The 57,671-nt window shown below is 38.9% G+C and carries 53 protein-coding genes (2 of these 53 running past the window's edge); 40 read left to right on the top strand and 13 right to left on the bottom strand.

From position 1 onward, the window contains the following. Positions 1 to 521: the 3' portion of a response regulator gene (locus tag HZA77_14360; GenBank protein MBI5376613.1), read on the top strand. The gene continues 82 nt to the left of window position 1, outside the view; 521 of the gene's 603 nt are visible here — the last part of the coding sequence; its start codon lies off the left edge, out of view; its stop codon occupies positions 519 to 521. 17 nt (positions 522 to 538) lie between these two features. Then, positions 539 to 898, top strand: a complete 360-nt coding sequence (locus HZA77_14365) for a response regulator (GenBank protein ID MBI5376614.1) — start codon at positions 539 to 541, stop codon at positions 896 to 898. Between the two features lie 28 nt (positions 899 to 926). Here the strand turns inward: HZA77_14365 and HZA77_14370 are convergent, their stop codons facing one another. From HZA77_14370 to HZA77_14385, 4 genes are read right to left on the bottom strand one after another with little or no spacing between them, the layout of a single operon-like run. After that, complete coding sequence (locus tag HZA77_14370) at positions 927 to 1,130, bottom strand: hypothetical protein (GenBank protein MBI5376615.1); 204 nt, start codon at positions 1,128 to 1,130, stop codon at positions 927 to 929. Next, positions 1,108 to 2,178 (bottom strand): radical SAM protein, encoded by a 1,071-nt coding sequence (locus HZA77_14375; GenBank protein ID MBI5376616.1) that lies wholly within the window; start codon positions 2,176 to 2,178, stop codon positions 1,108 to 1,110. Before HZA77_14375 ends, HZA77_14370 begins: the two co-directional genes overlap by 23 nt. 7 nt (positions 2,179 to 2,185) lie before the next feature. Continuing rightward, a complete protein-coding gene (locus HZA77_14380) occupies positions 2,186 to 2,476 on the bottom strand; it encodes a PqqD family protein (GenBank protein MBI5376617.1) in 291 nt (96 codons plus the stop codon). Positions 2,477 to 2,535: 59 nt separating this feature from the next. Continuing rightward, positions 2,536 to 3,504, bottom strand: coding sequence for a hypothetical protein (locus HZA77_14385; GenBank protein ID MBI5376618.1), 969 nt, complete (start codon positions 3,502 to 3,504; stop codon positions 2,536 to 2,538). Positions 3,505 to 3,566: 62 nt separating this feature from the next. Between HZA77_14385 and HZA77_14390 the strand changes: the two genes are divergently transcribed. From HZA77_14390 to HZA77_14410, 5 genes are all read left to right on the top strand, one after another. Continuing rightward, positions 3,567 to 4,793 carry a nucleotidyltransferase family protein gene (locus HZA77_14390; GenBank protein ID MBI5376619.1) on the top strand — a complete coding sequence of 409 codons (1,227 nt, stop codon included), beginning with the start codon at positions 3,567 to 3,569 and terminating at the stop codon, positions 4,791 to 4,793. 52 nt (positions 4,794 to 4,845) lie between these two features. Beyond that, positions 4,846 to 5,010, top strand: a complete 165-nt coding sequence (locus HZA77_14395) for a hypothetical protein (GenBank protein MBI5376620.1) — start codon at positions 4,846 to 4,848, stop codon at positions 5,008 to 5,010. 86 nt (positions 5,011 to 5,096) lie between these two features. Next, the gene (locus HZA77_14400; GenBank protein ID MBI5376621.1) at positions 5,097 to 5,666 is read left to right on the top strand and encodes a CoA pyrophosphatase; all 570 of its coding nucleotides are present in this window, start codon (positions 5,097 to 5,099) and stop codon (positions 5,664 to 5,666) included. 27 nt (positions 5,667 to 5,693) lie between these two features. Then, positions 5,694 to 6,776 (top strand): redox-regulated ATPase YchF, encoded by a 1,083-nt coding sequence (ychF, locus tag HZA77_14405; GenBank protein ID MBI5376622.1) that lies wholly within the window; start codon positions 5,694 to 5,696, stop codon positions 6,774 to 6,776. 11 nt (positions 6,777 to 6,787) lie between these two features. Next, positions 6,788 to 7,162, top strand: a complete 375-nt coding sequence (locus HZA77_14410; protein MBI5376623.1) for a hypothetical protein — start codon at positions 6,788 to 6,790, stop codon at positions 7,160 to 7,162. A 521-nt stretch (positions 7,163 to 7,683) separates the two neighbouring features. On the opposite strand, the gene HZA77_14415 is transcribed toward HZA77_14410, so the two are convergent. After that, the gene (locus HZA77_14415; GenBank protein MBI5376624.1) at positions 7,684 to 8,313 is read right to left on the bottom strand and encodes an MBL fold metallo-hydrolase; all 630 of its coding nucleotides are present in this window, start codon (positions 8,311 to 8,313) and stop codon (positions 7,684 to 7,686) included. Between the two features lie 5 nt (positions 8,314 to 8,318). Next, positions 8,319 to 8,759 carry a ribonuclease HI gene (gene rnhA / locus HZA77_14420; protein MBI5376625.1) on the bottom strand — a complete coding sequence of 147 codons (441 nt, stop codon included), beginning with the start codon at positions 8,757 to 8,759 and terminating at the stop codon, positions 8,319 to 8,321. A gap of 86 nt (positions 8,760 to 8,845) precedes the next feature. Between rnhA and HZA77_14425 the strand changes: the two genes are divergently transcribed. Genes HZA77_14425 through HZA77_14435 form a run of 3 tightly spaced genes read left to right on the top strand, consistent with a single transcriptional unit; the run spans position 8,846 to position 11,497 of the window. Continuing rightward, positions 8,846 to 9,946: an NADH:flavin oxidoreductase gene (locus HZA77_14425; GenBank protein MBI5376626.1), complete on the top strand. Its 1,101-nt coding sequence runs from the start codon at positions 8,846 to 8,848 to the stop codon at positions 9,944 to 9,946. Continuing rightward, positions 9,943 to 10,119, top strand: a complete 177-nt coding sequence (locus HZA77_14430) for a hypothetical protein (protein MBI5376627.1) — start codon at positions 9,943 to 9,945, stop codon at positions 10,117 to 10,119. The genes HZA77_14425 and HZA77_14430 overlap by 4 nt, the downstream gene beginning before the upstream one ends. Continuing rightward, positions 10,106 to 11,497: a sulfatase gene (locus HZA77_14435; protein ID MBI5376628.1), complete on the top strand. Its 1,392-nt coding sequence runs from the start codon at positions 10,106 to 10,108 to the stop codon at positions 11,495 to 11,497. The genes HZA77_14430 and HZA77_14435 overlap by 14 nt, the downstream gene beginning before the upstream one ends. Before the next feature lie 19 nt (positions 11,498 to 11,516). Here the strand turns inward: HZA77_14435 and HZA77_14440 are convergent, their stop codons facing one another. The 4 genes from HZA77_14440 to HZA77_14455 form a co-directional block, all read right to left on the bottom strand. After that, on the bottom strand, positions 11,517 to 12,254 hold the full coding sequence (locus tag HZA77_14440; protein ID MBI5376629.1) for a diguanylate cyclase: 738 nt from the start codon (positions 12,252 to 12,254) through the stop codon (positions 11,517 to 11,519). 98 nt (positions 12,255 to 12,352) lie between these two features. After that, entirely contained in the window at positions 12,353 to 14,710 is a 2,358-nt protein-coding gene (locus HZA77_14445) for a molybdopterin-dependent oxidoreductase (protein ID MBI5376630.1), read from the bottom strand. Continuing rightward, on the bottom strand, positions 14,659 to 15,117 hold the full coding sequence (locus HZA77_14450) for a (2Fe-2S)-binding protein (protein MBI5376631.1): 459 nt from the start codon (positions 15,115 to 15,117) through the stop codon (positions 14,659 to 14,661). Before HZA77_14450 ends, HZA77_14445 begins: the two co-directional genes overlap by 52 nt. Further along, positions 15,114 to 16,142 carry an FAD binding domain-containing protein gene (locus HZA77_14455; protein ID MBI5376632.1) on the bottom strand — a complete coding sequence of 343 codons (1,029 nt, stop codon included), beginning with the start codon at positions 16,140 to 16,142 and terminating at the stop codon, positions 15,114 to 15,116. The genes HZA77_14450 and HZA77_14455 overlap by 4 nt, the downstream gene beginning before the upstream one ends. A 150-nt stretch (positions 16,143 to 16,292) precedes the next feature. Here HZA77_14455 and HZA77_14460 point away from each other — a divergent pair, with 150 nt between their 5' ends. The 25 genes from HZA77_14460 (at position 16,293) to HZA77_14580 (ending at position 51,130) form a co-directional block, all read left to right on the top strand. Continuing rightward, a complete protein-coding gene (locus HZA77_14460) occupies positions 16,293 to 17,888 on the top strand; it encodes a methylmalonyl-CoA mutase (protein MBI5376633.1) in 1,596 nt (531 codons plus the stop codon). A 191-nt stretch (positions 17,889 to 18,079) separates the two neighbouring features. Continuing rightward, on the top strand, positions 18,080 to 18,640 hold the full coding sequence (locus HZA77_14465) for a hypothetical protein (protein MBI5376634.1): 561 nt from the start codon (positions 18,080 to 18,082) through the stop codon (positions 18,638 to 18,640). Positions 18,641 to 18,801: 161 nt separating this feature from the next. Continuing rightward, positions 18,802 to 20,301 carry a HAMP domain-containing protein gene (locus HZA77_14470; GenBank protein ID MBI5376635.1) on the top strand — a complete coding sequence of 500 codons (1,500 nt, stop codon included), beginning with the start codon at positions 18,802 to 18,804 and terminating at the stop codon, positions 20,299 to 20,301. A 32-nt stretch (positions 20,302 to 20,333) separates the two neighbouring features. Then, positions 20,334 to 21,704 carry a sigma-54-dependent Fis family transcriptional regulator gene (locus tag HZA77_14475; GenBank protein MBI5376636.1) on the top strand — a complete coding sequence of 457 codons (1,371 nt, stop codon included), beginning with the start codon at positions 20,334 to 20,336 and terminating at the stop codon, positions 21,702 to 21,704. A 132-nt stretch (positions 21,705 to 21,836) separates the two neighbouring features. Then, entirely contained in the window at positions 21,837 to 22,544 is a 708-nt protein-coding gene (locus HZA77_14480; protein ID MBI5376637.1) for a response regulator, read from the top strand. A 258-nt stretch (positions 22,545 to 22,802) separates the two neighbouring features. After that, the gene (locus tag HZA77_14485) at positions 22,803 to 23,750 is read left to right on the top strand and encodes a hypothetical protein (protein ID MBI5376638.1); all 948 of its coding nucleotides are present in this window, start codon (positions 22,803 to 22,805) and stop codon (positions 23,748 to 23,750) included. Positions 23,751 to 23,890: 140 nt separating this feature from the next. Continuing rightward, entirely contained in the window at positions 23,891 to 25,117 is a 1,227-nt protein-coding gene (locus tag HZA77_14490) for a cytochrome C (GenBank protein ID MBI5376639.1), read from the top strand. 141 nt (positions 25,118 to 25,258) lie between these two features. Then, positions 25,259 to 26,485, top strand: a complete 1,227-nt coding sequence (locus HZA77_14495) for a cytochrome C (protein ID MBI5376640.1) — start codon at positions 25,259 to 25,261, stop codon at positions 26,483 to 26,485. A 112-nt stretch (positions 26,486 to 26,597) separates the two neighbouring features. Then, a complete protein-coding gene (locus tag HZA77_14500) occupies positions 26,598 to 28,010 on the top strand; it encodes a beta-propeller fold lactonase family protein (GenBank protein ID MBI5376641.1) in 1,413 nt (470 codons plus the stop codon). Positions 28,011 to 28,059: 49 nt separating this feature from the next. Next, positions 28,060 to 30,285 carry a hypothetical protein gene (locus tag HZA77_14505; protein MBI5376642.1) on the top strand — a complete coding sequence of 742 codons (2,226 nt, stop codon included), beginning with the start codon at positions 28,060 to 28,062 and terminating at the stop codon, positions 30,283 to 30,285. Positions 30,286 to 30,383: 98 nt separating this feature from the next. After that, complete coding sequence (locus HZA77_14510) at positions 30,384 to 33,332, top strand: fused MFS/spermidine synthase (GenBank protein MBI5376643.1); 2,949 nt, start codon at positions 30,384 to 30,386, stop codon at positions 33,330 to 33,332. Between the two features lie 12 nt (positions 33,333 to 33,344). Beyond that, a complete protein-coding gene (locus HZA77_14515; protein ID MBI5376644.1) occupies positions 33,345 to 35,297 on the top strand; it encodes a tetratricopeptide repeat protein in 1,953 nt (650 codons plus the stop codon). Beyond that, positions 35,294 to 37,222, top strand: coding sequence for a tetratricopeptide repeat protein (locus tag HZA77_14520; protein MBI5376645.1), 1,929 nt, complete (start codon positions 35,294 to 35,296; stop codon positions 37,220 to 37,222). The genes HZA77_14515 and HZA77_14520 overlap by 4 nt, the downstream gene beginning before the upstream one ends. A 29-nt stretch (positions 37,223 to 37,251) precedes the next feature. Further along, on the top strand, positions 37,252 to 39,129 hold the full coding sequence (locus tag HZA77_14525; protein ID MBI5376646.1) for a tetratricopeptide repeat protein: 1,878 nt from the start codon (positions 37,252 to 37,254) through the stop codon (positions 39,127 to 39,129). A gap of 143 nt (positions 39,130 to 39,272) precedes the next feature. Next, entirely contained in the window at positions 39,273 to 39,842 is a 570-nt protein-coding gene (locus HZA77_14530; protein MBI5376647.1) for a DUF799 family lipoprotein, read from the top strand. Continuing rightward, entirely contained in the window at positions 39,814 to 40,941 is a 1,128-nt protein-coding gene (locus HZA77_14535; GenBank protein ID MBI5376648.1) for a hypothetical protein, read from the top strand. The genes HZA77_14530 and HZA77_14535 overlap by 29 nt, the downstream gene beginning before the upstream one ends. 456 nt (positions 40,942 to 41,397) lie before the next feature. Further along, complete coding sequence (locus tag HZA77_14540) at positions 41,398 to 42,753, top strand: peptidyl-prolyl cis-trans isomerase (GenBank protein ID MBI5376649.1); 1,356 nt, start codon at positions 41,398 to 41,400, stop codon at positions 42,751 to 42,753. 334 nt (positions 42,754 to 43,087) lie between these two features. Continuing rightward, on the top strand, positions 43,088 to 45,064 hold the full coding sequence (locus HZA77_14545; GenBank protein ID MBI5376650.1) for a cytochrome c3 family protein: 1,977 nt from the start codon (positions 43,088 to 43,090) through the stop codon (positions 45,062 to 45,064). Between the two features lie 10 nt (positions 45,065 to 45,074). Continuing rightward, a complete protein-coding gene (locus HZA77_14550; GenBank protein MBI5376651.1) occupies positions 45,075 to 46,349 on the top strand; it encodes a cytochrome C in 1,275 nt (424 codons plus the stop codon). A 211-nt stretch (positions 46,350 to 46,560) separates the two neighbouring features. Continuing rightward, on the top strand, positions 46,561 to 47,577 hold the full coding sequence (locus tag HZA77_14555) for a rod shape-determining protein (GenBank protein MBI5376652.1): 1,017 nt from the start codon (positions 46,561 to 46,563) through the stop codon (positions 47,575 to 47,577). 12 nt (positions 47,578 to 47,589) lie between these two features. Further along, positions 47,590 to 48,297 carry a GAF domain-containing protein gene (locus tag HZA77_14560; GenBank protein MBI5376653.1) on the top strand — a complete coding sequence of 236 codons (708 nt, stop codon included), beginning with the start codon at positions 47,590 to 47,592 and terminating at the stop codon, positions 48,295 to 48,297. A gap of 31 nt (positions 48,298 to 48,328) precedes the next feature. Then, positions 48,329 to 48,991, top strand: a complete 663-nt coding sequence (locus HZA77_14565) for an MgtC/SapB family protein (GenBank protein ID MBI5376654.1) — start codon at positions 48,329 to 48,331, stop codon at positions 48,989 to 48,991. Next, complete coding sequence (locus HZA77_14570; GenBank protein ID MBI5376655.1) at positions 48,988 to 50,364, top strand: DHH family phosphoesterase; 1,377 nt, start codon at positions 48,988 to 48,990, stop codon at positions 50,362 to 50,364. The genes HZA77_14565 and HZA77_14570 overlap by 4 nt, the downstream gene beginning before the upstream one ends. Before the next feature lie 36 nt (positions 50,365 to 50,400). Further along, complete coding sequence (locus tag HZA77_14575) at positions 50,401 to 50,799, top strand: hypothetical protein (protein MBI5376656.1); 399 nt, start codon at positions 50,401 to 50,403, stop codon at positions 50,797 to 50,799. Beyond that, positions 50,786 to 51,130, top strand: coding sequence for a hypothetical protein (locus tag HZA77_14580; GenBank protein ID MBI5376657.1), 345 nt, complete (start codon positions 50,786 to 50,788; stop codon positions 51,128 to 51,130). The genes HZA77_14575 and HZA77_14580 overlap by 14 nt, the downstream gene beginning before the upstream one ends. Positions 51,131 to 51,166: 36 nt before the next feature. Here the strand turns inward: HZA77_14580 and cofH are convergent, their stop codons facing one another. After that, positions 51,167 to 52,279 (bottom strand): 7,8-didemethyl-8-hydroxy-5-deazariboflavin synthase subunit CofH, encoded by a 1,113-nt coding sequence (gene cofH / locus HZA77_14585; protein ID MBI5376658.1) that lies wholly within the window; start codon positions 52,277 to 52,279, stop codon positions 51,167 to 51,169. Between the two features lie 258 nt (positions 52,280 to 52,537). Between cofH and tnpA the strand changes: the two genes are divergently transcribed. From tnpA to HZA77_14605, 4 genes are all read left to right on the top strand, one after another. Further along, positions 52,538 to 52,924 carry an IS200/IS605 family transposase gene (gene tnpA, locus HZA77_14590; GenBank protein ID MBI5376659.1) on the top strand — a complete coding sequence of 129 codons (387 nt, stop codon included), beginning with the start codon at positions 52,538 to 52,540 and terminating at the stop codon, positions 52,922 to 52,924. 244 nt (positions 52,925 to 53,168) lie between these two features. After that, positions 53,169 to 54,374 carry a radical SAM protein gene (locus HZA77_14595; GenBank protein ID MBI5376660.1) on the top strand — a complete coding sequence of 402 codons (1,206 nt, stop codon included), beginning with the start codon at positions 53,169 to 53,171 and terminating at the stop codon, positions 54,372 to 54,374. 26 nt (positions 54,375 to 54,400) lie between these two features. After that, on the top strand, positions 54,401 to 54,916 hold the full coding sequence (locus HZA77_14600) for an adenine phosphoribosyltransferase (GenBank protein MBI5376661.1): 516 nt from the start codon (positions 54,401 to 54,403) through the stop codon (positions 54,914 to 54,916). Between the two features lie 46 nt (positions 54,917 to 54,962). Then, the gene (locus tag HZA77_14605) at positions 54,963 to 55,739 is read left to right on the top strand and encodes a hypothetical protein (protein ID MBI5376662.1); all 777 of its coding nucleotides are present in this window, start codon (positions 54,963 to 54,965) and stop codon (positions 55,737 to 55,739) included. Between the two features lie 223 nt (positions 55,740 to 55,962). Here HZA77_14605 and HZA77_14610 read toward each other — a convergent pair whose 3' ends face one another. Both HZA77_14610 and HZA77_14615 read right to left on the bottom strand, forming a co-directional pair. Next, positions 55,963 to 56,157, bottom strand: a complete 195-nt coding sequence (locus HZA77_14610; protein ID MBI5376663.1) for a helix-turn-helix transcriptional regulator — start codon at positions 56,155 to 56,157, stop codon at positions 55,963 to 55,965. A gap of 156 nt (positions 56,158 to 56,313) precedes the next feature. Then, positions 56,314 to 57,240, bottom strand: coding sequence for an NAD(P)H-binding protein (locus HZA77_14615; GenBank protein MBI5376664.1), 927 nt, complete (start codon positions 57,238 to 57,240; stop codon positions 56,314 to 56,316). A 277-nt stretch (positions 57,241 to 57,517) separates the two neighbouring features. On the opposite strand from HZA77_14615, the gene HZA77_14620 reads away from it, so the two are divergent. Then, a protein-coding gene (locus HZA77_14620; GenBank protein MBI5376665.1) for an O-antigen ligase family protein crosses the window boundary here: on the top strand, positions 57,518 to 57,671 show its 5' portion. 2,834 nt of this gene lie beyond the right edge of the window; only the first 154 of its 2,988 coding nucleotides appear in the window; it begins with the start codon at positions 57,518 to 57,520; the stop codon falls past the right edge of the window.

Below are 57,671 nucleotides of genomic sequence, written 5' to 3' on the forward strand. Positions count from 1 at the left end.
ACGGTCTTATAAGATCCTATAAAACTCCCGGTGGACACAGAAGAATACTAGTAGAAGATCTTGATTCTTTCCTGAAAAAATCCGGTATTCCATCAAAGGGTATCTATGATGACCAGATCAGCAGAATCCTCGTAGTTGATGATGAATCGTTCATAATTGATTATTTGAAAGAGACTATCTCAAAAATCGATCCTAACATACAGGTAAAAGGTGCTTGCAACGGATTTGAGGCAGGGCAGATTATTACAACTTTTAAACCGCAGGTTGTTTTTCTTGATATTATTATGAAGGGACTTGACGGGTATGATGTTTGTACAAGAATTAAGAAAAATCCAGAAACAAAAGATATAACTGTAATTGCCATAACAGGCAAGCCATCGGAAGAGAATATTGAACGGATAAAACGCTGCGGTGCCTGCCAGGTTCTCCATAAACCAATTAAAATGAATGATATAAGAAGAGCACTTATAGATCTGATACCTGTTAACGGATTCGAAGAAGGGGAACAATCTAAATTTTAAAGTGACTTGTTTTCTATATGAAAAAAATTCTGGTTGTAGATGACGAGAAGATTATCGGCGAACTGGTAAGGGATATGCTGGAAGATGAAGGGTATATTATTGACTTTGCTGAGAACGGATTTGCAGCCAAGGATATGCTCCTCCAGTCGGATTATGACTATGTAATAAGTGATATCAACATGCCTGATATGGACGGCATTGAGCTATATTTCTGGATAAAGAAAGAAATGGAAATGATGTCTGATAAAATGGTTTTTATTACCGGTGATTCTTATAATCAGCGTACAAGGGATTTCTTTGATGAGTTCACTGTTCCCCGTATAGATAAGCCTTTTTCCAAATCAGACCTTACAGAGAAGCTTCTCAGAAAAAAATAAGAAGAGCCTGAAAAAGCTTAGAGACTCCTTAGCTGAAGTGCTTCCCTTTCTGTTGCCTGCATTTTTTATTGGCTTTTTCAATAGCATCATTTTTCTTAGGGCATATAGTGTCGGCATAAGCAGAGTCGTCGAGTGATATGAGCTTAGGGCTTATCCATTTTTTAACTACCGAAGCAGCAGCAGCCACTGTCAGGGTTTTCTTCCCTTTTTCAAGGAATTCGCGTCTCTTCATATTTATTCTCCTTAAAATAACAAGTATTGTTGTCAGAAGTAAACTTTCCGTTCTGCGCCAGAGGACAAAGAGGATATGACCCCCAGAGGTTGCCGGTCATCCTGTAAGCAATACCCCTGCATCCCCCCCTGCATTTATCTTTTAATTCGCATGACCCGCAGACTCCGGTAAGTTTTTCCGGTTTGATGAATTTCCTGAAAGCCCTGATATCCTGCCAGCATTTTTTCAGTCCTTTTTCCAGAACATTGTTTCTAACATCAAATAAAGCTGACATACTGCACTGATACATGTTTCCTTGCTCTGATATAGTGGAGAGGTAAGACTTTTCATCACCCAGAGTGCATGCCGCAGCACATCCATCCTGGCGCATTGATAGAGAGAAGCTCTTGAAATCTATCTCTGCAGAATATTTTTTTTCAAGCCCTTCAATCATACTTTCAAGATTTAATAACTCGTCTACAGAGGGTTTTAGTGATGCGTAATTATTCAATGCTCTTCCAATGGGTACGACTTCATCAAGGCATATTGATGTAACTCCAAACGAAGATAAAAGTTTAACGAGTGAAGGTGCATCTGAGATATTATGTTTAGTCAATGTGGTTTTTGTATGGATTGGGATTCCGGAAATTAAAGAGAGCTCAATGGCATTCACTATTTTTCTGAATGACTTTCCGCCGGTCAGCATGTCATTAATTTCCGGTGTTGAGCCGTGTATGCTTATCTGTATGTTCTTAAGGCCGTTGCATTTGAGCCTATTAAGAGCTTCCCTGTTGAGCAGTGTACCGTTAGTTGTAAGCTCGACGGATATTCCTGCATTTCTTAATGAGCTTATAATGTGATAGGTGAGATTATCTGCAAGTGGTTCTCCTCCGGTCAGGACAACTTTAAGTATGCGGTTATCTATAATTTCTTCAAGTATCCTGAGTTTCCCCATATCTCCGGTAGAATCTTTTTTGTCCTTTCCTGAACTTACAAGACAAAAAGGGCATTGCAGGTTGCACCTTGAAGTAAAAGACCAAACAACCTCTATGGGAGATTCTAGAAGCATGAAGTTTCTAAGAAAGAGTTATAATTCCCTTATATGAGAGAAGACTTATGAAATCAATTATCTCTGTTTCCATTTGAGAAGAATTTCCTTCATACAGATGAGCCATTTCTGATATTACTGCTCTTACGCTTAGGTTACCGTTACAAAGGCTCCATATCAATGACCCTGTTTCATTTAGCAAGGATGGCTCTCCATTTGTATCATCGAATATCACGGCTTTGCCATTCTCAATGCGTGAAAGTATATGAGGGGCATGAACCGGTATTTTATCCAAAATATCTGTTTTATCTACAGTCATTTTATTCAGAGTGTTTTATTTACAATCATTTTTTTGCAATCATTATTATTTACAGTCGTTTATTTACAATAATCGAGAATCTCTTTTATGAAATCTGCAAGCTCTGCGCTGTTTTTCTTCAGACTGTATTGTATGTGAAAAACAGGGGTGGTGTCGAACATAAAATTTATTATGTCGTACGCCTTCCTGTTATTTTTTCTGATTATTTTCTGCACGCTATCGGTCTCAGTATTAGTTGATAGAGTCTCTGCAAGTGAAAGAAGCTTATATAAATAAGCGGTACCGCTGCTCTTCTTTACTGTGAGTCTTTTGTATTTCTCGGATTCGGCAAGGACTATGCAAGCAGCCAGTTTGGCGCTCTTGAGCCGGCATCCGGAAGAAATGTCATCCGGGTTGATTATAAATCCATCCTGATAAAATGCGCTGTATCGCGTCAAAGTATGTCCAGTAATCATATCTTTCCCCTCGGAAGATTCAGCAAAACCGTCTCCAATCCTTATATGCCGGGGGAAAGAAAGGAGCGTTAGCTTGTCTCTTTTTTTTTCAATAAATGTCTCTTCATCTGATAAATATTTAAATCCTTTTTTTATGAGTAAAAGAGACATGGTGGTTTTTCCTGAGCCGGAGTTCCCGGCAAGAAGCACTCCCTTACTTCCGTATGCAAGTGATGCTGAATGGATGCCTGTCAGCTGCTTTTTCTTTGCAAGTAAGAAGCGGGAAATGTAACCCACTATTGAGAGTGTGACAAGGACTGCTTCATCGAATGAATAACCTCTCTTTAAAAGTATGGTGCTTTTCATTTCTTGAAAGTCTGTAAAAGTAAAGATTCCGGGACTTATTTGTTCTGCGTTTTGCACAACTTCAGGAGTGATACTTTTCCCATCGGTATGCCGGCATACATATATTGTAATCGATGGAATAACTTTCTTCTGTGCGGCAAAGCCTATAAGTTCACGTGAAACTGAATTGCCTATTTTATGAGAGTCAGAAACAAGCCTAACGTGGATTCCGTGTATATCAAAAAGCATGTCAAAAAAATATTCTGTCATGGGAGTTTTAATTTGAATAATTATTCTATATCATAAAGTGCATGAAATATGAAAATAAAGCGCTGTCTTCTGATGATCGGGAAATAAGTTTCCTTTTTTCGTCCCTGAAAGCCGGGTTCTCAGAAGAGTCTGCCTCACATCTTAGAAACATAGCTCTATATTCATCAAGAAAGTTTTCATGGGAAAGGCTTTGTAAACTGGGGGAAGAATTTGATGTTGCCCCGTTTATATATAATGCCTTGTTAGCATCGGGACTTGATGAGGTTGTCCCTCCCGCCTTTTTCTCTAAGCTCGAAATAGAGTATTATCAAAACCTCTCCAAAAATATGCGAGCTCTTAAGATATGCAATCAACTTGCCTCAGCTTTCAGGAATGACGGGATAAGAGTGATATTACTTGGCGGGGGAGGGTTTCTGGGTACGTTATATGAAAATATGGGGTTAAGATATGTAGGTGATATAGACATTCTTATCCATAAAGACAGATTCGAGGATGCAAGAAAAACTCTCGGTTCATTAGGTTTTACGCAATTTAAGAAATACAGGGGAGTAATGAAAAGCGGGAGTATAACCATCGATATCCATACTGATATAATTGACTCGGAGAGGATTAGTTCAAGGAAAAATATATACAGCTTCAATCCGGAATTATTCTGGAGTGATTGTATCCCCCATCCTGAAGTTGATGGGGCTTTCGTACTTTCCCCATCTGACTCATTGCTGTATTCCGCCTTCCATTGTTTTAAACATTCTTTTTCAAGGATAATTTGGAGCATAGACACAGCAGAGATAATAAGGAAATACGGTGATAAGGAATTTTATGATTATATACTTTCTATATCTCAAGCAAACGCCACTTCTGTTCCCATCTATTACTCCCTTGCCTATATCCATGAGACCGGAATAAGCACAATAGATACCGTCGCATTGAAAAAGCTTAAAGAAAATTTCCGCGAAAATAAGATAGCTAAAAGGATATTTCAAATGGCTGTAGACGGAAGGAATATAGGCAGTTTCAGTGAGTTATTGGTCATTCTATCTAGAGGGCAATCGGGGCGGTCCGGGCAAAGCAGCAATGCCTGCTTAAAGTTTTTTATCGAGTCTCTTTTTCCCTGCAAAAACACTTTGAAAGAGATATACCCACGCTGGCCTGAAAAGTTTATTTTATTTGCCTATCTTGCACGGTTTGTTGATATATCAATACGAACATTTTTTATGTGTCTTAGATTTTTCAAATTAACACCGGGCAGAATGACCGGAAAAAGTTGACTTGTCTTAAATGTTTAATTAAACTTGGACAATAAAACAGACAGGTGAGGAAATGGAAAAAGAAATAGAAACAAAGGAAGGCACAGGTTTTTTTAGCCGTTACAAGGGAGAAATAATTTTTACTCTTCTTATAATCTATGTTCTCCTTCTCGCGCTTGGCACTGTTGGCGAGCTGTTTGATGTTGAATGGATACTGAAACTTCCAATATTTAACTAAATCTTCGTACCTGATTATCTGGTTATCATGTGTTTTTCATGGTGCAGGGGTCGGGAAAAAAATAGCAATTTAGCAAGTAGCTTGAAATGAACTCCTCAACGATTGAATACCTTCTTAACAGAAGACGCAGGGTGGTTATAGAAAGCAGCGATCTTGTCCATTCAGCAGTGTTGGTTCCTTTATATGTCAATGATTCTGACCCATTCGTTCTTCTTACAAAACGGACAAGCCATGTGGAACATCATAAGGGGGAAATCTCTTTTCCCGGTGGAGGAAGAAGCAGTGAAGACAAAGACCTTGTCGATACTGCATTGAGAGAAACAGAAGAGGAGGTAGGTCTCAGAAGAGAACTTATCCATGTTCTTGGCCCTCTTGACGACATTGCCACAGTAACAGGTTTCAGGATCACACCATTTGTGGGTACATTCCCATTCCCCTTCGAGTATAGGATAAATAAATTTGAAATTGAGCGGCTATTGGAAGTACCATTGAAATTACTCGCCGTGGAAGGAGCCTGGAGGGTGACCGAGAAGGTATACAAAGGCGCGAGGATAAAGAGTTTTTACCATGAACTTGGCGATGACCTCATATGGGGAGCAACAGCATCAATATTAAAGAGCTTTGTTGAGCTCATGCAGGCAGACGGGATGCTCTGAGCCCGTTATATTTCGGGGGGAAATCTTATGGGTTTTAATTGCGGTATAGTCGGCCTCCCTAATGCCGGCAAATCGACAATATTCAATGCCCTGACCGCAGCAGGAGTACCTACTGCAAATTATCCGTTTTGCACCATAGATCCCAATGTGGGAATAGCAAAAGTTCCTGACAGACGTCTTGATAAGATTGCAGACATAATCAAACCTGAAAAGGTCGTTCATACGGTTCTTGAATTTGTAGATATTGCGGGACTTGTAAAAGGAGCAAGCCATGGTGAGGGACTTGGCAACCAGTTCCTCTCACACATCAGGAATGTGGATGCAGTTGTCCATGTATTAAGGGCCTTTGAGGAGAGCAATGTCTCACATGTCTATGAGACCGTTGATCCTGTACGAGATGCCGGGCTTGTAAACACAGAGCTTATCCTTGCAGATCTTGAGGCGGTCGAGAGAAGAATCGAGAAGGCTAAGACAGCCGCAAAGTCAGGCGAAAAAAAATCAAAAGAACTTGTTGAGATCCTGCTTGGAATAAAAAGGGAAATAGAGAAGGGGGTGCCTGCGAGGAAAATCAGCTCTGTAGATGAAGTTAATGATCTTTTTCTTTTAACTTCCAAACCCTGTCTTTATGTGCTGAATGTTGGAGAAGCCAATCAGGAAAATAACAATGAATTGGAGTCAAAATTGAGATTGGCTATAGGCGAAGAAGATGCAGGGTTTGTCTGGATCTGCGGCAAACTTGAAGAGGAAACTCTTGAACTTGATGATACGGACAGAAAAGAGTTTTTAAAGGAAATGAACATAAATGAATCCGGACTTGATAAGCTTGTTAAAAGCGGATATTCGCTCCTTGATTTAATTACCTTTTTCACTACGAGAAACAAAGAGGTGAAGGCATGGACATTGAAAAAAGGGAAAACCGCTTTTGATGCTGCCGGTAGGATTCACACAGATTTTCAGAAAGGATTTATCAAAGCAGAGGTATGCAGCTTTGATGAACTTGCGGCTTTAGGCTCAGAGCATGCCTTGAGGGAAAAGGGACATATGCGTATAGAAGGAAAGGATTATCTGGTAAAGGATGGAGATATAATTCATTTCAGATTCAATGTCTGATTTTGCTGACTATGAAAAACAGAGAAATAGTAAAAGTCCTATGTTTGCCATACTGCTCTTTTTACAAGGAAGGGAAGGAGGAGATGTTATGTCTCTGTGCAGAGCTTCTCATGATGATTTTAGAGAGCGATAAGCGCGAACTTGTGCTTAATGTGCTTTTGTCTAAAGGGTCTGAGAAAAGACCTGATGAAAAAGTCTATTACCATGATAGGCAGTCATTAGAGCATCTTTGCAGTAAATGCGGGTTTTATATTACAGAATGTGATTTTACTGACCCTGATTTTAAGGGCTATTCAAATCCCTGCGGAGGATTCATGGCAATTATGAAACTGCTGAAGGCGCAGGCTGTTTCATGGGATGAAATAGTATCTGTGGTTAAAGCGTAAACTTTTAAAAAGATGTTTTAATGAAATGCGTGATTTATAAGCGCCGGCAGTCTGCATTTCGCTTAAAACTACATGCGCTCCATGCAGACCACCGCCACTTTTTTGATATAATGAGGTGCTGTTGTTTTGTTGGGTGAAATAGCATCTGTTGTTAAACTATAAATTTTTAAAAAGATGTTTTAACAAGGCACGAGATTTATAAGCGCCGGCAGTCTGCATTTCGCTTAAAACTACATGCGCTCCATGCAGACCACCAACGCTTTTTTGCAATAATTGGCTATTGTTGAAAAACTCAGGAATATTTATATTTCAGGAGAATAGATTCTTTTTAGTGGCTTGGCAGATCCCGCGGAAGGCACCTGCTGTTTAGTGCCGGAGCGGGACTGGCAAGCCGACTTAATGCAAAACTTAAATGAGTAGTTTCTAACGATATTTTGCATTTTTCCAAAGACCTGCTTGTACTTAATTGCTACATAAGTGGGACTGGCAAGCCAGCTCAATACAAAACATGGAAGAGTATTTTACGGCAGTGCTTCGAATTCTTCCAATGACTTGCACATAAGCGCAGGGTTGCTCTTCTTTTGTTCCCTGACAGTGGAATAGTTCTTTCTTCCGTAGCCATGTCCCGGATATATCTCTATTGAATCGTGAAGTGTCTTGATCTTTTTCTCTATGCTTTCGTAAAGCTGTCTGGAGCTTCCACCTGCAAGATCAGTCCTCCCGCAGTCACCTATAAACAGGGTATCCCCTGTAATCAGTTTCTCATTGTTGAGCAGTATACATATTCCTCCGGGAGTGTGGCCTGGTGTATGAATTATCTTTGCCTCAATATTTCCCACCTGTATTATGTCGTTGTCTTCAACTTCGATGATATTTGAAATCCCTTTTTTCTTAAGCGCACTGCTTTCAAGTTTATGTACAACGGCCTTTGCAGCGGTTTGAGAAATTATTTCTCCGTGCCCTCCGATGTGGTCGAAATGGGTGTGAGTTGTGAAGATATATCTGATAGTCAAGCCAGCCTTTTTTGATTCAGCGAGCAATTTATTAATATCGAAGGCAGGGTCTACCAGTGCTCCATCTCCTGTTTTATCGCATCCGAAGATATAGGCAAAATTTGCCATGGAACCTATTGGGATTTGTTTGAAGATCATGAGAGTTAATCCTCCATTATTTTTTTAATCATCTCTCTTGCCATCCTGTCGCACTCTTCATTTTCTGGATGCCCTGAATGTCCCTTCAGCCACTGCCATTTTATGTTATGCTTTTTTGACAGTGATAGCAGCTCCTCCCAGAGGTCGCGGTTTTTTACATCTTCCTTCTGCGAGTTTTTCCATCCTTTTTTTATCCAGCCTGATATCCATGATGTCATGCCAAGCACAAGGTACTGGGAGTCGGTATGAACTGTGATGTTTGAATGGTCTTTTATCCTTGATATGCCGTCAATGGCGGCCTTGAGCTCCATCCTGTTGTTGGTGGTATGTCTTTCCCCATCGGAGTATTTTTTTCTCGATTTGCCGCAGTCGATGATGACTCCGTAGCCTCCGGGTCCGGGGTTTCCGCTGCACGCTCCATCGCAGTATATATTATAGTTTGTCATTTTGTTTGGTGTTAACATTGTTTTTTAGTATAAGTAAAGAGCAGGGGAAAAATAAATAAAAAAATAAACATGGATTGAGAAAAAAGATGTCTAAATTGTTCGAAGAAGGGATCATAGGTGGCTGCATAGTCAAGAACCGCATTGTCCGTTCGGCAACAGAAGAATATATGGCTCACCCTGACGGCAGTATGCGAGAGGAATGCTTCGGTTTTTTTGAAAAGCTTGCAGCCGGCGGATGCGGTGCCATTGTTTTAGGACATGCCTTTGTCTTCACTGCCGGAAGATGCCATCCGCGCATGAAGGGCGTCCATGATGATAGAATGGTTGAGAGCTTTGCTGGAATAAAGGAATGTATAAAGAATATAGATAAACGGATTATGGTTATAGGGCAGATAAATCACGGAGGCAGGCTCTCAGACCCTGAGATAACGGAACCTGTTGCTCCTTCGGCTGTACGGCCAAGGGGGATGAAAACAGTGCCCCGTGAAATGACGCCTGATGAAATAAAAGATACAATAAATAAATTTGCCGACGCTGCTTTAAGGGTAAAAAAAGCAGGGCTTGACGGTGTACAGCTCCATGCTGCTCATGGATATCTGGTAAGCCAGTTTATGTCCCCTTATACAAACAGAAGAACTGATGAATGGGGCGGAGACACTGCCTCGCGTTTGAAGTTTCCCCGGGAGATAATCAGAAAAATCATAGAATATGTCGGGAGCGATTTCCCATTGATGGTGAAGATTAATATTGCGGATTTTGTACCGGGAGGACTCGAACCTGCAGAGGGGCTGGAAATGGTTTCGGCATTGGTTGATGAAGGGATATGTGCTGTAGAGCCTAGCTGCGCAATAGCGGAGACAAAAACGATAAATGGCGCAGCTAGACCCGGGATTACTGACAGCAAAAAAGAAGCTTATCTGTTGCCCTATGCTGATGCTTTGAAAAAAAATACAGGAGTAACTGTAATCGCAATCGGCGGGATGCGTTCTCGCACTGTTATGGAGAGGGTATTGGAGCAGGGGAGTGTAGATTATATCTCAATGAGCAGGCCTCTTATCAGGGAGCCTGATTTGCCTCAAAAAATCAGAGACGGAAAGGAACGGGCCGATTGTGTTTCCTGCAACAGCTGTTTTCAACCCGGAGATAAAGGAGTAAGATGTGTTTTTGTTAATGGAGGTGAAAAATGATTAAGGAAAAGAAAAACAAGACTTGTAAAGCCTGTAGCGGCAAGGGATATATCGAGGAGATAATAGAAAGCAGTTCAGATGTATGGGTTGATGGAGAGCCTGAAAGTCTTCCGCTGGAAAGGACTAAATGCGAGAACTGCGATGGGAAAGGTATAATTGATGAAGATAGTTAGACATAGTCCTTTCAGGAGAATTGTAATTGTACTTCTTCTCATAGCTGCAGCGGTGAGTGGAGCGTATTTTGTTTTCTCCAGGAAAGGGTCTGATATTATTACCGCATTAAGGGGCTACCAGAATCAGTACAATGTAGTTCTTATTACTATAGATACACTAAGAGCTGACAGACTTGGCTGTTATGGATATAAGAAAGATGTCTCTCCTGCAATCGACAAATTCGCCGGCGAGTCAGTCAGGTTTGAAAATGCAATAATCCAGGTTCCTTATACAGGCCCATCTCATTGCTCAATCTTGACAGGAAAATATGCGGCAAATCATGGTGTGATGAGCAACGGATATAAACTTTCACCCGATAACATCACGCTTGCCGAGGTTCTTAAAGAGTATGATTATAGCACAGGAGCGGCAATAGGAGCCTGGGTGTTGAAAAAAATGTATGACTACAATCAGGGTTTTGATTCTTATTTGGAGGACAAGAGCGGAGAAAGAAGAGCATCAAGTGTTAATAAAGACATTTTGCCCTGGATAAAAAATAACAAAAATAAAAAATTCTTCGCATGGATCCACTATTATGATGTGCATTGCGCTTATAATCCGCCAAAAAAATTCAAGGAGAAATTTGGGCAAGGCTATTCAGGTGAACTCAATCCAAAAAAGAAATGCGGTGATACCTATTATAATAAGGTACAAATGGAAGCCAGGGACGTGGAATATGTGAAAAATATGTATGATGGAGAGATAGCGTACACTGACAGTAAAATAAATGGTGTTCTGAAAAAACTTAAGAAGTGGGGACTGTTTGAGAATACAATTATAGTCATTACTTCAGATCATGGCGAAGAGCTGCATGAGCATGGTAAGTTCGGGCATGATTACGCGCTTTGCGATTACGAGGTCAAGGTTCCACTGATCATCCATTATCCCGGCATGAAATTATCCAACAGAGTTGTTTCCGAACAGGTTGACAGCATTTCTATAATGCCGACCATACTTGAGTTGTTAGGTATTCCCTCTCCTGACGGAATAGACGGCAAAAGTTTTGCGAATTTGCTGAAAGGCGAAGGATACAAAGAAGAGCCCGCATATATGAGGCTTGCGTTTGAGAAAAACACTGAACATGAATATGCAGTGAGAACCAGAGATTTTAAGCTGCTTGCGGTTAAAGGCAAAGGTAAGGAGTTGTACAACCTTAAAGATGACCCTAATGAGGATAATAATTTAGTTTCCCGTATTAATGAGTTCCCGGCTGCAGCAGCATTGTCTGATTCTCTGGATAAATTTATGGCAAATGAAGAAAAAGCAAACATTGAGCATCAACAGAATATTCAGGGCGAAACAGTTGAAAAGCTGAAGTCACTCGGTTACCTGCAATAAAATTCTGTGTTATCAGAGGTCAGTCTATGTTCTCATCAATATAGGAGCCAAGAGCAAGCTTTCTAAGCTCATGAAGGCTTGATGTGTGATAAGGATAATTCGTACCAATAACCGTAAAATCTATTTTTCCCCCGTCGGACAGTGTGATTTGCGATAATTCATGCTCTAACTGATGAGTCAAATCCTTTGTTCCTTTTTCATCAATTTCTGAAACTATGCTTGTATAAATGTCAGCTGCATAACGGAAAACCGTATTATTCCCTGACACAATCTCCCTGAAGATTTTTGTTGTCTGACATATCACCTCATTGCCGGTTTTATAGCCTAATTGATTGTCTATGGTTATAAGGTTGTTTATTCTTATTACTATTATGGAAAATGATGATGATGATGCCTGCGCTCTTTTGTACTGCATTGCAAGACAGTCTTCATAATGTTCCCTGGCAACAAGTGAAAGAAGACTTTCTCTCACAGTTTCTTCCTTTATCTGTTCCACCACGAATCTGTCTTCCATTATTCTTTTTCTCAGCCCTTTAAGCATAAGCCGTGTTTCTAAAACATAGGCAATAAAGAGGAGAGAAAGTACTACAAATGAGTAAAAATAAATGTTTCCGTTGGGAAGTTCTGAAACTATGGTGTATTCGTATATTGTGATCATTGCGAAGACGATGAAAAAAATCAGAAGGAAAAACATCAGCGATAATAGCTGCCATCCTCTTTTTTCTACATCTTCTATTTTTTGTATTTTTCTTACCATAAGGATGAACCGTAACAAGAAATACAGATACTAAACAAAAAAAGAATAACAGATTCGAAGATAGAAAACTACAATATTTTTGAAATAAGCTTAACTGCTCAGGCTTTATTCTGCTCTGTCTTTTTTTGCCTGATAGCCTTTAATACTCTTTCCGGTGTGATAGGAAGTTCTTTTATCGGATATCCGATGGCATTGGAAACTGCATTTGCGATTGCAGGCGTAGTACACTGGATTACTCCCTGACCGACTTCTTTTGCTCCGAAAGGTCCGTAAGGGTCTATGGTCTCAACAATAATATGGTCTACTTCAGGCATTTCATATGCGCGTGGCGTCCTGTAATCCAATAGTGTCGGATTAAGGACCCGCCCGTTATCCATTACACATTCTTCATATATAGTCTGACCCATTCCGCTGAAAACCTGTCCATCCATCTGTCCTTCTACTCCAAGCGGATTTATTGCAAAGCCCACGTCATGGGCAACTGTCATTTTTACGAGTTTCACGATCCCTGTTTCAGGATCAACTTCCACCTCTGCGATCTGGGAACCGAAAGAGTATGCAAGTGAGGAATTCCCTTCATGGGTGGTACGGTTTATGTCTTCAATGGGCGGGTTATAAAATCCTCTTCCCATAACAAACCTTCCCTCCTGGGAATAGAGGGTTTCAAAAACCAGATCCTCGAATGATATTGCCTTGTCAGGAGCGTCTTTCGGATATACTTTCCTCTCTTTGAAAATAACGGCAGATGCAGGAACGGAGAATTTTGCAGACGCAGTTTTTAAGAGCTGCTTCTTTACATCTGCGCATGCATTTATCACTGCATTTCCTGTCGTAAACGTACCTCTCTGGGAAATCGCTCCTATGTCAAGCGGAGTGATATCAGTGTCGCCTGACAATACCTTGATGTCTTCCGTCATTATTCCAAGGCATTCTGCGGCTATCATTGCCATCGTAGTATGGGAACCCTGACCCATGTCTGGCAGTCCGGTAAAAAGAAAAACCTTTCCGTCTTCACCGACCTTTAATAGCACTGCCGATGTGTCATGTGTGAACATTCCTTTTCCGCCTGACCTGATGACTCCGCATCCTATTCCTATTCCCTTGTAAGGGGGAAGCTTCCCATTTTTTTTCTTCCAGCTTGATTTCTTTGCCGCCTTTGTAATGCACTCTTTAAGGCCGCAGCTTGCATAGCGAATCTTGCTAGGTGTAGTGTAACCCTTGTCTACTGCATTCTTAAGGTTGAGTTCCACCGGATCCATACCAAGGTCTTTTGCTATCAGGTCAAGCTGTGAGCCGAATGCGAATCTGAATGCCACCATGCCTGTGCCATGATGGAAGAAATATGGCGGATTGTTGGTATATACGAGCTTTCCCCTGTATTTTGAGGCTTCAAGCTTATAGAGCATCTGGGATGTGAAACCAATGAAATGAAGGACTATGAACTGGGTTTCCATGTAAGCGCCGCAGTCAAGCAGAAGGTCTGTCTCAATGGCTTTAAGTGTCCCATCTTTCATGAACCCTGTGCGGATCTTGAACTTGTATGTACCGCCGCCCCTGTAAACAAGGAATTCCTCATCGGCTGTGCATGCTATCCTTACAGGTTTGCCCGACTTTCTTGAAAGGAATGCAGCTATATAGTGATGGGGTTTGTCAGCGCCTCTGCCGCAGAAAGCTCCTCCAGTGTTGAGATTGATTACCCTGATATTGCTTTCCTTGAGTTTGAGATTATAGGACATTCCCTTCTGGACAAGAGTTGGTGCCTGAATGGGAGTCCATAATGTGAGCTGGTCAGGAAGCGAAAAATCAGCAAGTACTGTGTGCTGTTCTGAAAAACAACTGTGCGTGGGATTTACCACGAACTCGTCTTCCCTTATCATTTCAGATTCGGCAAATGCCTTGTCCGCATCGCCGAAGTTCATTTTTATCTCGTCAGCAAAATTGTCTTCAAGATAATCATGGATTATGGGTGCGCCTTTTGCCAGGGCATCTTCAATTGAAAAGATTCCAGGCAGAGGTTCGTAATCGACTTTTATCAGCTCTGCCGCCTCGATGGCAGTATCCTCGTCAATGGCTGCCACAGCCGCCACTTCATCGCCGAAATAATATGTCATGTCATCGCAGAGAAGCATCTCGTCAGGGCCGACCATGAAACTGTCTATGTCTTTATGGGTGATGATTGTTTTTACACCCGGAAGCTTAAGTGCCTTTGAAGTATCTATATTTAGTATTTTTGCACGCGGGTAAGGGCTTCTCACTATTTTTCCGGCCAGCATTCCCGGAAGATATACATCATCGGTGAACTCAGAGCGGCCGCTTGCCTTCAATGCTCCGTCAAGCCTTGGAGTATTTCTGCCAAGAATACTGTATTTGTCTTTTTTCTGACTCATAATGACCTTAAGCCTTTTTAAGGTGAAACTTTCTTTATAGCTTCCATGATTTTCACATGTCCCGTACATCTGCAGAATGTTCCTGCCAATGCTTCCTTTATCTCGTCATCTGAGGGTTTTGGGTTTTCATCGAGGAGCGCTTTTGCCGTCATCACGATACCCGGCGTGCAAAACCCGCATTGAATGGCTCCGTTCTCTATGAACGACTTCTGTACAGGATGAAGCGCTTCGTTGTTTGAAATACCTTCTATAGTAGTAATGGTTTTTCCAACACATTCGATAGCCAAGGTAAGACAGGAAAGTATGGCTTTGCCGTCAGCAATTACAGTGCAGACTCCGCAGGTTCCTATCCCGCAGCCTTTTTTTGTGCCGGTAAGCCTTAGCCCATCTCTTAATACATCGAGCAGAGTGTCCCATGGCGAAACTGTGACTTCGAAGCTGTCCCCATTGACATTGAGCGATATTATCTGTTTCAAATCTTCCCTCTCCCTTTGCCTTTGATTTTTTCCTTAAGTTCAGTCAGTGCCCGGGCTGTCATGCTTTCTGCCAACTGTCTCTTATATCCGGACTGGGTAAACAGGTTTGTTAGAGCTCCAAGCTCTGAAGCTGCGGTTTTGGAAGCTTCTGCAATTGACTGCTCTGTTAATCCAGCGCTCATTATTATTGAAGATGTCTTTTGAAGCAGGACAGGTGCGGAGACAATTGAACCAATTACAATCCTGATATCTGAAATTTTATTCCCATCTCTGGATATGGATGCTGCGATGCTTCCGATTGAGAAATCAATTCCCTTCCTTAGGCTGACTTTAATGAAGGTTGAATGACTGTCATCATTCTTTACAGGGATTGTTATTGAAGTAAGAATCTCATTCTTTTCTATTGTTGTGTGGCTGCTTCCGTTGTCTTTAAAAAAATCCTTTAAGGCTATTTCCCTTTCTCCTCCCTTTTTCTTTAAAATCACTTTTGCATCAAGTGTAATAAGGGCAGGAGCTGTGTCTGAATTATTTATTGCATGGCACCGGTCTGAGTTCTTTATCTCATGGCAAAGAGAGGCGCCTGTTTTATGGCATAATCCTCTGCTGTCTCTCCAGAGCTGGGATTGGTTAAAATACCAGCACCTTGTATCAAGACAGATGTTGCCTCCTATGGTTGCCGCATTTCTGAGATGCTTTGATGCAACTGATTTGACTGCTTTGCAAAACATCGGAAGTTTTTCTTTTATCAGTTCGTTTGCAGCAATTTCTGAAAGTGTGGCAGCAGCTCCAATTTTTATACTGCCGTTTTCCTGACTGATAGAATTAAGCTCAGGAATTGATTTTATTCCTATTATTGTGGCGGGGCGGATTATCCTCTGCTTCATGCTTACGAGAAGGTCTGTGCCTCCCGCGAGTATCTTTGATTGGTTGCTTGCTTGATTGATAGACTGGCTGTTTAGCTCTAATGCATTTACTGCTTCTTCAATCGATGCTGGCTTTATATATTCAAAACGGGGTAAACGCACTTTTTATCCTCTTAGTTAGTCATCTCCGTCTGTGAACAAAAAAAATATTCATTCAATGTTAGTTAATTAAGAGAAAGAGCTTTTGATGTCAATAATTTTCAGTAGAAAATAGATGTTTATTTGTTAAAGATAGTATAAAAACCTCGCATTATGGGCTCAAAAGAAAAAACATTATTTACAGGCTCAGGGATAGAAATTAAAGACCTGTACCATCCAGGTGATGCTTCAACTAAAGCGTATAATGAAAAAATCGGTTTTCCCGGAGAATTCCCTTTTACGCGAGGCATACAGCCTACCATGTACAGGGGGAAACTCTGGACAATGCGCCAGTATGCCGGGTTCGGGACTGCTTCTGAAACGAACAGAAGGTTTAAATATCTCATGCAGTCAGGGCAGAAGGGATTGAGCATTGCCTTTGATCTTCCAACGCAGATGGGCCTTGATTCTGATGATAAGCTTTCAAGAGGCGAGGTCGGCAGGATAGGGGTTGCTGTAGATACTCTTGCAGATATGGAGGCGATATTTGACGGCATTCCTCTTAGCTCTATTTCTACCTCAATGACAACTAATGCGCAGGCGGTAGTAATGCTTGCCATGTATATTGCAGTTGCGGAGAAAAATCGGGTACCTGCATTTAATCTGCATGGCACTGTACAGAATGATATATTGAAGGAATATATGGCGCGCGGAACCTATATTTTCCCGCCGTCTCATTCCATGAGGCTTGCGGCTGACCTCATAGAATATTGTTCAAAGAATCTCCCCAATTGGAATCCAATATCTATTTCCGGATATCATGTGCGTGAGGCAGGGTGTAATGCGGTGCAGGAAGCGGCATTCATGCTTTCAGACGGCATTGCCTATGTAGAGGAAGTGCTGAAAAGAGGTATATCAATTGACGAGTTTGCTCCTCATCTTTCATGGATTATGGCGTCGGGCATGGACCTTTTTGAGGAGGTAGCCAAATTCAGGGCTGTAAGGCGGATATGGGCTAAGATGGTTAAAGATAGATGGAACAGTAACAAATCTGAATCAATGAAATTCAGGCTCTTTACAGCTACAATGGGCTCTACTCTTTCACGGCAGGAACCTCTTAACAATGTTGTGAGGGCAACTCTTGAAGCGCTTGCTTCTGTTATCGGAGGTGTCCAGTCTATCCATGTGTCTTCCTTTGATGAAGCCATAGGCATACCTGACGAGAGCTCTGTGCTTATTTCATTGAGGACCCAGCAGGTGCTTGCATTTGAGTCAGGGATTGTTGAGGCTGCCGATATTTTCGGGGGCTCATACTTCCTTGAGAAACTGACTGATGAGTTTGAGGAAAAGACATGGGAGATACTTGGTAAAATAGAAAAACTCGGAGGTGCGCCCGAAGCGCTTCAAAAAGGATATTTCCATAGCGAGATACGGGAGGGTGCATGGAAGGAGCAAAAAAAAATTGAAACTAAAGAAAAGACTTTTATAGGAGTGAACAGTTTTTCTGCATCCGGGAACAGGGCTCTAAGAGCGTTTAAAGTGAGTGACGAGAATGAGCATGAGCAGCTTGAAAGGCTAAAGAGAGTTAAATCAGAAAGGGACAGCATGTCAGTAAAAGCATCTCTTCTAAGGCTTGCAGAATCAGCGAAACTCAGGGAAAACATTATGTTTCCCGTAATAGAATGTGTAAAGGCATACGCCACTATAGGAGAGGTGTGCTCTATTTTAAAAGAAGAGTTAGGTTTTTATAAAGGGATAAATTCTTATTGATAAAGTTACTACTTTACAAAGGCTTAACTTTTTTTTAATAAAAGACTTGATTTTTTTTCCGCACTTTGTATTATGTCGAGTGCGCACTCGGTTTTCTGTAGAACAGGTGGTTCTCAGTAAGCGGTGACAGCTAGCGGGAAATGAGCGGCAGGCTCTAAATTAATAGCTAAATTTAAATGGAGGAGCGGCAAATGGCAGAAGACAAAACAGATTGGAAAGAACTGCACAGGTTTGCACAGATGAGGGGTTTCGGTTTAATGGGTCTTATGTCCCAGAGGATTCTCGACAAATGGCCGAAAGAAGGGGAAGAACTTCTCAGAAAGTTTTTCTTTGATGTAGGTATCATGTCAGCAACAGCATTCTTGAAGGAAACAAACCCAGTAGGTAAATCAGATTTTGAGAACTATTGCGGATGGCAGGATTGGTTCATGGCAAGCCAGAGGGCAGACAACTCAGGTTCCAAAGTTCTTCCTGTTGAAGTTGTTGCTCCTGGTCATGTCCGCGCAAAACGCGTAGGCTGCATGATAAACAATGCCTGGGACATGATGGGAATCAAGGATATCAATTTAAGAAAGAAACTTTGCAATCTCTTCACTGAAATTGACTACGGTGTAAGAGAAGTAATAGGCAAAGACTGCATCGAGTTCGTACGCTTTGACTGCCAGGGCGCAAGGGAGAAAGGTGACCCTCAGCTTCCGCAAGGAAAAGAGTATTGCATATTCGAAATCAAGATAAAGGGACAGGCAGCGTAAGATTCCTTTTGTAAATTAATTTGATTGTATAATGAAGGGCATCCTCAAAAAGGATGCCCTTTTTTTTAGCTAAAGCAGATAATTTATTTGTATCTTCGTTGATTCTTCTTGGAGAATTATATATACAAAAAGAACTACATAAAGCGGTATTGGAATAAATTATGAAAATTAGCGATTTAAAAAGAAGATTTTACAATTCACTTTCTTTCAAGCTGACCCTTCTGATGGGTATAACTCTCCTTTTAGTTTTTGTTTTCTCAACATCAATAATCGTTAAATTTTATTTTGCCGAGGCAAAAAGCAAGATTCTCAGCACAGCATCTTTTGTGGCAATGCTTATTAATAATAATCTTCGCCATGACATGCTGATCAATGACCGCGAAGGCATAAATAATTTTTTCAATGATATTTCTAAGCTGGAGGATCTTGTCAATGCAAGCATCATGGATGATCAGGGTATAATAAAATTTTCAACTAAGAAGAATGCCATAGGCATGAAAATAAGTATTGATGTTTTGCGGCAATACACTAACACCAAAGAGCATTTTGAATATAAACACACAGAAGGCGAGAGCGTCTGGTCAAATTTCTATGAAATTAGGGGAACACCTGAATGTTACCAGTGCCACAATAGATCAAAAAAAATAATCGGTTATCTTTCAGTTGATTTCTCAAGCAAGAAGATTGATGAAATGGTCGCCCGTGAAAAATATGTTATGATCATCACCGCTTTTGTCTCTATGGGTTTCATATCTTTTGCCCTCTTTTTATTCAATCATTATTTTGTTTATAAGCCCGTTAAAAAGCTTCACCGCCTTATTGAGGGAGTCAAAGCTGGTAATCTTGATGTAAAAGAGCGTTTTGACAGAAGGGATGAGATAGGAGGGCTTGGAAGAGACTTCAATCTGATGGTAAAAGAGTTAAAAGATGCGCGGATAAGTCTTGAAGAAAATCAGAAGAAAATTCTTGCCCAGTCTGAAAAGCTCGCCTCTCTTGGCCAGCTTGCATCAGGAATAGCCCATGAGATCCAGAACCCGCTTGCCGGTATTTCAGGGGCATTGCGCGTAATCCACTCTGAGTATTTATCACAACATACTGATCAGGAGCTGAAAGACATAATTGATAAAATCCTTTCCCAAATCGACCGTCTGTCAAAAACAACAAAAGATATCCTTAGTTTTGCCAGACCTTCGGTACCGATGTTTGTACCTACAAATATTAACAGCGTTATAGAGAAAAGTCTTTTTTTCGCAAGACAGAATGCAAAAAATAATGGTGTGGATATAAGGGAGGAACTCAGTAATGACATTCCTGAGACAAAGGCTGATTCTGAACTTTTAAAGCAGGTTTTTCTGAATATAATGCTGAATGGAATTCAATCCATGCCTGAAGGGGGTACCCTAACTGTGTCATCAGATATGGGAGATGGGGGAGTCAGTATAGTTGTATCTGTTTCTGATACAGGCTGCGGGATTCCAAAGGATAAACTTAAGAATATATTTAATCCGTTTTTTACAACTAAGCACCAGGGGACGGGGCTGGGTTTGTATATCGTTAAGGACATAGTTGACAGCCATAACGGCAGGATTGAAGTTGAAAGCAATAACAGCAAAGGGAGTATATTCAAAGTGTATATTCCTGTTATACAGGATTTATCATAAGTAATAATTATATCTGGATGGATAGAATTTATATGAGCAAAAAAATGTTGATTGTTGATGATGAAGAGTTGATCCGCTGGTCATTAAAAAAACAGCTAATATCCCATGGACATGATGTTGAAACTTTTGAAAGCGGAGAGAAGGCGATTAATTATTTTAAGAGCGGAGAAAAGGCTGATCTGATAATTATTGATTTTAAACTGCCGGGAATGACAGGACTTGAAACGACAGCGGAAATTAAAAAAATATATGATGACATAGTTGTCATAATGATTACTGCTTACGGAACAGTTGAAACTGCTGTAACAGCCATGAAGCAAAGATACATAGTTGATTATATATTGAAACCCATAAATTTTGATGAACTGCTAATCGCTGTGGAAAGAGCATTTGAGATAACAGAACTTAGGGCAAGATACAAAACTCTGATTGATGAGAAAACGACTCCTTTCGCGTTTGAAAATATAATATGTAATTCCCAGAAGATGAAGTCAGTCATTGACATGGTGAAGCTGGTAAGCAGGAGCGATGCAACAACCATAACCATATTGGGAGAAAGCGGAACAGGAAAAGATCTTGTAGCCAGGGCAATTCATTACAACAGCCAGAGACGTGAACATCCCTTTATGGATATAAACTGTGCAGCCCTTCCTGATAATCTTCTTGAAAGTGAGTTATTTGGCCATGAAAAGGGGGCGTTCACTGATGCGAAGGCTATGAAAAAGGGGCTTTTTGAGCTTGCTGACAATGGGACTATATTTCTTGATGAGATTGGAGATATGAAACAGGAGCTGCAGGCTAAGCTTTTAACTGCTCTTGAGAGAAAAAGTTTCAGAAGGATAGGGGGGGTAAAAGATATTTCTGTGGATGTAAGGATTATTGCTGCGACTAACAGAGAGTTAAAAGAGCTTGTGGAACACAAACAGTTTCGTGAAGATCTTTTTTACAGATTGAATGTAATAAATATCGAGATGCCCTCTCTAAGAGAAAGGAAAGAGGATATCATACCTCTCATTGAACATTTTATCTCGGAGTTTAACAGGGCATTCAAAAAAAAAGTAAAAGATTTTTCTCCGGAGGCAAAGGATTCTATCCTCTCCCACGAATGGCCGGGCAATGTTCGCGAGCTTAAGAATGTTATTGAACGATGCGTGATACTGGCAAAGGGGGATACGATAACTGTTGATGAATTGCCGACAGAATTTAATCCTGCTAAAAGACTTTCAAGGAAAAGGAGTGAATTCAGTATTCCTCCTGGCGGCATATCGATTGAGGAATTGGAGAGGGAACTGGTTGTGCAGGCTATAAATATGGCAAACGGCAATCAGACTGTGGCTGCTGAACTTCTTAAGCTTACGAGGGATTCTTTTCGCAGGAGATTGGTAAAATTCGGATTAATCTGAAAACTGCCTGGTGAGAGAAAATTTAATTGGCATACCTTTTGCGTAAAAAAAGAATTTGGATTAACTTTTAATTATGGTTTTTTTAAAAAGAGATTTTTTTGTAGATTTGTAATGGAGCATAAGGAAGGTACAATGCGAAAAATTCTTGTGATTGATGATGAGGAGCTTATCTGCTGGTCCCTTAGCAAAGAACTTTCAAAAAATGGTTATATGGTGGACAGTGCCTTGTCCGGCAGAGATGGAATGGAAATGATGAAATGCGAAAGATATGATCTTGTTATAACAGATCTCAAACTGCCGGATATTTCCGGATTTGATATGGTAACTTCTGCAAAAGCAATTATGCCGGATATAAAAGTAGTGGTTATGTCATCCTATGAATGGGATGCAGATAAAGTTGATTTTCTGAAGAGATATACTTCAGGATTTTTAACGAAACCTGTAAGTCCTTCTTTACTTAACTCTCTGATGGATATGGTATTTATGGGTGATTCTTCATTTTCAAACTTGGGAATGGGAATTAAATTCTATTCATATAATGAAAAAATACATGATATATTAAATTCAGGCTTTTCGATTCTACCTTACCAGGCTGGAGACGTAAATAAGGAAAGACGGCGATTTGAAAGATATTCTGTTGATTTTGATGTTGTCTATGCTTTGGAAAAGCATTTTATTCATGCCAAAGTATCAGATTTAAGCAAAGATGGTGCATTTGTTAAGACAGGAATTTCTCTTGAAGTTGGAAGCCCTATTGATATTGATTTTTATCTTTCTGGAAATAATGTCCCTGTTTGTGCCATTGGAAAAGTAGTCCGTACTTCTGCAAGAAAATCATAATTTTTTTTCAATTAGTCTTACCTCTGTCTTGTGCGAAATCGCAAATAATTATGTGTGGAGTCGCACAACAAACTGCCATTGGTTTAATGATAATCTGGTTAAACCCTGTCCTTCATCTTTCTATGTTCTCCCTATTCTAAATAACACATTGAAATATAATACTATATTTGCATTGAGTTATTGTTAGTTAACCCTCTTTTAAGTTGGCATAGAATCTGCAAAAGACCCTTGTAGCAGATAAGGGCAGGAGACTAGATTATGAAGAATAAAAAATTAAAGGCGGTTCTGATAATTTGTTGCGTTGCCCTCGCTATAGCAGCAGCCATTAATACTGTTTCCGCTCAACAATTAGGAATAACATATCTTTATAATCTCTCTGATTTTAATGGGACAATTCCCTTTTACGGCGGTAGGCTTTCAGTTGATTACGAAAGAAACGAGCTCTATGTCATTTATGGGAACAGTGTTAGGGTTTTCAATGATAAAGGGATGGAAATATACAGTTTTGGAGATGATAGTGACATAGGTCAACTTATTGATTTAGCGATTGATAACGAAGGCAAGATATTATTGCTTACCTATAAGGATAAAGAGTTTTCAATCCTGAGTTGTAATTACAGGGGAACACCTGAAGAACCAATTGAAATTAAGAATCTTCCCGCTGAATTTTCAGCATTTTCGCCAAATCGAATGGTTTATGGGGGAGGAAATCTTTATCTCCTTTCGCAAAGCGGCTTGATGATAGTTGTTACAGACAGAAAAGGTAATTTCAAAAAAGCATATGACCTTGCCAGGGCTCTCGAGATTAAAGAAGAGGAAAAGAAGGATAAACAGGTTGACGGCTTCAATGTTGATAAAAAAGGGAATATTTTTTTTACGATTCCAGTTTTGTTCAGCGTTTACGAGTTCTCGCATGATGGGAATATATCTTCCTTTGGAAGGGTGGGAAGTGCTTCCGGGAATTTTGGTGTAGTTTCAGGCATAGCAAAGAGTGATAACGGGGACTTTTATGTCGTGGATAAATTGAAGAATGCGGTAATGGTATTTGACAAAAATTACAACTACTTAACTGAATTTGGCGGCAGAGGGTTAAAACCGGGCAATTTAACAGGACCCAGCGATATAATTATTGATGGAATGAACAGAGTCTACGTAACACAGCAAAGAGGTAGAGGGGTAAGCGTATTTAATTTGTCTTTTAACTGAAACAATTTTTTATGCAGAAAAAAAATAATAATCTGCAATATTTGGAAGGAGGTGGTTGGGGATAGCAAGAAGGATTTTGGTGGTTTAGCAGTAATGAAGAAATTGCTTTAAATGTCTAACACCTAATAAGGGGAGAAAAAATGAAAGTATTGAAATTAAGCTTGATAGTTTTAGGAGCAGTGCTTCTGAGCTTTGGGCTTTCCAGCATGAGCTATGCTTTCCATTCCGGCGGCGCTGCAGAATGCGGCGGATGTCATAGCATGCATAGCCCAGCGGCAAGCGGGAGCTACCTTTTGGTTGGTAATGATAATAGTTCGACCTGCCTGACCTGTCATGAACATGCAGGAGATACAGGTCCGAGCAGCTATCATATATCAACAGCAGCAGCAGATCTGTCGGCCGGCGTTCCTCCGAAGCAGTTGACTCCTGGCGGCGACTTTGGCTGGCTGAGGAAAGACTACAGCTTCGTAGTAAGAGGCACAACGACTAACGAAGACGGCGAAACCCATGGTCACAATATAGTAGCAGTAGATAATGGTTATGCAGCAGATTCTGTGAACACACAGGCACCTGGCGGGACTTACCTTGCATCTGACCTTGGATGCCCCAGCTGTCATAATCCTCATGGTAAATGGAGAAGGTTATCAGACGGAACAGTTGCTACAACCGGCGCTCCGATAATCGGCTCAGGCTCATATGATACCAGCTTAACACCGGCTGCAGGCGAGGCAGTAGGCGTTTACAGGCTGCTTGATGAAATTGAAGGAGTAAAACCTCCTATAGCAGTTGTTCCTGCAACATACAACAGGGCAGAATCAAGCACGCAGACCCGCGTTGCCTATGGGCACTCATCAACACAGAAATGGGGTGCATGGTGTGCAGCATGCCATACAGATATGCACAGCGATAGCGGTTATGTACATCCGATTGATGAGACTCTTGGTAGTGAAATTGCAACGAACTACGGTCAGTATGTAAAATCAGGCGATATGTCAGGAAGCTCAGCAACATCTTTCACATCATTGGTTCCTTTCGTTGAGAACTCAGCAGATTACACAGTGCTGAAATCACATGCAAAGAACAATGATTCAGTATTGAATGGTCCCGCATCAAGTGACAGGGTTGCCTGCATCTCCTGCCACAGGGCCCATGCATCAGGCTTTGAGTTTGGGTTAAGGTGGAATATGGAAGGCGAGTTTATAACTCACTCCGGACAATTCCCCGGAACAGACACGACACCGAGCTATCCTCAGTTTGCAAGAGGACGCTTAGGGGCAGAAACTCAGAAAGCATACTATGACAGAGCTATTTCTAAGTTTGCAACCTATCAGAGAGTGCTTTGCAACAAGTGTCATGCACAAGACTAAGAAAAGGTATTTATAGTTATCAGCTTTAATAAAAGGGGGCTGCTAAAACCAGCCCCCTTTATGTGTGTATATAAATCAGTTCATGCAATAGATTCCAAGGTTTAGAAAGCCTGTTCATATTCATAATGGATGGGACATAAAATGAGAATTTTGAAGTTGTGCTTAATCATAATCGTGCTGGTTCTTCTAAGCTTTGGGTTTGCCGGTATGAGTCACGCTTTCCATTCCGGCGGTGTTGGAGAATGCGGTGGTTGCCATAGCATGCATAGTCCGAAGGCAGGTGGGAGCTACCTTCTTGTCGCTTCAGATTATAGCTCGACATGTTTGACATGCCATGAACATGCAGGTGATACCGGACCGAGCAGCTATCATATATCAACTGCAGTAGCAGATTTGTCAGCAGGCGTTCCTCCGAAGCAGTTAACCCCCGGAGGCGACTTTGGCTGGCTGAGGAAAGACTACAGCTTTGTAGTAAGAGGCACCACGACAAACGAAGATGGCGACACGCATGGACATAATATTGTTGCTGTAGATTATGGTTATTCATCGGATTCTACAAATACGCAGGCTCCCGGCGGGACATATTTATCGTCAAATCTCGGATGCACAAGCTGTCACAATCCGCATGGCAAATGGAGAAGAGTGTCAAACGGGGGAGTTATTAATTCAGGTGCTCCCATAATAGCATCCGGTTCATACGACAACAGTCCTGTACCGGAGACAGGTGAGGCAGTGGGTGTTTACAGGCTGCTTAATATGATTAACAGAGGAACACCTCCGATGGCTGTAGCTCCTTCAACTTATAACAGGGATGAATCAACCACACAGACTCGAGTTGCTTATGGCTCCTCATCAGTCCAGAAATGGGGTGCATGGTGTGCATCATGCCATACAAATATACACAGTGATAACGGCTATACGCATCCGGTTGACGAAACCCTTGGCAGCAGTATCGCAGCGAAATATGCCAACTATGTAAAAACAGGCGATATGTCAGGCAGTTCAGCAACTTCATTTAATTCATTAATTCCGTTTGCAGAAAATACCAGCAGTTATAGTGTCCTTAAAAATCATGCCAAAAATAATGATACATTTCTGAACGGTCCTGCATCAAGTGACAAGGTAACATGCATATCATGCCACAGGGCACATGCATCAGGCTGGGAATATGGCTTACGATGGAATATGGAAGGCGAATTTATAACCTATGCCGGGCAGTTTCCCGGAACAGACACGACGCCAAGCCAGCCGCAGTTTGCAAGGGGACGTGTGGCAGCAGAAACACAAAAAGCATATTATGACAGGCCTGTTGCAAAATTTGCAACCTATCAGAGAGTGCTTTGTAACAAGTGCCATGTGCAAGATTAAGGAAAAGTACTGATAATTAGTAAACATCATAAAGAAAATAAAAGAGGGCTGGTGAGGAATCAGCCCTCTTTTATTATTGAACAGCATTTACTGCTGTATTATGATAAAAAATATGCAAAAAAAACTTATATTTTTGACTTTGGTTGTTCTTTACTCTTTTTTTTTCCAGGGTTGTCAGACAGGGAGTTTCAGGTTCAAACAGCCGCTTGAAAATGAAGGAGAGCTGTATGTTTATGTTAAACCCTTTCCCAATGAAGCTGAAAGACTCTCTTTCAAGCTCGAAAGCATTTCTGCTTTAAGAAGCGACGGTTCTGAGTTTAAACTGACGCTAATTTTAGATAAATTCGATTTCTTTGAGATTGGGAGGCAAAGACTGATTGCGACAGGAATCCTTCCGCCCGGAAATTATGCGGGATTAAGGCTAAAAGCTTCAAGTGCTTCTCTTAAGACGGAAGAAGGAGAGCGTTCTCTCTTTATATCTGATGTTTCCTCGCAATTGGATTTTCAGTTCCAGGTGGAAAGAACTAAGGCATCAATGATCTCAATGAGTTTTAAATATGCTGAATCGGTAAGCGACAAATTCAGCTTCACCCCTTTTTTTTCGGTTTTTATTCCTGAACGGACCATTCCCGGCCTTGTCGGATATGTTTCCAATTACAGCGACAACAGTATCATGGTTTTTGACAAAAAAAAATTGGAGATAACCGGAGTTATTTCCACTGAAGCCGGTCCAAAAGGAATGGCATTAGATAATCTGCTAAAGAGAACTTATATTTCCATCTATGATGAAGATATGGTTTTTGTCTATGATATATCTTCTAACCGTTTAATAAATATTATAAGGCTTGATATAGGGGACAATCCCGGGGAAATTCTACTTTCACAGGACGGGCAGTTGCTTTTTACTGCAAATAACGGGTCAGATACAGTAAGCATTGTAAATACCGGCTCTTCTCTGGTTATGGAAAAAGTACAGGTGGGAGACGGTCCAAATTCTCTCTTGATTGATAATAGCGGAAGACACATCTATGTTTTTAACACTCTTTCAAACAATATCTCTGTTATAGATGTTGCAACCAGAAAAGTGTCTGCTACAATTCCAACCGAACAGGGACCTCTGAGAGGGCAGTTCAGCAGGGAAGAGGATAAACTCTTTGTGATACACGAAAGTTCCCCTTATCTTCTTGTCTTTGATACTTCAACTCTGGCTCTATTGAGAAGAGAATCCATTGGCATGGGAGCCAAATTTATCAAGGTTGATAAGAGGACAGGTTTTTTTTACATTGCAAATGAATATAAGGATGAGATTGCCATTTACAATCCACTCTCCTTTATTCCAATGGATTATATACTCACAAAAGGCGCAGTAAACTATATGACCATAGACGGAGAGGAGAATAATCTTTATCTTCTTGCGCCGGATTCCAAGTCCCTCGTGGTTATTAATATTATAAGCAGGAAGGTTATCTCCGAGATGGATATAAGTGATAATCCAGACTGGATAACATTAGTCGGAGAGCAATAGAGGATTTTTTTTCCAGCCCATGGCTGCTTAAGGAGCTTGTTGGTTGTTTTTGTCTGATAGAAAAATTTATTTCTTTTTTCTTGTTTTCCTTTTTTTTTCTAATTTAGCGTCAGCTTATTTTCTGAACGGGTATGTAGATATCAATTATTCGCATCTTGATACTACATCGGAAAGCGAGGGAAGCAATGAAACTGAACAGGAGTCTGATGACTTCAGGCATCAGTACAACTTCAACATCAATAAAAATATATTTCCACAGATCAGGCTCCTTGCCAACACCATATTTGAACAGCGTATTTCAAGGTCAAGGTTTGACGGGGAACTCACTGACTCAAAAACCACCATTGTGAGACCCCTGATTGATCTCACTTTAAGGGATAAACTGTACACTGCTGGGATCAGCTACAACAGGAAATCTGAAAAGAATGATACAGATAATTCTCCGGGGAAAACTGATATAAATGAAGAATATAATGCCGTGCTCGGCTGGAAACCTGTGGGGCTCCCTTCGCTTGACATGAGGTATAAGAAAACAAACACCTTTGACAAGAGACGTTCAGATAGAGATGTGACAGATGATTTTTATCAGGTTTTTTCAATATACGAACCAATCAACAACCTGAAGCTCAGGTATCAGGGGGATTTTGACAATACGGAAGATAAGATAAGTAAAATCGAGCAAAAGAACATTTCCCATTCAGGCAAAGGAGCGTTGGATCTGAAGTTTTTTAAAGAACGTGTTTCTTTCTATTCAAGTTATGACATTAGCCGGAGGTCAACGGAAACTATATTTTCAGACCTGACTTCAGGCATTGCTGGAGAAGGAAAGATACTCCTCAGCCCTTTTGCAGGACTTGCTGGTTTGGATGATACGCCGTTGGAAGGTTCCTTAAACTCCATAGACTCTCCTTCTCCGCAACTTATAGACGGAGATACTTCTACGGTAGTGGCAAGTTCGGAAGTGAATATAGGATTTGTCGCAGGAGACAGGAAATTAAGGAATTTAGGAATTGATTTCAGCATTAAAACAGAGGTCGATACAATCTATGTATGGGTCAACAGGGAACTTCCCTCTAAAGCTGCATCCTATTTTTTTTGGGACATCTATATAAGCAATGACAATGAAAACTGGACTCTCTGGGATAAAGCCTTTTCCCCTGCGGTTTTCGGCCCTTTTGAAAACCGGTTCATAGTGAAGTTCCCTGCAGTTGAAACAAGATATATAAAATTAGTTGTAAAGCCTCTTTCTGAGAGCGTTGCCTTCTCAATCCCCTTTTTCGAAGATCCCGATAAAATATTCATTACCGAGATTCAATCATTCATAACAATAAGCTCTACGTCTAATTCCAAGAAAAGAGACAAATTTGTTGTGACAAGCCAGTTTTATAATGCTGATGGACGGGTGAGGATTTTTGATAAGCCCTATGTTTATTATGAGATTTCATATTTCTTGTCAAAAACAGATGGTATTCAATCGAATAAAAAATCAAACCTTTCAAACGGGATTTCCATTAATCACAATTTCTGGAAGATCTTTACCGGCAACGCAAGGTTTGCAAGGGAGGATATTGAGGATAATAGCGAAAAATCATTCGCCTATGTCTATAACGCGTCCTTGAATGCAACTCCCCTGCCCACTCTTTACCATAACATTAGTTTCAATAAGAGATATGAGAAAAATTCGGAGGGGAAAACAGACAGGAGTTCAGTTGTGCTTTATAATAACGTTGAACTCTATAAAGGGATAAACGCATTTGTAAGCGGTGGATATAGTTTTTCAACTTTTGAAGACAATACCAAGCAAGTATCAAATAATTTTGATTTTGGAGCAAATATCATACCCCATCCTTCTGTTAATATTAACCTTAATTATTCTGCATCTGATTCAGAAAAAACAGGAGGCGGAATACCTGAATCAAGCACATATTCAAAAAGAAGCGAATTATTGGTTTCTTATCGTCCTTTCAGCACACTCTATCTTGTTGGTTCATGGAGCAAATTGTCAGACAGCGGCGCAGAAGGAAGAGACATCACTCAGAGATACAGCGTTAACTGGGCTCCATTTCCTAATGGCCAGCTTCAGTTCGGGTTTCAGTATGATGAGGAAAAAAGAACGATTGATAACCAGTTAAATAAATTGATACGTCCATCGCTTAGGTGGAATTTAAGTCCCAGTACATATCTGGATATTTCTTATTTGATAATAGAAAGCGATTCAGACTTTACAAACTCTGAATCAAAGGTATTTAGCGTAAATCTCAGGATATCTTTTTAGCATTTTATTAAAATAAAGAACCAATAAAAGGATTTGAGGGAAAATTGCTATTGATTGTTATTTATCTTATGTTTTTTTTGTCCGGCGCAGCAGCGCTGATGTACCAGGTTATTTGGGTACGCATGCTGGGACTGATATTTGGAGGAACTAATCTCGCTGTCACTGCAGTTCTTTCCATTTTTATGGCAGGTCTAGCATTGGGTGGCTACGCAATCGGCAGATATGCGGATAAGACGGCAAAACATTTAAGGCTGTACGGTCTTCTCGAGTTTGGAATAGGTATTTCTGCCATACTATTTGTTTTTTTTATTAAAGCATATCCGCTTACATACATATTTCTTGCATCAGGAAAGGATGATTCTCCGGTCTATCTTTTTTCAATACGCATCCTCTTTTCTCTTGCGGCATTAATTGTTCCGACAACATTGATGGGAGGTACGCTTCCAGTATTGACTAAGTTTGTGAGTCGAAGGGAAAAAGATGTGGGCTCCCAGCTATCTTTTCTTTATGCGTTTAACACTATTGGCGCTGTAGCAGGTGCCTTGATTGCGGGGTTTTATTTACTGAGGTTTTATTCTGTAACAGTTACTGTCAGCGCGGCTGTGGCAATAAACCTGCTGATAGGCATTATCTCAATCCTTATTCAGGATAAAACTGCCAGGGTATTCGCTGTTGATAAATCTGCAGAGGAATCAAAAGGGAGTTTTCCGGATAATGTGACCGATGAAAAAACTTCAGAGTATAACGGAAGTTTATTTCCGGTGAGACTTGTTGTTCTCGGAATCGGGATAAGCGGTTTCTGTGCCCTTGGCTATGAGGTATTATGGACAAGGGTTCTCACCATTGTCGTCGGCGCAAGTGTTTATGGCTTCACCATAATGCTTGTTGCTTTCCTTGCAGGGATAGCTATTGGAAGTGAACTGTACGGAATTATCCCGAAGATTTTCAGGCTGAAGGACAGGGGGATTGGCTCATCCATCTTCTGGTTCGGGATAGTCCAGATAATCATAGGGATAACCGCGTTGATAGTAAGCATTTATATCAGGGACCTGCCGGTAAATTCAATGCGTTTGCAGAATTATTTTCAGAATGCCGGAGAAGAATTCTTTCAAGCAAAGATATGGTCCAATTTTGCTCTTGCTTTTATCTATATGTTTGTACCGGCGCTTTTTATGGGGATATCTTTCCCATTGGCAGGCAAAGTCCATGCAGAATATAAGAAAAAGGTTGGAAGTGCGGTGGGCGAATTGCTTGCCTATAATACCGTCGGGGCTATACTTGGGGCTGCTGTTAGCGGTTTTGTGATGATCTACCTGTTTGGGATCGAGAGATCTCTTCAGATTCTCATAGTTATCAATTTAGGCTTAGGTCTGCTTGTAGTTTTAAGCTTGCTTAACATTAAGCTGTTGAACTGGTTTGTACCTGTGCTTACTATCGGCTCTCTTCTTTTTCTTTTTTTTAATCATGATGCGCTGAGAATATGGAATACTAAATACTTTGCCATTTTCAGAAACAATCAGCCGGAAGCTTTCAACACCCCGGAAAAGATAGAAGAAGCTATGGAAAACACGGACGTACTTTACTATGCCGAAGGAGTAGAGGCAATTATAAGTTCTGTAAAAGTAAAAGGAGGACACCAGTCTTTTATAACAAATGGCAGAGTTGAGGCATCAACTTCTATGGAAGGGCAACAATGCCAGATTTTTCTTGGACACTTGCCAATGCTCCTTAATAAAAATCCCAGAAAAGTTCTTGTAATTGGAACAGGAAGCGGGATGACTTTGGGGGCAACATCTGTCTATCCGAGCGTAGAAGAAATAACTCTTGTAGAGATTGAGCCAGAGGTGATTGGCGCAACAAGAACCTTCGGCGCCTATAATCACCATGTCATTGATAATCCTAAATTAAGGATGATCTTTAATGACGGGAGGAATTTCCTTCTTACAACTAAGGAAAAGTTCGACGTTATAACCGCAGACCCAATACATCCGTGGTTCAGGGGAGCGGGATATCTGTATGCAACTGAGTATTTCAAACTTGCTTCCGAACACCTAACGCCCGGCGGAATTATATGCCAATGGCTGCCGTTATATGAGCTGACAGTTGATAATGTAAAATCCGTAGTAAAAACATTCAGCGAAAACTTTAAATACTCCATGATCTGGTTAAGTTATAACGATGCGGAAATTATAGGTAGCAATTCTCCGATCATGATTGATGAATCGGAACTTTCCGTAAGAGTATCGCAACCCGAAGTTTTAAATGACCTTAAGAGAGTATTAGTCCAGTCTTCTGACGACCTTCTGAGTTTCTTCCTTATGGGAAGAAAAGGCATGGAAGAATTCAGCCGTGACGGGATAGCAAACACCAACGATAATTTGTATCTTGAGTTCTCGGCTCCCTTTTCTATAGGCAAGGGATTTCTTACTGGAATAAATGTAAATGCCTTGGCAAAATACAGGGAAAGTATTCTGCCATATCTCGTTCCAGCGGAAGGCAGGGAGGCGCAGGAAGAGCAGAAAAAGAAGTGGGAAAGTTATGACAGGGCGTCGGACATTGCGGTAAAAGCGCAGGGATTGTTCTTGGGAGGGAAATCAGGTTCCAGGGATTTTGAGATATTTATGAACGTTCTTGAAGATAAATACAAGTGGCATGCATTGGGAAGGATGCTGAGATCTGAAATCACCCTGAAACGACTACTTGAACCAAAGCTTCTGAAACAAACAGGAATTGAACTTGCGGACTTGTCGGGGAGAAGGATATTGATTGAACTTTCAGTTGTCCTGGTTCCTGTCAGCAAAGAAAGAGCGGCAGTTGCCTTTGTGGACAACGAAGCCAGGAAAATATATGGGCAGATTTATATAAACGATTTAAGCGATGAGACAATAAATCCGCTGGTTGATGATATCATGACTGGCATAGATAATGTCTATAATAAGGAGTTCGAGTCTGCGGTCAGAGTAGGAAAAACTCTGCCACCATACGGTTCAACTATTAAAAAGATAGAAAAAGAAATCAATTCAAGAATTGATAGCATCATTAATTAGAAAATAAAAAAAATGCTGAACAAGATAGTCACATACGAAAAAAAAACATTTTTTTATATTTTGCTTTTAGCCCTGCTCGGACTGTTGGTCTATTCAAATACATTACATGTGCCTTTTATCTTTGATGATGAGCCTACAATAATAAGGAACCCGGTAATAAGGAGCTTAAGCAATCTCATCGTTAACCCGCCGGAAGGCAGGTATAATACCGGAAGATTTATTGCATATTTAACTTTTGCAATAAATTACAGGGTTAACGGGCTTGATGTTGCAGGCTATCATATCTTCAATATTGCAGTTCATATTATCAATACCCTGCTTGTCTATGCTCTTATTATCCTGACTTTTAAAACTCCCCGGATGAAGAGCTCCGGGTTAGCAGATCTTGCAGGGGAGGTCGCTTTTATGGTTTCAGCCTTTTTTGCCCTTCACCCTGTCCAGACACAAGCTGTAACTTATATAGTTCAGAGAATGACATCACTGGCGGCACTTTTTTATCTTTCAGCAGTTGTGCTTTATATTAAAACAAGATTGAGCCAGGAAGGACGCGAGTTTTTCAGCAGAAGAACAATTTCTTTCTATGCCTTGTCAATTGCCTGCATTATTCTTGCAATGAAAACCAAGGAGATTTCATTTACATTGCCACTGACAATAGTGCTTTATGAGTTTCTTTTTTTCAGGGCAACAGGGATGAAAAGGCTTCAATTGATATTGCCTGTTCTTTTGACTGCCTTGATAATTCCATTAGGCATTATAAATTTTAATGCGCCTTTGGGGAATGTCTTTTCCGATGTAAATGAAATAGCATCCGGCAAGGCGAAGATATCGAGTGCCGATTATCTTTTGACACAATTCAGCGTTATCGTTAAATATTTAAGGTTGTTGTTTTTCCCGTTAAACCAGAATCTTGATTATGACTATCCATTGTATAATTCTTTTTTTGATATAAATGTTATTCTTCCATTTCTTGTTATTGTTTTATTATTTTCAAGCGCTCTGTTTATGGCAAGAAAAGCATTCAAGGGATCCGACCCTTATATGTTGCTTGTTTCCTTTGGAATATTCTGGTTCTTGATCACAATATCCATCGAATCAAGCATTATTCCCATTGCCGACGTTATTGTTGAACATCGGGTATATCTTCCATCTGTTGGTTTTTTTGCCGCCCTGGTTGCTTTCCTCATGTCTATTGGGTTCAATGCAAAAACAGGGCTCTCAAAGGCCGGCTATGTGATAGTTTCAATGTTGTTATGTGCTGCAATTTTATTTTCCTTCCTTACATTTTCAAGAAACGATGTATGGGGAAAAGAAACGGTTTTTTGGGAAGATGTAGTTAAAAAAAGCCCCAATCTGGCAAGGGCACATGGCAACCTGGGCAATGCATATGTGAAAGCCGGTAAATTGGAAGATGCTGTGAGGGAATTTGAAACGGCAGTTGACCTTCGTCCGGACTATGCGATTGCACATTATAATTTAGGCAATATTTACGGGAAATCAGGAGATTTTAAGAGTGCAATAGAAGAATTGAAGATTGCTATAAGTATAGACCCAAAATATGCTTCACCGCACAATAACCTAGGGCTTATCTATAAAATTGAAGGCAAAACAGAAGAAGCGATAGATGAATATAAGCGTGCACTTGAAATAGAGCCTGATAATTCTGAGATACACTTTAACCTCGGAGTGGTTTACAGTGATATTGGCATGTTTGATGAGGCAATCGCAAGATACAAGTATGCGATAAAATTCAATGCTGATTACACGGCGGCTCACAATAATCTCGGAGCAATTTTCGGGAAACTTGGTAAATTTGAAGATGCCATAAGGGAATTTCAAACTGTAAAGGAGTTAAATCCTTCTGATGCAGGTGCTTACTATAACTTAGGGTTAATTTACAGGAAGCAGGGAAGAATGAATGAAGCTTTAAAGGAATTTCAAGCTGCAGATGCACTCAGAGCTAAATGACAAATAATAATCAAATATATCTTCGCTTCAAGGCTAACAAATTTTATTTTCTGATAATAATTGCAATCATTTCATCTCTTGCATACAGCGTCACTCTTTTAAATGGCTTCGTCATGGATGATTATTTTACAGTTTTGAAAAACAACTGGATTAAAAAAGCCAATAATATCCCGGAAATATTTACTTCAAATTACTGGGCTTATTCCGGCGGGCATACAAGCTTTTACAGGCCCCTGATACATATAATCTTTATGACAGGCTATGTTCTCTTTGGTCTTAACCCACAGGGTTTCCATCTTATAAATCTTTTGTTTCACGCCGCGGTTTCAATTCTTGTATTTCTGATTTCTGCTAAGCTTTTCAGGAAAATATACCCGTCGGTTAAAGATGAAATCCTGTTTTTTTCTTTTATTGCATCACTTTTATTTGCCCTCCATCCTATTCACACGGAAGCTGTTGCATGGGTTTCGGGAATTACAGATGTTTCATATTCATTCTTCTATCTGCTCTCTTTTTACCTTTACATTCAATGGCGGGAAAAAGAACTGTCAGGCAATATTATTTATTTTTGCTCAGTCATGTCATTCTTCCTTTCCACCTTATGCAAGGAACCGGCGCTTACACTTCCTGTTGTACTTGTCTTATATGACAGTTTATTTATGAAGACTAAAGTCTGGAAATATGACTCCTTCAGGCGGTATATCCCATTTCTAATTACTGCCGGAACATATCTTTCAATGAGAATTTATGCTCTACAGGGAATAGCCCCTGTAAAAAAGAAACTTGAGTTTAGCGCTTATTATTATCTATATAACATCCCTGTTTTTATCAGCAGTTATATTGGCAAATTACTTTTTCCGATAAATCTCAATGTTTGGCATGTTTTTAACCCGGTTAAATCATTTATAGATATAAGGTTCTTCCTATCTCTCGCCATAATCTCTTTGATTTGTGTTATTGTTATAAGGTCATCAAAAAACAAGATTTCTTTTTTTGGTTTTATTCTCTTTATGATTCCGCTTTGTCCCACCCTATATGCTCCGGCACTTGCACAGAGAGTTGAGAATGTTTTTACCGAACGTTACATTTATCTTCCTTCATTAGGTTTTATTCTGGTTATAACCGGATGTATATTGTGGCTTAGGGAGAATAGACCTCAATGGACAAATGCAGTTTTGCTTATTGTAAGCATTATACTGGTTATCTATTTTCAGGGAACTGTGCGGCGGGCATTTGTCTGGAAAGACAGCTACACTTTGTGGACCGATGCCGCTCATAAATCTCCGGAAAGTTCCAACCCCCACAATGCACTTGGCGATTATTTCAATGAAAAGGGGATTATTGATAAAGCTATAGAAGAATACAAGACAGCAATTAGGCTTGAGCCAGAATGGGCAAATAGTTATATAAACCTCGGCATTTCCTATAATAAAAAGGGATTGACTGATCTTGCGGTTGAACAGTTCTTGATTGCGCTGAAATTAAATCCCGAATTTCCTGAACCATACAACAACCTCGGTATCATCTATGCAAGAAGGGGGAAAGAAAAAATTGCAATTGACTATTTTAAGAAAGCAATAGAACTTAATCCCTACTTTGAAGAGGCTTACAGGAATCTTAGCATAGTGTATTCTGCAGATAATAATATGGAAGAGGCAATAAAATATCTGGAGATTGCCATCAAGCTCAATCCTGATAACGCGGATTCTCATAATAATATCGGGGTTCTCTATGCAGAAAGCGGCTTTATTGAAGATGCAATAGGGCATTTCAGGACAGCAATTAAACTACAGCCTGAAGATCCATTCGGGTATTATAATCTTTCAAAGGCTTATGAAATTAAAGGTTTAAAGGTTGAAGCAGAAGAGATGAGAGTAAAGGGGAAAGGACTTGATAGAGATATGAAATCTCCTTCAAGACAGTAAAAGTATAATCTGAAAGAATTTGAGCTGAGATGAAATTCGGATTTTCAAAATCAAGAGAAGGAATAACTATTATTATTTTGACAATAGTCTCCTTCGCTGTCTTCGGGAATGCCCTTTTTAACGGATTTGTTTACGATGATCATTTCCAGATATTGGATAATGAATGGATCAAAGATGCAAAATATATCCCCAAAATATTTTCCACAAATGTCTGGGAGTTTGAAGGTGAGGTTTCAAATTACTACAGACCTCTTATGCATCTAAGTTATATGGCCTGTTATTATATCTTTGGAATCGAACCCTTTGGATTTCATCTTGTAAATGTCTTTTTTCATATAGGAGTCTCTTTACTCCTTTTTTTCATTATTTACAGGATGCTTGAAGGAATAATTACCCCTTATCCGGCTTCACCTTTTTTGCCTGCTCTTGCAGGTGCAGTGCTGTACGCGGTACATCCTGTGCATACTGAAGCTGTGACCTGGGTTGCCGGTATACCTGAGCTTTCTTTTTCATTTTTTTATTTGCTTTCTTTTTATCTTTACTTATCAGCGACAGCAGTGAAAGATTTGTCCTTTTTGCTCTCCCTCTTGTCATTTTTCCTTGCAATATTGTGCAAAGAGACAGCTTTGACACTACCATTAATCATTGTCTGTTATGATTTTTCTTTCAGAAGGAATAAGCTGATATTTTCTGATTTTCTTAAAAGATACCTGCTTTTTTTTATGGTCTGTGGAACTTACCTTGTTTTAAGGTTTTCAGTGCTTGGAAATTTTGCGCCTTTAAAACGTCATTCCAATCTCAGCGTTTATGAATATTTCATCAATATATTTCCTCTTTTCAGCAAGTATCTCAAAAAACTCATTTTTCCTGCAAACCTAAATGCTTTTCATGTTCTTCATCCAATTTCTGCTTTGATGACTGTTAAAGGAATTGTCTCGATAGTGATATTTTTATTGTTTGTCATTTCAATGTTTATTTCCCTTAAAAAGAACAAAGAGATCTTTTTTGCTCTTAATCTAATTGCCCTGCCTTTAATCCCTGTGCTGTATATACCGGCACTTGGTGAAAATACTTTTTCTGACCGGTACCTCTATCTTCCATCTGCCGGATTTGTGATGCTTTTATCAATTATGTTTTTTTGGCTTAATGCCTATAAAGCCAAATGCTTCAATTTTATTTCAGTTAGCTTCCTTATAGTAATTTGTTTTTATGCTTTTAATACCATAGAAAGAAACAAGGTCTGGGAAAATGATTTTTCCTTGTGGAAAGATACTGTGAAAAAGTCTCCTGACAGTGCATTTGCACTTAATGAACTTGGGATTGCATATGCAGGCAAAGGCATGTTTGATGATGCAATAAAGCGATATGTTGCGGCTTTGAAGATAAACCCTGATTTTGCAAGAGCGCATAATAACCTCGGAATGGCTTATATGGCTGGGGGGCAAATAGATAAAGCCATTGAACATTATAATGAAGCTTTGAAGATAAGCCCAAATTTTTCAAAAGTACATAATAACCTCGGAATAGCATATGAGAAAAAAGGTATGACAGATGAGGCGATTGATGAGTTTAAAAAGACGCTGGATTTGGATCCTGATGGTTACGAGTTTTATATTAATTTGGGAAATGCTTACAATAAAAAGAGATTGCCACAAAAAGCAATGGAATCGTACCAGAAGGCACTGGAATTAAAACCGGGCAATTCTGATGTGTGCATGCATATCGGTATTCTTTACGGGGAATCGGGGCAACTAGATAATGCGATTGAATATTTTGAAAAAGCTTTAGCATCAAATCCGAGTGACCCGATAATCTATTTCAACATGTCAAATGCCTATAAACTAAAAGGGCTTGTAAATAAAGCTGAAGAATACATGGCCAAGGGAAGAAGTCTGTCGGAAAGGTAGATTTGCTCTGATGATTATGTTAGTTGACATAATAACTGGATTTGATAAATTCATTGAATTTATTAATTAAAACAAACTATAAATAAACACTGATGACGGTTAAATTTTAATATAATGCGAGAAAAATATTCGGGATGCCGGCAATGAAAATCTATAATTTAAACAAATGTGTGGTTTTATTTGTGCTTCTGTCATTTTTAGCCTGCTCTCATACCGACGTTTATAAAGATACTAATATGGACTTCGGAGCAATACAGAGGGTGGCTGTCATGCCTTTTGCAAATTTTTCAAGAGATAATCAGGCAGCAAGCAGGGTAAGGGATGTTTTTATTACTATGTTAATGGCAACAAGCACAGTATATGTTATCCCTACGGGTGAAGTATCAAGCGGAATCTTAAAAACTGGTATGACTGATTCGTCCGCTCCCTCTGAAGAGGAAATTAAGAGGTTTGCAAATATCGTCAATGCAGATGCCGTGATTACTGGTGTTGTGAAAGAGTATGGGGAAGTCAGGTCAGGAAGCACCCCTTCAAATATCATTTCTATCAGCATGCAGATGATAGAGAAGGACTCAGCTAATGTAGTATGGTCCGCTTCCTCAACAAAAGGTGGGGTAAGCATTACAGACCGACTTTTTGGAGGTGGCGGTGTTCCAATAAATGATATTACAGAAGATGCAATCAATGAAATATTGGATAAGCTTTTCCAGTAGACTGTTAGTCTGCCTTTCCGTAATTATTTTAATTTCCCACGGCTGTTCAATAACTGATAAGAAAGTGGAAAGAGGCTACGAAAATATTCAAAAACTGAATATAGCCGTTTTACCAATACAAAATCTGAGCGGTTCTGTAGCGCCGTTAAAAGAAATAAGGGAACTACTCATAGCCAGAGTTAGAAGTATGGGAATAAATGTGATAGAGGAATCTCTCCTTGAAGGATATATGGAAAAAAACAGAATACGTTATTCAGGCGGGATAGATAACAAAACATCTCTATCAATAAAGGCTGAAATAGGAGTTGATGCTGTTTTAATCACATCTCTTACTCTTTACAATGAGTATCTTCCGCCGAGGGTTTCGTTAAGTTCAAGGATGGTTTCAACCGGAGGAGAACCGTCAATAATGTGGATGGATAGCATTGGCTTTGCAGGAAATGATTTCCAGGGTTTGTTGGGATTGGGCATTATAACGGATCCGGTTGAAGCAAGGGTAAAAGCTGTTATGCTTCTTGTTGATTCATTGTCAGGATATCTTTCAGGGAAAGTTGGGATCTATGAAGCCCCATGGGGAGGAATTAGGTTTAATCCGAAGTATGTTTATAATAAAAATTTCATTAAAAAAGATAATAAATACAAGATAGCAGTAATACCATTTTTCAATGACAGCACTCGGAAGAATGCAGGGGAAATAATGATGCTCCATTTTGTTGAGCAATTGGTGAAACAAAAAGAATTTGATTTGGTAGAACCTGGGATAGTAAGGGAAAAACTTCTTGAATTAAGAATAATAATGGATCAGGGGATTTCAACTCCTCAATCCGAACTTCTTTTTTACACTTCCGACATTGATTTGATATTGGGTGGGAGAGTAACTGATTTTCAGGATTTTATAGGTTTTTATGGCAATCCCATTGTTGATTTCTCTGCAATGATTATGGAAAGAAACAGCCGTGATGTTGTATTTGCGGCTAAGAGCTATAACAGGGGAGGTGACTATGTTTTTCTGTTCGACTGGGGGACGATTAATGTAGCTGAAGAAATGGCATCTGAAATGATTAAGGCTGTCACTGGTTTAATTGTGACTGATAACTAAATAAGATTTAATAAGGCCAGTAGGAATGAGGCGCATTTGCATAAAATGTAATTAAGTGAGGATATTTATATGAGAAAATTGTTTGTAGTAATCGAGATATGCTTTGTAATATTTTTTGTCTTCCAGTCAGATGTCTTTTCTTTTGGAGGACTGGTTCAGAATGAAAATGATCTTTCCGGCAGGGAAGCCCCGGTGAGTAACGACATTCTTATCAATCTTAGAATACCATTATTTTCTCCTTTGTTTTCTAACATTCCCGTTGCATTGGTCAATGGAGAAGCCATTACACTGGATGACCTTAAAAATTCTCTTGGCTCAATTCATGAGGATGTAAGTGAAAAAAAGGGACCGGCAGATAAAAACTTTAATGAAATTATTAACAGACTTGTCAATGTAAAACTTATACTGCAGGAAGCACGTGATATAGGGTTGTATGATTTGCAGGACGTAACAAAAATGATTGATAGTTATTCAGAAGAGCTTTTGATTGAAATGGTTCAGGAAAGACGAGTAAAGGATCTTAAGGCTGATGATGCAGAAGTGGACAATTTATATAAAAAAGAAGTCAAGGAACTAAAAATCAAATCAGTTCTTTTTGAAAAGGAAGAAGATGCTAAAAAAATGATTGAAGAGATAAAAAATGGAAAAAACTTTGATGAGATTGCACAGACTTTAATTTCCAATGAAACTGCTAAAGGAGATATTGATGGGACTTATCTTAGAGAAAAAGAGCTGCAGCCAAACGTGTTTAAGGCAGTATCTGAAATGGAAATTGGAGGGATAAGTTCAATTGTCCCTGTGATTAAAGGTTTTTCGATTTTTAAGCTTGAAGAGACACGGTTTCCTGAAGATGCTGGAATAAAGGAAAAGATAACAAATGAGGTTCTTAACCGGAAAAAAGTGCAAGTATTGATTGAATACAATAGCGAGCTTTTAAAGAAGTACGTAAAGATAAATCAAAAATTAGTTGATAAAATAGATTTTGAGGCGCTGAAGCCAGGATTTGAAGAATTATTGAAAGACAATAGAATTGTTGCAGAGATAGAAGGCGGTGATAAGGTTACAGTAGGACAATGGGCAGATGCTATAAAACAAAAATATTTTCATGGTGCAGATAGGGCGATTGAAAGAAAGAGGGTAAATAAAAACAAATATGAAGTTCTTGAAAAAATTATTGTAAAAAAAGCTCTTATCATTGAAGCGTCCAAAGCCGGCATTGATAAAACCGAAGAATACACAAATATGATTAAGGGGTACGGGGATTCATTAGTATTTAATGAATTTGTAAAAAAGGCTGTTGCTCCTAATATTAAGATGAATGAAGAAGACAAACAAAAATATTATGAAGACCATAAAATGGAATATGCTTATTCCGAAATGGTAAAGATTGATGCCCTGGGCTTTGAAAATATTGATTTCGCCAAATCAGCCCTTAAGAAGCTTGATTCAGGAGCAGAGTTCGAATGGATTAAAGAAAATGCTGAAGGCAAGCTTGATAATATTTCTGACGAGATTCTGGCGATCGAAGGCAATGTGATAGCGACAGATAGTTTGCCAGATGATATTAAAAAAGCCTTGTCAGGTGTTAAAAAAGGAGATTTCAGGCTATATGAGGCGGCTGACGGTTTTTTTTATGTTTTCTATATCAAAGAGTTTTATGTTGCAGTACCTCAGCCCTTTGAAGATGTAAAGGATTTAATAACAAACAAAGTTGTTGGAGAGAAGCTTAATAGCGAGTTAAGATATTGGGAAAATAAGCTAAGGGAGCAATCCGATATCAGGATATTCTTTCAATCAGAAGCTTCAATGTAATTAGGAGGTATATTTATCAACCTAGTAATAATGCATTCAAGTTTTCTGCAGCAAACTGAGAGTGGTAAAATACTTTAGAATAACATTAAATATTTTGCAGAATAAGTTTCTGAATATTCTTAATTAATGCCCTAAAAAAGCATATTTTTTTTGACTTACATTTTTTCTTGATGTATTTTTTATTTTAAAAAAGAGTGTAAATTTTCTTTCTTATTTTACTTCTGAAAGGGTAGCTCAGAAATTACCGGTACTACTAACAATTTATTGTTGCCCTGAGATTGAAGTTGAACTTGGGAATGGCAATTAAGAAAAGTATCAACACATTGGAGAAAATATGTATTTAGGGAATAAGAAAATTCGTAATGTTTTTCCGGTAATAATTTTGCTCGTTTTTGCGTCAATCCTCTTTATGGCATTAAGGTCTGAATCGGCTAAGAGACAATTTGAAAGCAAAGAATGTTTTAGCTGTCATAAGGAATTTGAGAAAAAATACTTTTCGATGAAAAGCATACATTTAATTGTCAAAAAGGAACAATGCGAAGAATGTCATATCAGGCATGGGAGGGTTCCGGCGCTTATTTTAAAAAAGCCTTGGAATGAACTATGTCTTCAATGCCACGCCAAAGAGAAGATAGGTTTAGACGATCCCAATATGCATTCTGCGCTTAACGGCAAATGTAATAATTGCCATAATCCGCACGCTTCCGAGTCTGATCATTTACTCAAGATTGAAGGAAAAGAACTTTGCTATGGGTGTCACAAAAAAGAAAATTATGAAAAACAGGTTACTCATAAAGTTTTGCAGAGCAATGGATGTGGTGCATGCCACAATTCCCATAGTTCAAAAGAAAAAAATCTGCTTGTTAAACCAGAGACAGAGCTTTGCCTTGCATGTCATGAAAAGGAAAAAGGAGAGTTCAAAAAAGCTCACGGAAGTTATCCTGTAGAAACTTCAAAATGTACTGTATGCCATAACCCGCACTCATCATCGCAAGCTAAGCTTTTAAAAATGTCGGCTCACGATCCGGTTGTTTCTGTAAGCTGTGAAAGCTGTCACAATTCTCCGTCGTCAGAAAAAGCATTTGGGACGACAGAAATCGGCAGTAAAATTTGTTACCAGTGCCATGACGAAACATCTCTTAAAGCAGGTGGAAATATTGAACATTCGCCCTTTAAGGAAGGGATGTGCCTTGATTGCCACAATCCTCACGTATCTGAGAATCCTAAGCTTTTAGTGGCAGGTGCGAACAATTTATGTTTTAACTGTCATAGCGAAAAAGGGGAAAAAACAGCTGTTTCGCATGCAGCGGTAACCGAGGGTGATGGATGTTTATCATGCCATATGCCTCATGCTTCGAAATATTCCAAAATGCTCAAGGAAAAACCGGGAGATATCTGTTTTTCATGCCACGAAGACATTAAGAATTATCAAAAATCTAAAAATGTACATTCTCCTTTCAGCGACCTGATGTGTACCGAATGTCATAATCCCCATGGTTCAAATTTTCAGGCTATGATGAAGGAGCGGACCGACATAGTATGTTATAATTGCCATTCAGAAGCTAAGGATAAATTTGAAAAAACGAATATGCATCAGCCTGTAAAAAATGGATTTTGTAATTCATGCCATAATCCCCATGGTGCCGACGAAGCAAAACTGCTTAAAATGGCTCCTACGAAGCTCTGTGAAAATTGTCATAAAGAACTTATGGAGCAAGGAAAAGGAAGCGGAACAAATCATGTACCATTTGCTGACAAAGATTGTCTTACCTGTCACAATCCGCATGGAAGCAATATAGAAGGAATGATTCTTGATAAGCAGAAAGTTTTATGTTTGACATGTCATTCAGAGTTCGAAGCGGAAATAGCAAAGAATAAAAGCGTACATTCACCCGTAAGTAATGGTGAATGCACAAAATGCCATAGCCCTCACAAGTCTAAAAATAAGAGTTTGCTTTTGGCGCCTAGCCCGGATGTATGTCTGGTATGCCATAAGGATATTAAAGAAAGGATAGAAAAAGAAAGAAAACATCCACCTGCGGCAAGGGATTGTTTACGTTGTCATAAACCACACTTTTCACCTGAGAAATCTTTATTGTCCCAGCCTGTTCAAAGCCTGTGCGGCGAATGCCACAACTTTAAAAAAGATAGTTTTGTTCAGGCACACATTAATATTGATCCTGGTTCAATAGATTGCAGGAGTTGTCATGACCCACATGCTTCTAAAGATTCAAATTTGTTTAAAAAGAACTTACATCCTCCTTTCGCAGAAAAATCCTGCGAGGAATGTCATGTTGTTGAAAAGCAGTAAAGGAGAAAAGATGAAATTAATGTATAGAATGTTTTCCCTTTTTTTTCTTATGGAGATGTTTTTTTGTATTACATATGTTGATTCAGCAGACAAGTTCAAGCTTAAGCCGGGAGCAGAAGGAAAAATATGCCTCGATTGCCATTCGGATTTTGAGAAAAAAATTGGTGGGAAATTTGTTCATACTCCGGTAAAGTCCAGGGATTGCAGAGGTTGCCATAATCCCCATGCTTCAACTTATGATAAAATGTTGTCTAATAGCACTAAGGAGATTTGCTTCACCTGTCACGAAGAGATAATACCTAAAAATGCGGCTAGTACCCATAAAGTTGTAGTCGAGGGAAACTGTGTAAAATGTCATGACCCCCATGGATCCAATAATAAATTCAATCTGCTAAAGGAAGGAAATGACCTTTGTTTTGATTGTCACAGGAAAAAAGGAGATGAGATAAAAAAGTTTGAGTTTAAACACAGCCCGGTAGAAGGGAATTGTCTTAACTGTCACAACCCCCACGCCTCAGTTGAATCAGCCTATCTATTGAAAAACAAGGTGCCTTCTATATGCAACGATTGTCACAAAACCGACAGCCAGGCATTTGTTAGACAGCATATGAACTATCCTGTTGGCGGGCAAAAGTGTAATATATGTCATAGTGTGCATGGTTCTAATAAGGCTGGATTACTGTATAGCAACGTGCATCAACCTGTCAGTGGAAAAATGTGTGCGCAGTGTCATGAAGACTTTAACTCAAAGACCCCATTTGCCACAAAGAAAGCCGGTGTTGAGCTTTGCAAGGATTGTCATAGTGACATGATAAGCCAGGTATTGGGCAAGAGTCATGTTCATCCGGCTTTAGATGATAATAACAGCTGCTTGAACTGCCATAGTCCTCATGCCACTGACCAGCCTAAACTTCTCAAGGATACAATGGTAGAGGTATGTAATAATTGCCATCCAGATGTCATTGAGAAGATTATAACTGTTAAGACAAAGCACGCGCCTGTTAGCGAAGGTACTTGCACCGCTTGTCATATGCCGCATTCATCAGAGAGCGCATTTCTCCTCAAAACACCTACTGTTATAGGGCTTTGTGGTGGTTGTCATGATTGGCAGGGGCATTCAACACACCCGATAGGAGAAAAAGTATTTGATCCAAGAGATAAAACACATACACGTACCGTTGATTGCCTGAGTTGTCACGAGCCTCATGGGAACGACTTTGAAAGAATGCTCCGTTACAAGGTGCAGACTGAATTGTGTACTCAATGCCATCAGGAAAAGCGCTGATAAGGTGATCTATTATTTAATTCCTGATTATAATCTATTGAATTTTAGGTAATTTTACCTGTATGGCTTGACAAGAAAAGTTTTTTTTTTGTATCATAGACAACATATAATAATTAACAGTAGGTTAAAGGCGAGCTTTACGGGCTCGCCGATTAATTTTTTAGGCTTAATGAATTTTCAAAGCATTTTTTTTAAAAAGGTCCGTTGATTTATGTCTTTATTCTCAATTTTTTCAAAAGATATTGCTATTGATTTAGGGACTGCAAACACCCTTATTTTTTTAAAAAATAAGGGTATCATTATTAATGAACCATCAGTTATTGCCATCGATAAGCAAATAAAGAAAACTTTGGCTGTAGGTCGGGAGGCAAAGAAGATGCTGGGGAAAGCGCCTCCTAATATAGATGTTATAAGACCAATAAGGGATGGTGTAATTTCAAACCTTGAAGCGACCCTTGAACTGCTGAGTTTTTTCATAAAGAAGGTAAATAACAAGCAATTGTTCAGCTATCCCAGGGTAGTTATCTCAATACCGCTTGGTATAACTTCCGTTGAAAGACGTGCAGTGAAAGAATCTGTGGAGGAGGCTGGAGCAAGTGAAGTTTATATCATTGAACAACCTATGGCTGCAGCAATCGGTGCAGGACTTGCAGTTCAGGAACCGTCAGGAAACATGATAGTTGATATTGGAGGCGGTACCACGGAAGTTGCCGTTATTGCGCTTGCAGGTATAGTTTATGGGCAATCGATAAGGGTTGCCGGAGATGAGCTGGATCAGGCCATTATAAATTTTGTAAAAAATAAGTATAATATACTGATCGGTGAACAAATGGCTGAGAAAGTGAAACTTGAAATATGTTCAACGATAAGAACTGATAATAAAAATGAAATGGAATTGAAAGGGAGAGGATTGATAGAAGGTCTCCCTATTACTGTGAAGATAAAAAAACAGGAAGTCCAGGAAGCCCTGAAGGAGACACTCACAATAATAGTTAATACAGTGCTAAAGACTCTCGAAAATACTCCTCCGGAGCTTGCATCAGATATAGTTGATAAAGGAATATATATGGCAGGAGGAGGAGCACTCCTTGATGGTATAAATGAACTAATGTTCAAAGAAACAGGATTGCCGGTATATACTGCTCAGAATCCTTTGTCTGCGGTAGTTTTAGGTGCAGGGAAAGTCTTAGATGAAATTAAGCTTTTAAGGGAGATTTCTTTAAAGTAGGAGGCAGTCAGGGTGGAAAAGCTTATTCATTGCCGTAAATGTGGAAAGCTTATGAAAAGAGAAATCGTTGATGGCTGGAAAGCAAAGCTTGTTTGCAGCTGCGGTTTTTCAGATTTTGAGTTGATAAGCGGAGTTACAAGGTCTCTTGCACCAAAGTTGATTAAGGCTAAAAGAAGAGAACTTACTGACGTTTCTAAGGATATTGAACTTGAATTTGAGTATTCCAAGTCTGAAAGAGAGAAAAATGAACTTGCGTGTATAAGCGAAGTTACATTTTTACTGGCAGGAGGAGGAAAAAAAGAAGAACTTAACAAAACTATAATGACCAGGGTTTGTAAAGTCCTGAATGCTACAACAGCGTCTCTTTATATCGCTGAAAATGATTCTCTTTTACTAACAGTTGGGATTGGCATAAAAGATGACCTTGTAGGGAAGATTAAGCTTAAGATAGGTGAAGGTATAACAGGGCTTGCAGCAGAAAATCGAGAACTTATAATTGTCGAGGACATTTCCTTGGATGACAGATCAAAAAGGATTGATGGCATAGATGAAGGCAACTTGAAAGCAATGATAGCTATGCCTGTGCTTGCCGGAAATGAAGTGGTAGGTGTTATGAATATCAAAAGTTCAAGAAAACGGGTTTTCGTTGAGGATGAAATATTCTTCATTTCTACTATGGCTAATATACTTTCTCTGAATATAAACCGGCTTGGTAATTAACTTGGTAATTAAATAGAGAGCCGGGAATTGTATGATTGATTTACAAGTAACTCTCCTTAGACTCTTAATTGTAACGGCTCTCTCTGGCATTATAGGCCTCGAAAGAGAAAGACGCAACCAGCCTGCCGGATTCAGAACACATATAATCCTTGGAATTGGCTCAACACTGACCATGCTAATATCCATTCATATGGTTGAGATTTTCCCACAGCACAGCAGTGACCCGGCACGAATTGCTGCACAGGTGGTTACTGGAGTTGGCTTCCTCGGAGCAGGTGCGATTCTACGTTTTGGGGCGAGCGTTAAGGGTCTTACAACTGCTGCAAGCCTTTGGACAACGGCAGTAATAGGCTTGGCAATAGGCAGCGGTTATTATTCCGGAGGATTTATTGCTGCGTTTATAATAGTTCTTGCTCTTTCCGTTCTTAACAAAGTTGAAAAATTCTTTCTTGGAAGCAAAGGAGATAAAAGCCTCTTATTGACTGCTATAGAGTCTCCGGATATTTTAACAAATGTTGAACAAGCTCTCGTTATGGCAAATGTATCGATAGTTAACATAAGATTGAATAAAAATGCGTTCACCAAAGAACTTGATATTAACGCAGTTATAAGAGTTCCTGCAGATGTTGACATCTTTTACCTGCAAAAGAAGCTTGCTGATATAAAGGATATCTCTGAGGTAGAAATAAGATGAGTGTCTTGCTGGTTGACACAGGGGATTTTGTTCTCCAATTAGCAAATGCCTTCAAAGCAGACAGGAAGAAGCTCATAATATTATGCCAGAACATGAAGGTAACAGAACAACTGTTCAATAAAGGTTACAGTGTAATAAATGCGAGCCCTTTTGCAAAGTCAAGTTACAGGCAAATCGATTTTTCTGAACTTTCCGAGATAATCATAGGAGCAAAAAATATTAAGAAGGCAAAGCAGATTCTTGATTTCTTGAATAGCAGGAGAAAAGCTTCCTCGCAACTGATACTTGCGCTTAAGGACAGTGTTCTTAATCCTGAAGATGAAAAGGAAATAGAGGCCAACAAAATAATCTCAATTCCGGATCTAGTTTCAAAAGATTTCTTTATTGAACTTGGAAAGTACAATAAAAGAAGAAATGTTGAAAAATTGTTTTCTAATATTGCGGATGGTGACAATGTATTGATAGTTTCTCATGACAATCCTGATCCCGATTCAATTGCATCATCAATGGCTCTCAAATATTTATTGAAGAAGGCAAAAAAAGTTAATGTAACTATCGGATATGGCGGCAATGTCGGACGTTCAGAAAATACAAACATGCTGGAACTTCTAAAAATTAAGATGTTTACTTTTGATCAGATTAATCTAAATAAGATTAATAAGGTCGCGATGATTGAAACAGCCCCCGATGGAACTACCTCTTACAGAGGTAAAATAGCACCATGCATAATAATAGATCATCATCCGCACCGTGGACAATATAATTCTGCTTTTGTTGATATTAGGCCTGAAATAGGGGCTAACTCAACAATATTAACAGAATATTTTATTTACTCCCGGTACAAGATGACAAAACAAATTGCGACAGCTCTTTTATATGCAATAAAAACTGATACTATGTCATTCAATAGAGGTATTACTTCATCTGACATCGAAGCATTTTCCTACTTGTATAACCTTGCTGATTTGAATCTGTTAAAAAAAATAGAGCAGCCATCTCTTTCGCTTGAAGAATTTGAAGCTTTTGGTAAAGCCACATTGAAAAAAAAGGTCGTTAAAGGTGTTTTATTCTCAGATATCGGAGAGGTAAAAGACAGAGAGATAATCCCGCAGATTGCTGATTTTTGTCTGGAACTTAAAGGAATTAAGATTGCAGTTGTTATTGGAACTATAAATGAGAATTTGTTTTTATCTGCTAGAAATAAAGACATTAAAATCGATGCAGGCAAACTTTTAAAAAAGGCTTTTGAGGAATTAGGAAGTGCCGGTGGACATAAACTGATGGCCGCCGCTGAGTTAAAAATGTCAAAACTTCCAAAATCAAGAAAAGAAATTAATTCTTTTATAATTGAAAATATTATTGGAAATCTATAAGTTATAATAACAAATCAATTTTTTGAGGACTAAATCTTGAATTCGACTTTAGATATTATATTTCTTGTAGCAATCATACTTTTTGCGCTAATAACAGGAGCGGTAATTTCTCTTATAATGCAGCTTAAAAAAACAGTTGGAAAAATTGAAAAAACAATTGATGACGTTGATACTGTATTAATTCCTCTTTTGAAAAAAGTAGATAGTTCACTTGAACATGTTAATTCTATCAGCATGCAGCTTGATGAGGGTTTGAATAGTGCAGGACAGACACTAAAAAGCGTTAAGGACGTTGCAGGTACCATAAAACAGGTAGTTTCATTGCTTTCAGCTGAAAATATAATTAAGAGCATTATACGTTCGTCAACTTGGGTTGGCGTGAAAGCTGGGGCAGAAGTGTTAAAAAGAAGATGGATAAACCGTGGGAGGAAATAAAATGAGTGATAACAATGGCGGGATGTCAGGAATTCTTACTTTTTTAGCAGGTGTAATAACAGGCTCCGTGGTTACAACCATTATCTTAACACAAGAGGAAAAATTTCAGGTAAAAGAAAAAATTCTAGAGGCAACTGATGATATGAGCAGTAAGGTTAAGGAAGCCTCAGAAAATGCGAAAAAGAAAGTTAATGAGGTCATTGAGTTCAGCAAGCAGAAACTTGAGGAACAAAAGTCCATATGGGCAGAGGCTATTGATGCCGGAAAAGAAGCAATAAGAAAAGAAAGAGAATTGCTTAGAAGTGAAAAGTCCTCAGGGATAGACAACTAGTTAATTATCAGTTTATACTTATTTACGGCTGGCTTATTATAAAGATTGAATATATGAGGAGGGATTTCTTTTATCCGGGTGCCTATACAGCGTGTTTCGTTCAATAGGAATTTTCCCTGCTGAAATGATTAGCTTTATTAATTCTTGCTCTGTGATCGAGCTTCCATAAGTTGCTCCTGCTGCCTTTGATATGTTTTCCTCACCTAATGTTCCTCCAATGTCATTTACTCCACAGCTCAGGGATTTTTTCACGTTTTCTTTGCCTATTTTAACCCAACTTGCCTGAATGTTTGGGAGCAAGCTTCCAAAGTAGAGGCGGCTTACTGCAAACAGTCTGAATACATTCTGAACATTATAAGCAGGTATCTGATATTCTTTTGCGAGAGCAGTATTTGTAGCGATAAATGGGAGTGGAACCAACTCTGTAAAGCCGAGAGTTTTCTCCTGAATATCTCTTATTATGGACAAGTGAGTTGCCAGCTGTTCTGGTGTCTCGATATGTCCGAACATTACAGTTGCCGTTGTAGGTATATGTAAATTATGAGCTGTTTTTATAATTCTTATCCATTCATCTGAAGATATTTTTCCCGGACAGATTTTCTTTCTCACATCATCGCACAGTATTTCTGCTGCTGTTCCAGGAATTGATCCGAGGCCATTTTCTTTAAGTATAGATAAAACATTGTCTATTGATATTTTTGATTTTTCTGAAATAAATGCAATCTCCATTGGAGAGAAGGCATGAATGTGTATTGATGGGTGTTTAGCCTTTATTTTTTGTAATATTGTTACATAAAACTCAATGTCAAGGTCTTCATTAAGCCCACCCTGGATACAAACCTCTGTGATAGATATATCTAAATCATTAATTAGATTTTCAATCGGTGAAATATATGCATCCTTGTCATCATGATTGCGTTTGAAAGCGCAAAACTTACATTCATTGCGGCAAATATTTGTAAAATTAAAATTTCTGTTTTTTACGTATGTTACTATATCTCCGCAAATTGACTTTCTGAGTTTATCAGCTGCAGCGTATAGAAGAGTTAGTTCTTCATTTTTTTCTATTTTTAAGAGAAAACTTAACTCACCATGGCTAAGTCTTTCCCCGGAAAGAGCTTTTGAGATTATATTCTGTATGTATTCCATTGATATAGATGTGGTTTTTGAAAAGGTTATTATCTCTTTTGACCTTCTTTGTCAAATTGCAGATTTTATCGGTGATGTCTTTAAACTTGTGTCAGAGGAAAGAGGGGTGCATCCTTAAGATGTTTTTCGGTAAACAATTTAATTAATCAGCCTAAACCACCTATGAAATTGGTGGTGGGGGGTGGGGGCGAAGGCCCCACCCCGTTTAAGTCCACCAAAGTGATTGGTGGGAGGTTAATGTTATGGTAATATTAACATATGGGATTATATCAGAAAAGTTCTCATGTTGTAGACCAATGCAAGTATCATTTTGTGTGGGTTCCGAAGTATCGATTTCGGATACTTGACAAGAAACTAAGGGAAGAGCTTAAGAAGATAATAGAGCAGCTATGCAATTGGGAAGATTTTGTGATAATCGAGGGGAGTATCCAGCTAGATCATGTGCATTTGTTTTTGTCTGTGCCTCCGAAATATTCTCCATCCCAAGAGATGAAGGTATTGAAAGGCAAGAGTGCAGAGCGGATGATGAAGGCTCATGAAGAATTGAGGAAAAAGTATTGGGGTCAACATATGTGGGCAAGAGGGTATTTTGTGAACACAGTTGGGATTGATGAGGAAACTATAAAAAAGTACATAGCAGAATAGGAAGAAGAGGAAAGGCAAGAAGAGCAACTACGGATTTGGAAATAAGAGTGCGTAGCACGATGCTTTTAAAGCCACCGACAAGGTCGGTGGTAATTTACTCTATATACTATTCGAAATATCTTAAACAGTAATTTTCCAGAAGCAGTCAAAAAGTTATTGACAATGTTTTTATTAATTAAATAAACTTCTAACTCTTGAGGATATTATTATCTAACAAGTATTTAAAGAAAGGATGGGATGTTTCATGGAGCATTATGAATTATTAGGATTAGAACTTGAACTTGATGGGAGTGGATTTGTACAAGGTAAGGCTACTGGAACACTTTCAAAAGAATTGTCAGGTTTTTTTGACCTTTATCTTATGAAGCTTAATACCAATAAAGTAATTGCTGTTAAAAGAAATGGGAATGTTTATACTTGCTTTCTTCCTCCTTTACCAAGCAAAGCAGGTGTTAAGGACCTTACTCGAAAACTATTGAGAAAATTTCTAAATTTTAAAATCCCGTCAACCTGTACTTTAAGCGTGACATATGCCTGTCAGGCAAAATGTGTCCATTGCAGTGCAGACAATAATATGAAAAAAAGAGGGAAGGAACTCACAACGGAAGAGTTTAAGAATGTCCTTGATCAGGCAATCGCTCTTGGTGTTGTGAATATAACTCTTACAGGTGGAGAACCTCTTTTAAGAAAAGATATCTTTGAACTTATAAAACATGTTAATACTGATGATGCAAACTGCATGATGTTCTCTAACGGGGAATATCTAACGGTGGAAAATTGCAAAAAACTTTCTGATTCAGGGCTGTTCGCGGTAATGGTAAGTATTGACAGTCCAGATCCAACAGTCCACGATCAGCAAAGAGGTGTCAAAGGACTTTTTGATAAAGCCATTAAAGGAATTCAGAATGCAAAGAATGCTGGAATTCTTGTTGGAATATCAACATATGCAACGAGAGAAGATTATCACAATGGAAGTCTTGAAAAAATCCTGACACTTGGCAAAGAAATTGGAGTCAATGAAGTTGTAGTTTTTGATCCGGTTCCTACAGGAAAGCTTATGGACAATGTCAATATGATATTATCCATGGAAGAGAAAGAAGAAATAGCTAAACTGACTAATGAATACAGACTCAGACCTGGTTATCCCGGAGTAATCACTCAGTCCTGGATTAACGGACCTAAAGGATCAGGCTGTTTTGCAGGAAACGAACAATTCTATATGACGGCCTATGGAGATATCTGTCCGTGCGATTTTACACCCCTGTCTTTTGGAAATATAAAAGATGATTCGCTGGAAACTATATGGTATAGACTACTTTCACATCCTGCTTATGAGAGTAAATGCAACCATTGCAGGATGCAGGATTCTGAATTCAGATCTAAATATATAGATACAATACCAGATGATATTATTTATCCTTATGAAATTTATAAAAACAACGTTGTATAAATATGTCTGATTGTATGGAGGAAGAAATGGAGGAATTAAAAAAACTAATTAGAGATGTTCATGATTTTCCTAAAAAGGGAATCATTTTTAAAGACATTGCTCCACTTATTGGGAATCCGTCAGCATTTAAAAAGGTGATTGATTCTCTTGCTTTGCGACATGCCGGTAAAAAAATTGATAAGGTTGTAAGCGTGGAAGCAAGAGGGTTTATTTTTGGAGCTGCTCTAGCGTATTGTATTGGTGCAGGCATTATACCTGTAAGAAAACCTGGGAAACTACCATATAAGACGACTAGCATTGAATATGAGCTTGAGTATGGTACTGACAAGCTTGAGATTCATGATGATGCGATTAGTGCTGGTGATAATGTTATAATAGTAGATGACCTTCTTGCTACCGGCGGAACAATTAATGCTGTTTCCAAGCTGGTAGAAAAAAATGGCGGGATAATTAAAGAAATAGATTTTGTCATTGAGCTGTCATTTCTTGAAGGCAGAAAAAAACTACTAGGTATGCCAATATTTTCTTTATTAACGTTTTAGAGTTATATTTTTTCTATTGTGTTTTATTTATAATAAAGAACAGATAATGAAAATGATAAAAACTATTTTCTGGAGGAAGAGGTTTATGCGTGCGTTGACTAGATACCTGATAGTTGTTATTTTATTGCCTCTTTGTGCATGCGTTCCTTCACCAGTTGAGCGTCTTGAAAGAATAGAAAAACTACTTAACAACCTTGAAAAGGAAATAAATATCACAAAGACATCTCCGGAACTCGCAGATTTACATATGTATGTAAATAATTATGGACGTGAAATTGAGCGGGTGTCAAACCTTGAATATAAAGATTCAAATTCATATCAGCAAAATTCTACAGTATTAGCTGAAATAAATATTACACTTGATGATATCAGAAAAAATATTCCATCTGTTAGTGCTCAAGAATTAAATGATGAAATGAAGGGCAGTTTTCTTAGAACAACAGAACGGTTTGCAGAATTTGTTTCTTTTTTAAAGGATAGGGATACGGCAATAGCTAAAGGTGAGGCTATGTATAGAGATTCAGAAGCAGTAATGTCTAAAGCTGATGCAGCTTTAAAACAGGGTAAAAAGGAAGATGCGGTAAGTTTTTTAAAGGAAGGAAAAGAATATTTTGTATCTGGAAACAGTGAATTTATTAAAGCTGATGAGCTTTCAAATAAACTTCTACAAACAAGAAGTGCCGTGGCAGAAGCTCATAAACAATTTTCTGTACTTGTTAGGGAAAAACTAGGTATTGAACTTCCTGAAATGGGTGAGTTGAAGTTTATTGATAAAGATGAAAAACGGCTTGATCGGACAGTGAAAGCTTTAAACAGTAAATAGTAACTAAAAAAAACTCTTTATTGTTTGTAGTGTGTGCCAGAGGAGAAGTGATAAAAGAGTAGCTGTCGATGACAAACCTACTATGAAAAATAAACGAATCTGGCTATCAATTTGCTTATCTGTTTTTCTTATTATAAAATAACGTTGCAAAAAATTCATCTTCATCGATTCTCCCAAAAATAAATAGTCTTGGTTCAATAAATATTTTTTTCATATGGGCATTTTATTGAAATAATTCTGCACTTTCAATGCCAAGTAACCTTGAAAGAGCTTCTTCCTCTTCTTTTCGTGGTTTTGTATAACCATGAATTATTCTCGATAATCTTGAAGCTGATACCCCTGTTTCTCTTGCAATTTCACCCTGTGTCATACCGCTTCTTCTTATAATGTTTTTTAGCAACAGGTTTATTTTTAGCATTTAATTATTCTCCTTTCATTTGTGGCTATTTAATCGGAATTATGAATTCCATTATTAATGTTTAAACAAATCATAATCTTACTTTACGGATAAAATAAAAAAGCCTCAGTAACTTAAGTTACTAAGGCTCCAATTAAAACTAATTGAAAAGTAAGTTTATTTCTGTTGTTTTGCTGCTAATGAAGCTTTTACTGCTGGAACTACCTGTTTTAAGAAATCTCCAACCTTCTGAAATTCGATTCCGAAGATTGCTTTAATTTGTGCATGGTCAAGAATTGTATCATTAATAAAATCTTTGATTTGCTCAGCTGAGAAGAAAGATTTCTGAGGATTATTCTTTACCATCTCTATGAGTTGTTCTTTGGAAACGCCTTCAGTGTAATTAGCTTTTATCCCAGCTTCTTTAGCAATCATGTTGAGTAGATCGCCCTGTGTTATGCACTCAGGGCCTCCAATCTCAAGGCTTTGATTCGATGCTTTCGGATTTGTTAAAGAATCTATCATGCATTTTGCAAGATCAATATGAGACAAAGGATTCATATGGAAATGGACAGGACCAAAAGGCCATCTGTTTGTTTCTCCCATTTCTATTACTTTAGGGACATGATAAAAACGAAAATCCTTAAACATGCCTGAAGGCTTAAATATGGTATAATTTATACCTGAGTTTCTTATTGTTTCTTCTGCCTGATGCTTTGCCTGATACATATCAGATACACAGTGAGAGCCGACTCCAACGGCAGACACATGAATTAGCTTCTTAACTCCTTTCTGCTTTGCAACATCTACAAGGTTTTTAACTCCTGTAAGTTCAACATCCTGATAAGTACGACCTTTTTTCATTTCACCAGGTGTGAGCCTGATTGAAATTATGAGTGCATCGATTCCTTCCATAGCCTTACCAAGTGAAGTCTTATCAAGTATATCTCCCTCTATAAATTCAATTTTATCTTTTGCTGAACCAAGTTTATCTCTGTTTGATGTACTTCTTATAAGAGCTTTTACTTTGTGTCCTTTTTCAACAGCAATTTTTGCTGATTCACATCCAACGTCACCAGTTGCGCCAACAATTAAAATATTCATATATTCCTCCATCAAAAATTAGGTTAATTCTCTTAACTATTATGGGTTTTACTAATTGACATGAGAATAAAGTCAAGATGTTTTTTCTTCTATATGAGTTATTTGTATGCATATCAATCTAATAATTAAGGACTGCTTTAATAATAAACTAAAAAAATCAAAAATTATTTTTGTATTGTTTGCAAAGTTGAAATCTGTTGAAGTAATATAATCTATTGAAAAAAAGTTTTTTGACCTGGAATTTATAAAATTACATGTATCAAATTATGGAGAGAAAATGGATAATAAAATATCTATATTTTTAATTAGCGCAATAAGGAATTTATTATTTGCAGCAATTGCTGTTACTCCTGTTTTTTTCAATGTTACATCCAGAAGAATATTCGAGCCAGACAAGATAGCTAACCTAAGAATACTTGCTCTTATGGCTT

This window comes from Candidatus Schekmanbacteria bacterium (genome assembly GCA_016219965.1).
In the GTDB taxonomy this organism is placed as follows: Bacteria; Schekmanbacteria; GWA2-38-11; order GWA2-38-11; family J061; genus JACRJM01.

Excerpts from the sequence above, each read along its gene's own strand:
- HZA77_14365 (MBI5376614.1), top strand. The coding sequence starts at position 539 with ATGAAAAAAATTCTGGTTGTAGATGACGAGAAGATTATCGGCGAACTG.
- HZA77_14370 (MBI5376615.1), bottom strand. The coding sequence starts at position 1,130 with ATGAAGAGACGCGAATTCCTTGAAAAAGGGAAGAAAACCCTGACAGTG.
- HZA77_14375 (MBI5376616.1), bottom strand. The coding sequence starts at position 2,178 with ATGCTTCTAGAATCTCCCATAGAGGTTGTTTGGTCTTTTACTTCAAGG.
- HZA77_14380 (MBI5376617.1), bottom strand. The coding sequence starts at position 2,476 with ATGACTGTAGATAAAACAGATATTTTGGATAAAATACCGGTTCATGCC.
- HZA77_14385 (MBI5376618.1), bottom strand. The coding sequence starts at position 3,504 with ATGCTTTTTGATATACACGGAATCCACGTTAGGCTTGTTTCTGACTCT.
- HZA77_14390 (MBI5376619.1), top strand. The coding sequence starts at position 3,567 with ATGAAATATGAAAATAAAGCGCTGTCTTCTGATGATCGGGAAATAAGT.
- HZA77_14395 (MBI5376620.1), top strand. The coding sequence starts at position 4,846 with ATGGAAAAAGAAATAGAAACAAAGGAAGGCACAGGTTTTTTTAGCCGT.
- HZA77_14400 (MBI5376621.1), top strand. The coding sequence starts at position 5,097 with ATGAACTCCTCAACGATTGAATACCTTCTTAACAGAAGACGCAGGGTG.
- ychF (MBI5376622.1), top strand. The coding sequence starts at position 5,694 with ATGGGTTTTAATTGCGGTATAGTCGGCCTCCCTAATGCCGGCAAATCG.
- HZA77_14410 (MBI5376623.1), top strand. The coding sequence starts at position 6,788 with ATGAAAAACAGAGAAATAGTAAAAGTCCTATGTTTGCCATACTGCTCT.
- HZA77_14415 (MBI5376624.1), bottom strand. The coding sequence starts at position 8,313 with ATGATCTTCAAACAAATCCCAATAGGTTCCATGGCAAATTTTGCCTAT.
- rnhA (MBI5376625.1), bottom strand. The coding sequence starts at position 8,759 with ATGACAAACTATAATATATACTGCGATGGAGCGTGCAGCGGAAACCCC.
- HZA77_14425 (MBI5376626.1), top strand. The coding sequence starts at position 8,846 with ATGTCTAAATTGTTCGAAGAAGGGATCATAGGTGGCTGCATAGTCAAG.
- HZA77_14430 (MBI5376627.1), top strand. The coding sequence starts at position 9,943 with ATGATTAAGGAAAAGAAAAACAAGACTTGTAAAGCCTGTAGCGGCAAG.
- HZA77_14435 (MBI5376628.1), top strand. The coding sequence starts at position 10,106 with ATGAAGATAGTTAGACATAGTCCTTTCAGGAGAATTGTAATTGTACTT.
- HZA77_14440 (MBI5376629.1), bottom strand. The coding sequence starts at position 12,254 with ATGGTAAGAAAAATACAAAAAATAGAAGATGTAGAAAAAAGAGGATGG.
- HZA77_14445 (MBI5376630.1), bottom strand. The coding sequence starts at position 14,710 with ATGTACGGGACATGTGAAAATCATGGAAGCTATAAAGAAAGTTTCACC.
- HZA77_14460 (MBI5376633.1), top strand. The coding sequence starts at position 16,293 with ATGGGCTCAAAAGAAAAAACATTATTTACAGGCTCAGGGATAGAAATT.
- HZA77_14465 (MBI5376634.1), top strand. The coding sequence starts at position 18,080 with ATGGCAGAAGACAAAACAGATTGGAAAGAACTGCACAGGTTTGCACAG.
- HZA77_14470 (MBI5376635.1), top strand. The coding sequence starts at position 18,802 with ATGAAAATTAGCGATTTAAAAAGAAGATTTTACAATTCACTTTCTTTC.
- HZA77_14475 (MBI5376636.1), top strand. The coding sequence starts at position 20,334 with ATGAGCAAAAAAATGTTGATTGTTGATGATGAAGAGTTGATCCGCTGG.
- HZA77_14480 (MBI5376637.1), top strand. The coding sequence starts at position 21,837 with ATGCGAAAAATTCTTGTGATTGATGATGAGGAGCTTATCTGCTGGTCC.
- HZA77_14485 (MBI5376638.1), top strand. The coding sequence starts at position 22,803 with ATGAAGAATAAAAAATTAAAGGCGGTTCTGATAATTTGTTGCGTTGCC.
- HZA77_14490 (MBI5376639.1), top strand. The coding sequence starts at position 23,891 with ATGAAAGTATTGAAATTAAGCTTGATAGTTTTAGGAGCAGTGCTTCTG.
- HZA77_14495 (MBI5376640.1), top strand. The coding sequence starts at position 25,259 with ATGAGAATTTTGAAGTTGTGCTTAATCATAATCGTGCTGGTTCTTCTA.
- HZA77_14500 (MBI5376641.1), top strand. The coding sequence starts at position 26,598 with ATGCAAAAAAAACTTATATTTTTGACTTTGGTTGTTCTTTACTCTTTT.
- HZA77_14510 (MBI5376643.1), top strand. The coding sequence starts at position 30,384 with ATGTACCAGGTTATTTGGGTACGCATGCTGGGACTGATATTTGGAGGA.
- HZA77_14515 (MBI5376644.1), top strand. The coding sequence starts at position 33,345 with ATGCTGAACAAGATAGTCACATACGAAAAAAAAACATTTTTTTATATT.
- HZA77_14520 (MBI5376645.1), top strand. The coding sequence starts at position 35,294 with ATGACAAATAATAATCAAATATATCTTCGCTTCAAGGCTAACAAATTT.
- HZA77_14525 (MBI5376646.1), top strand. The coding sequence starts at position 37,252 with ATGAAATTCGGATTTTCAAAATCAAGAGAAGGAATAACTATTATTATT.
- HZA77_14530 (MBI5376647.1), top strand. The coding sequence starts at position 39,273 with ATGAAAATCTATAATTTAAACAAATGTGTGGTTTTATTTGTGCTTCTG.
- HZA77_14535 (MBI5376648.1), top strand. The coding sequence starts at position 39,814 with ATGAAATATTGGATAAGCTTTTCCAGTAGACTGTTAGTCTGCCTTTCC.
- HZA77_14540 (MBI5376649.1), top strand. The coding sequence starts at position 41,398 with ATGATTGATAGTTATTCAGAAGAGCTTTTGATTGAAATGGTTCAGGAA.
- HZA77_14545 (MBI5376650.1), top strand. The coding sequence starts at position 43,088 with ATGTATTTAGGGAATAAGAAAATTCGTAATGTTTTTCCGGTAATAATT.
- HZA77_14550 (MBI5376651.1), top strand. The coding sequence starts at position 45,075 with ATGAAATTAATGTATAGAATGTTTTCCCTTTTTTTTCTTATGGAGATG.
- HZA77_14555 (MBI5376652.1), top strand. The coding sequence starts at position 46,561 with ATGTCTTTATTCTCAATTTTTTCAAAAGATATTGCTATTGATTTAGGG.
- HZA77_14565 (MBI5376654.1), top strand. The coding sequence starts at position 48,329 with ATGATTGATTTACAAGTAACTCTCCTTAGACTCTTAATTGTAACGGCT.
- HZA77_14570 (MBI5376655.1), top strand. The coding sequence starts at position 48,988 with ATGAGTGTCTTGCTGGTTGACACAGGGGATTTTGTTCTCCAATTAGCA.
- cofH (MBI5376658.1), bottom strand. The coding sequence starts at position 52,279 with ATGGAATACATACAGAATATAATCTCAAAAGCTCTTTCCGGGGAAAGA.
- tnpA (MBI5376659.1), top strand. The coding sequence starts at position 52,538 with ATGGGATTATATCAGAAAAGTTCTCATGTTGTAGACCAATGCAAGTAT.
- HZA77_14595 (MBI5376660.1), top strand. The coding sequence starts at position 53,169 with ATGGAGCATTATGAATTATTAGGATTAGAACTTGAACTTGATGGGAGT.
- HZA77_14600 (MBI5376661.1), top strand. The coding sequence starts at position 54,401 with ATGGAGGAATTAAAAAAACTAATTAGAGATGTTCATGATTTTCCTAAA.
- HZA77_14605 (MBI5376662.1), top strand. The coding sequence starts at position 54,963 with ATGAAAATGATAAAAACTATTTTCTGGAGGAAGAGGTTTATGCGTGCG.
- HZA77_14610 (MBI5376663.1), bottom strand. The coding sequence starts at position 56,157 with ATGCTAAAAATAAACCTGTTGCTAAAAAACATTATAAGAAGAAGCGGT.
- HZA77_14615 (MBI5376664.1), bottom strand. The coding sequence starts at position 57,240 with ATGAATATTTTAATTGTTGGCGCAACTGGTGACGTTGGATGTGAATCA.